36 protein-coding genes and 1 pseudogene (2 of these 37 cut by a window edge) are annotated in these 57,671 nt (G+C 61.9%); 28 read left to right on the forward strand and 9 right to left on the reverse strand.

What is annotated here, in order from left to right; translation table 11 throughout:
• The 3 genes in view from DYST_RS01605 to DYST_RS01615 are tightly spaced (at most 59 nt apart) and all read right to left on the reverse strand, a layout consistent with a single transcriptional unit that may run on beyond the window.
• Positions 1-383, reverse strand: partial view of a M50 family metallopeptidase gene (locus DYST_RS01605; protein ID WP_239949544.1) — the 5' portion only. Its footprint begins 1,744 nt before the window's first position; only the first 383 of its 2,127 coding nucleotides appear in the window; its start codon is at positions 381-383; its stop codon lies beyond the left edge, outside the window.
• A 59-nt stretch (positions 384-442) separates the two neighbouring features.
• Complete coding sequence (locus DYST_RS01610) at positions 443-2,275, reverse strand: HlyD family efflux transporter periplasmic adaptor subunit (RefSeq protein WP_239949546.1); 1,833 nt, start codon at positions 2,273-2,275, stop codon at positions 443-445.
• Positions 2,272-3,744 carry a TolC family protein gene (locus tag DYST_RS01615; protein WP_343214849.1) on the reverse strand — a complete coding sequence of 491 codons (1,473 nt, stop codon included), beginning with the start codon at positions 3,742-3,744 and terminating at the stop codon, positions 2,272-2,274. Before DYST_RS01615 ends, DYST_RS01610 begins: the two co-directional genes overlap by 4 nt.
• Before the next feature lie 313 nt (positions 3,745-4,057).
• Here DYST_RS01615 and DYST_RS01620 point away from each other — a divergent pair, with 313 nt between their 5' ends.
• Positions 4,058-4,378 (forward strand): hypothetical protein, encoded by a 321-nt coding sequence (locus DYST_RS01620; protein WP_239949550.1) that lies wholly within the window; start codon positions 4,058-4,060, stop codon positions 4,376-4,378.
• A 785-nt stretch (positions 4,379-5,163) separates the two neighbouring features.
• On the opposite strand, the gene DYST_RS01625 is transcribed toward DYST_RS01620, so the two are convergent.
• Both DYST_RS01625 and DYST_RS01630 read right to left on the reverse strand, forming a co-directional pair.
• On the reverse strand, positions 5,164-6,891 hold the full coding sequence (locus tag DYST_RS01625) for an ATP-binding response regulator (protein WP_343214871.1): 1,728 nt from the start codon (positions 6,889-6,891) through the stop codon (positions 5,164-5,166).
• A 98-nt stretch (positions 6,892-6,989) separates the two neighbouring features.
• The gene (locus DYST_RS01630) at positions 6,990-7,598 is read right to left on the reverse strand and encodes a response regulator (RefSeq protein WP_239949552.1); all 609 of its coding nucleotides are present in this window, start codon (positions 7,596-7,598) and stop codon (positions 6,990-6,992) included.
• A 454-nt stretch (positions 7,599-8,052) separates the two neighbouring features.
• On the opposite strand from DYST_RS01630, the gene DYST_RS01635 reads away from it, so the two are divergent.
• From DYST_RS01635 to DYST_RS01690, 10 genes are all read left to right on the forward strand, one after another.
• Positions 8,053-8,868 carry a sulfotransferase family protein gene (locus tag DYST_RS01635; RefSeq protein ID WP_239949554.1) on the forward strand — a complete coding sequence of 272 codons (816 nt, stop codon included), beginning with the start codon at positions 8,053-8,055 and terminating at the stop codon, positions 8,866-8,868.
• A 155-nt stretch (positions 8,869-9,023) separates the two neighbouring features.
• A complete protein-coding gene (locus DYST_RS23915) occupies positions 9,024-15,590 on the forward strand; it encodes an autotransporter-associated beta strand repeat-containing protein (RefSeq protein ID WP_275666911.1) in 6,567 nt (2,188 codons plus the stop codon).
• A complete protein-coding gene (locus tag DYST_RS01655) occupies positions 15,565-18,183 on the forward strand; it encodes an autotransporter outer membrane beta-barrel domain-containing protein (RefSeq protein WP_239949556.1) in 2,619 nt (872 codons plus the stop codon). The genes DYST_RS23915 and DYST_RS01655 overlap by 26 nt, the downstream gene beginning before the upstream one ends.
• Positions 18,184-18,564: 381 nt before the next feature.
• Complete coding sequence (locus tag DYST_RS01660; RefSeq protein WP_102304750.1) at positions 18,565-19,227, forward strand: response regulator transcription factor; 663 nt, start codon at positions 18,565-18,567, stop codon at positions 19,225-19,227.
• Complete coding sequence (locus DYST_RS01665; protein ID WP_239949558.1) at positions 19,224-20,405, forward strand: ATP-binding protein; 1,182 nt, start codon at positions 19,224-19,226, stop codon at positions 20,403-20,405. Before DYST_RS01660 ends, DYST_RS01665 begins: the two co-directional genes overlap by 4 nt.
• A 199-nt stretch (positions 20,406-20,604) precedes the next feature.
• On the forward strand, positions 20,605-21,270 hold the full coding sequence (locus DYST_RS01670) for a DUF3313 domain-containing protein (RefSeq protein ID WP_239949560.1): 666 nt from the start codon (positions 20,605-20,607) through the stop codon (positions 21,268-21,270).
• 179 nt (positions 21,271-21,449) lie between these two features.
• Positions 21,450-21,989 (forward strand): paraquat-inducible protein A, encoded by a 540-nt coding sequence (locus DYST_RS01675; RefSeq protein ID WP_239949562.1) that lies wholly within the window; start codon positions 21,450-21,452, stop codon positions 21,987-21,989.
• Between the two features lie 406 nt (positions 21,990-22,395).
• Complete coding sequence (locus tag DYST_RS01680; protein WP_275666912.1) at positions 22,396-22,878, forward strand: paraquat-inducible protein A; 483 nt, start codon at positions 22,396-22,398, stop codon at positions 22,876-22,878.
• Between the two features lie 275 nt (positions 22,879-23,153).
• Positions 23,154-23,333, forward strand: coding sequence for a hypothetical protein (locus DYST_RS01685; protein ID WP_239949564.1), 180 nt, complete (start codon positions 23,154-23,156; stop codon positions 23,331-23,333).
• Positions 23,334-23,454: 121 nt separating this feature from the next.
• A complete protein-coding gene (locus tag DYST_RS01690; RefSeq protein WP_239949566.1) occupies positions 23,455-25,074 on the forward strand; it encodes a family 43 glycosylhydrolase in 1,620 nt (539 codons plus the stop codon).
• A gap of 15 nt (positions 25,075-25,089) precedes the next feature.
• On the opposite strand, the gene DYST_RS01695 is transcribed toward DYST_RS01690, so the two are convergent.
• Entirely contained in the window at positions 25,090-26,736 is a 1,647-nt protein-coding gene (locus tag DYST_RS01695; protein WP_239949568.1) for an alpha-L-fucosidase, read from the reverse strand.
• A gap of 282 nt (positions 26,737-27,018) precedes the next feature.
• Between DYST_RS01695 and DYST_RS01700 the strand changes: the two genes are divergently transcribed.
• From DYST_RS01700 to DYST_RS01720, 5 genes and pseudogenes are all read left to right on the forward strand, one after another.
• Complete coding sequence (locus tag DYST_RS01700; RefSeq protein ID WP_343214850.1) at positions 27,019-30,006, forward strand: TonB-dependent receptor; 2,988 nt, start codon at positions 27,019-27,021, stop codon at positions 30,004-30,006.
• A 23-nt stretch (positions 30,007-30,029) separates the two neighbouring features.
• Positions 30,030-32,273 (forward strand): WD40/YVTN/BNR-like repeat-containing protein, encoded by a 2,244-nt coding sequence (locus DYST_RS01705; RefSeq protein WP_239949570.1) that lies wholly within the window; start codon positions 30,030-30,032, stop codon positions 32,271-32,273.
• Between the two features lie 80 nt (positions 32,274-32,353).
• Positions 32,354-34,210: a sialate O-acetylesterase gene (locus DYST_RS01710; RefSeq protein WP_239952042.1), complete on the forward strand. Its 1,857-nt coding sequence runs from the start codon at positions 32,354-32,356 to the stop codon at positions 34,208-34,210.
• Positions 34,211-34,218: 8 nt separating this feature from the next.
• Positions 34,219-35,823, forward strand: a complete 1,605-nt coding sequence (locus tag DYST_RS01715) for a DUF5597 domain-containing protein (RefSeq protein ID WP_428993950.1) — start codon at positions 34,219-34,221, stop codon at positions 35,821-35,823.
• Positions 35,824-35,873: 50 nt separating this feature from the next.
• A pseudogene (locus tag DYST_RS01720) lies at positions 35,874-38,351 on the forward strand (glycoside hydrolase family 3 protein).
• A 314-nt stretch (positions 38,352-38,665) separates the two neighbouring features.
• Here the strand turns inward: DYST_RS01720 and DYST_RS01725 are convergent.
• Complete coding sequence (locus tag DYST_RS01725) at positions 38,666-39,832, reverse strand: XylR family transcriptional regulator (protein ID WP_102304742.1); 1,167 nt, start codon at positions 39,830-39,832, stop codon at positions 38,666-38,668.
• 248 nt (positions 39,833-40,080) lie between these two features.
• Here DYST_RS01725 and dgoD point away from each other — a divergent pair, with 248 nt between their 5' ends.
• The 5 genes from dgoD to DYST_RS01750 all read left to right on the forward strand — a co-directional run bounded on the left by dgoD (position 40,081) and on the right by DYST_RS01750 (position 48,002).
• Complete coding sequence (gene dgoD / locus DYST_RS01730; RefSeq protein ID WP_239949572.1) at positions 40,081-41,229, forward strand: galactonate dehydratase; 1,149 nt, start codon at positions 40,081-40,083, stop codon at positions 41,227-41,229.
• Positions 41,230-41,240: 11 nt separating this feature from the next.
• Positions 41,241-42,755: a xylulokinase gene (xylB, locus tag DYST_RS01735; protein ID WP_239952046.1), complete on the forward strand. Its 1,515-nt coding sequence runs from the start codon at positions 41,241-41,243 to the stop codon at positions 42,753-42,755.
• 46 nt (positions 42,756-42,801) lie between these two features.
• Entirely contained in the window at positions 42,802-44,139 is a 1,338-nt protein-coding gene (xylA, locus tag DYST_RS01740; protein ID WP_239949573.1) for a xylose isomerase, read from the forward strand.
• An 82-nt stretch (positions 44,140-44,221) separates the two neighbouring features.
• Positions 44,222-45,655 (forward strand): sugar porter family MFS transporter, encoded by a 1,434-nt coding sequence (locus tag DYST_RS01745; RefSeq protein WP_239949575.1) that lies wholly within the window; start codon positions 44,222-44,224, stop codon positions 45,653-45,655.
• 1 nt (position 45,656) lies between these two features.
• Positions 45,657-48,002, forward strand: a complete 2,346-nt coding sequence (locus tag DYST_RS01750; RefSeq protein ID WP_239949577.1) for a TIM-barrel domain-containing protein — start codon at positions 45,657-45,659, stop codon at positions 48,000-48,002.
• 67 nt (positions 48,003-48,069) lie between these two features.
• On the opposite strand, the gene DYST_RS01755 is transcribed toward DYST_RS01750, so the two are convergent.
• A complete protein-coding gene (locus tag DYST_RS01755; RefSeq protein WP_239949578.1) occupies positions 48,070-49,809 on the reverse strand; it encodes a S53 family peptidase in 1,740 nt (579 codons plus the stop codon).
• A gap of 671 nt (positions 49,810-50,480) precedes the next feature.
• A complete protein-coding gene (locus DYST_RS01760) occupies positions 50,481-52,676 on the reverse strand; it encodes an alpha-N-acetylglucosaminidase (RefSeq protein ID WP_239949579.1) in 2,196 nt (731 codons plus the stop codon).
• A gap of 193 nt (positions 52,677-52,869) precedes the next feature.
• On the opposite strand from DYST_RS01760, the gene DYST_RS01765 reads away from it, so the two are divergent.
• From DYST_RS01765 to DYST_RS23920, 7 genes are all read left to right on the forward strand, one after another.
• Positions 52,870-53,679 carry a class I SAM-dependent methyltransferase gene (locus DYST_RS01765; RefSeq protein WP_239949580.1) on the forward strand — a complete coding sequence of 270 codons (810 nt, stop codon included), beginning with the start codon at positions 52,870-52,872 and terminating at the stop codon, positions 53,677-53,679.
• A gap of 206 nt (positions 53,680-53,885) precedes the next feature.
• Complete coding sequence (locus DYST_RS01770; protein WP_146010587.1) at positions 53,886-54,116, forward strand: hypothetical protein; 231 nt, start codon at positions 53,886-53,888, stop codon at positions 54,114-54,116.
• Positions 54,117-54,688: 572 nt separating this feature from the next.
• Entirely contained in the window at positions 54,689-54,970 is a 282-nt protein-coding gene (locus DYST_RS01775; protein WP_102304733.1) for a hypothetical protein, read from the forward strand.
• 62 nt (positions 54,971-55,032) lie between these two features.
• Positions 55,033-55,971: a hypothetical protein gene (locus DYST_RS01780; RefSeq protein ID WP_239949582.1), complete on the forward strand. Its 939-nt coding sequence runs from the start codon at positions 55,033-55,035 to the stop codon at positions 55,969-55,971.
• Positions 55,972-56,074: 103 nt separating this feature from the next.
• Positions 56,075-57,052, forward strand: coding sequence for a DUF1028 domain-containing protein (locus DYST_RS01785; RefSeq protein WP_239949583.1), 978 nt, complete (start codon positions 56,075-56,077; stop codon positions 57,050-57,052).
• 57 nt (positions 57,053-57,109) lie between these two features.
• A complete protein-coding gene (locus tag DYST_RS01790) occupies positions 57,110-57,502 on the forward strand; it encodes an STAS/SEC14 domain-containing protein (RefSeq protein WP_102304730.1) in 393 nt (130 codons plus the stop codon).
• Between the two features lie 51 nt (positions 57,503-57,553).
• Positions 57,554-57,671, forward strand: the 5' portion of a protein-coding gene (locus DYST_RS23920) for a hypothetical protein (RefSeq protein WP_275666913.1). It continues 11 nt past the right edge of the window; 118 of the gene's 129 nt are visible here — the first part of the coding sequence; its start codon is at positions 57,554-57,556; its stop codon lies beyond the right edge, outside the window.

Raw genomic sequence — 57,671 nt, forward strand, 5'->3', positions numbered from 1 at the left:
AGTGCGCCAAGGAAGCGATCGGGATTGAGCAAAGGCAGCTTCAGGCTCATGGGATTGAGCAGCCACTGCTTGACCGTCTCCCAGCGCTTGCGGCGATGGCGATCCAGGGATTCCGCCGAATCGGGAGTGACGTCGGTCTGCAGCAGATCGGCGGCGTGCAACTGGGTGAGCAAATCCACCACTTCCGGCTGCGTGCAAGCATCACGGGATTCGGAGGTATTGGCCCGCTCCCACAGCGCCTGTACCGTGCTCTTGCCGTCCATGCTGGCGATGAGCGCATAGGCGGCGGTCGTCAACCGATAGACACGGCCGCCGGTCTGATCCTGCACCACGTACCACGGCCGTCCGCGGAAGATCACGCGCTGCACGGTGGCATAGGGCATTAGACGTGGCCGCAGTCCGGCGACGCTATGCCAGGAAGGACTGAAGGGCGAGCGCGCCGTCATAACCCCCAGTTCCAGAGACTGAGCCGCAGCCAATCGAACAGGCTATGTAGCAACACCCATCCCAGCGTGCGGCGCCCCACGCTGACCTTGCCCACACCTTCCATGCCAGGCAATAGCAAAGCCGTCCCGTGGGTCAGTTGTGCCTCCACGCGATAGACATTCTTGCCGTCCTGAGCGGTAGCCACCGGCATGATCTTCGCCACGGTGAACGGCATGGGCGCACCGGCTAGCCCATGCATCACCAACTCGCCCGGCTGGCCGACCTGGATCGCGCCAATATCGCGCTCGTCGACCTGAAGGATGATTCGGTAATTGTGCAGCGGTGCGACCTCAAACAGCTTCTTGCCAATCTCTACCGGCGTGCCGATCTGCTGGCTGAGGTCACCACTCACCACCACGCCGTTGTAAGGGGCGCGGATTTTCGTGCGTGCAAGCTTGTCGTTCAGCAGGTCCAGTTGCGCCTGGGCTTCATCACGCTGAGCGCTGACCACCTGGATCGCGGTGAGATCATGTTGCGCCATCGCCTCGCGCAACTTGTTGTCGTACTGATCGCGGTCGCTCGCCCATTTGGTGCGCTCCACCTGCAGGTCGTGATCGTCCAGCTGCGCCAGCACCTGGCCTTCGCTCACCGTGTCACCGGCGCGCACGAAGCTTGCGGTGAGAAAGCCTTCGAACGGAGCGGCTGCTACGCGTTGGATCTCTCCTTCCGTCATGGTCTTGGCAGTGACGCGATAGGAAATAGGAAGAAAGATCAGGAAAGCAAGAGCGATCATGGCCAGCGTGGCGCCAACCTTCCAAACCAGGTAGCGAGGTCCGAGCAGATGCTTCAGAACACGTCGGCTTTCGTCGCCTAGGCGTTGCAGTGAGTTGCGTTCCGCATCGCGTCGTTGCGCGACTACTGGTGCGGAAAGTGCGACGAATGCATCCAGCCATTTGCGCTCGTCCTCGGTGAAGCGCCTGTCATCGCCGCGCTCCAGCGTCAGTACCGCCAGGCATCGCGCCTGCTGAGCAATAGGCAACGACAGCGCCGTCGATGAACCCGTGCGCTGCAACAATGCGGCATGCGCGCGATAACCTTCCTGCGACTCCACCGGCTGGGCCAGGTCGCAGGCCTCGCCCATAGCTGCCACATAGGCCTGCACCAGTGGCGATGACTTCTCGAACGTGGCCGCTTCGGACAGTGCGACCAGCGTTACCTTCGCTTCGCGCACCAAGCCGATGGCCACGCGCGTGCAGCCAAAACGGTGCCGCAACTCGTTGCAGAGATCGAACAGAGCCTGCTGGAAGCGCTCATGCCGCAGGGTGGTGGCGATGGCTTCCAGCACGCCCAGCGACCGCGTGCTCGCCTCCACAGCCGCGTCGTGATCGCGCTTACCCAGCAGATTGCTGAGCCAGGCATTCCCCCAGTGCAGCTCGCGCAGCAGTGAGGGAACGGAGCTGGCATCCGCTATCATCTCCAGGACGACGGCCCCCGCGATGCGCTCATTGACGGAGAGCGGTGTTGCCACATGCAGCAAGCCGGGCTGGTCGGCGACCGGCAGCACGACGGCGCGTCGATCGCCGATGGCGCGTTGCACCGCGGCACTCATTCGCGCCATTTCGGCGTGTGCGGTAGGCCAAACAGCAATCGGCACGAACGCCTGACCACCCTGGGCTTCGACCAGTACGGCGGCCTGACGCGCGTTGGGAAATTTTTCGCAGATCAGCGCAAGCCAGGCGCTGCAGAACGCATCGGACGTGCGCGCCCTGACAAAGCGCTCCCAGTTGTCCTGGACCAGCTCGCCCTCGGGCGAGGCCTCTTCCTGTTCCATGGACATGGGTAGGTTCATGGCGCTTTCGGTGCAACAGTCATTGCGACTGGATCCGCATTGCTTTCGTGATTGATGAACAGGGCATCGAGCTCATCCAGATCGACTGCGCTCAGCTCCCCCAGGGTGGATTTCAACTTGACGTAGGCGGAGAGCTGCTCATAGCTGCCCTTGCGCAGATTGCTTTGCGCGGTAATCCATTGCTGCCGGGCATCGAGGACATCGGCCTCGGTATTCAGGCCGCGCGCAACACCCTTCTGGGCCACCTGTAACAAGGAGCTGGCGGATTCCATCGCCGTGCGTGCGGCAGAAGCCTTGGCACGCCCCGCTCTCCAACTGAAGAAAGCGGACTTCACATTGAGGATCGCCTGGCGCCGGGCGGCATCTCGCTGGTTCAGCGCCTTGTCGCGCTGCGCCAGGGCCTCTTCTACCTTCGCTGACTGCGTACCACCCGAATAGAGGGGCACACTCAACTGCAGGCCGACCGCAAGCTGACGAATGTGATAACCCGGCTGGCCGGGAAAGTTGCCTACGGCCTGATCAGTGTCGCCATAGGTGGCAACCATATCCAGAGTGGGCTGATGGCCGGCGCGCTGCTTCTTGACGTTTTCGTTGGCGGCGGCAATGGCGCGCTCGGCGGCGCGGAGGGCAGGGCAGTGCGTATCGACCTGTTCCAGCCACTCATCCAGGTTGCCTCCCACCAGGTCCGGTATCTTGGCGTCGTTGCGCAAATAGGGTTGCTGCATTCCATCCGCCGATCCGATCCACTGCTCCAGTGCGGCAAGCTTGGTGTCCTGGTCCAGTTCCGCGGAAGCCCTGTCGGCATCCGCGTCCTCGTACTTTGCATGTGCGTCCTCGGCCTTGGGCTCGCTTTGCTGGCCTAGGCTGGCGGCCTTCTTCTCGATGTCCCATTTTGCGCGGAGGGTATCGCGCTGCGCCGTGGTGAACTCCACTTGATCGCGGGCCTGCATCAAGTCAAACCAGGCCGTAGAGACCTTCTGGTAAAGCTGCTGCTCCGCATCGTCCAGTTGATCGCTGGCTTGTGCCTCTTCCTCTTTCGACTGCCGCCACGACGCGAGATCGGCCGGACGCCAGAGGGCCTGGTTCAAGCTCAGTTGATCGCCATTGCTGTGGTAGCGATCGTGCATCACCGGAGGAACGTTGCCCTGCGATTCATAGCGACGGCGATTGCCGTTACTGTTTGCCGTTGCCGTGAGCTGCGGGAGCATGGCGCCCCATGCCTGGCGAGCCCTGGCGTGTGACGCATCGACATCGTCCTTGACGGAGCGATAGCCTGGCTCGCTTTCGTGCGCTAGCGCAAACAGCTCGCCGAGCGTCGTCACCTGCGCTTCCGTCGCGTGGGCATGCGTTGTCACCAGCAACAGTGTGGCTAGCATGAGGGGCCAGTGCCGTCGCAAGCAGGGACCGGACCCTGGGTTATGCACGGCGCGTCTTCCGCCCTGCGCGAAAGCGGGCCAAGTGCCTACCATAGCCGCACGAAGCGGCTTTACCACCCAAAACGTGGCGAGCTTGAAGCACCACACAAATCCCTTTGTTGTCCCCTGTCAGGAAGGATCACCTACTGCTGATGTCGCTATGTGCGACTGCAGTGCCCATCTGCGCGGGCAACGGCGCCTTCTTTGCGCTTTACGTTTTCATTCTCGCATCGCCTCGTCGACCATGCCAAGTATGCCGCGGGGGATGCTGGCTTCAGTTTTACGACAGGTATGTTCAGGATGTGCTGGGTTACCATCACGACAAGCCGGATGCGATGCCGCACGGCCTACTCTTACAGGGAAGAACATGAAGCGCATCATCGGAGCGATCGCGCTGGCGGTCTTGCTAGGCGGCTGTCAAACCTCTGCAACAAAGGTCTCGAACCTGACGCCCGGCAGTCGACCGGACCGCGTCATTGCCGCGCTTGGACAGCCCGACGACAAAACGACCGATGGGCAGTTTGACGTCTATACGTACCGCCATCGCCGCAGCCTTCGCTCGTTGCATCATGTCGATTACACAGTGGTCTTCAGAGAAGGCCAACTCGTGGCGTTTGGCCCGGGGGTGGCAAAACAGAATGATGCCGGTGACATGATGATCGTTCCACCGGCACTCGGGATACTTTGATTTAGTCAGGGGGATTGGACGTGAAGAAGCTTTGTACAGCAGCGGCTGTCGTGGCCGCTGGCATGCTGAGTGCCTGCCAGACCACTGGCGGAAAGATCGCACATCTCTATACCGGCAACTCGGAAGTGGAAGTGCGTGAAACGCTGGGGCGTCCCGATGCGGTACGTGTGATCGGCGACTACGAGGTTTACACCTATCTGGCCCGTCACCGCACGCGTATGTCGCTCGGCCACACCGACTACACCGTAGTGATGCAGGACGGGAAGGTCGTGCAGTTCGGTCCAGGCCTGGCACAACGAGAAGGCGTGCATACGGTAGTCATCGTACCCCCCCATCCAGAACTAGGCGTTCAGGGAATAGGGTGGCGTGGTAGGCCAGTTCTTTACCCGGCTTCGTCTTCGGTTGCTGATGGGTGCCTAATTGTTCGTCAGGCCACAATTACGAGCCTTCGAAAGCGCTCTGGCGAGCGGTGCTCCAATCCTGACTGCCCATCTCAACGAATGGCCCCGGCATGGCAGACGACAAGGCCATCACGCTGGGGGAGGGGCGCCGCCCATATCCGCGCCGCCGCTCCAGGCGGCGCGCGTTACGATGCCACCATGACACCGTCTTAGCGAAAGGGCATTCGCAATGGCATCACAAAGAAAGAAGGCCGGAACCGTAAGGTTTCGGCCTTCTTCGTTTGGAGGTGGAATCGTCCAAGCTAGATCGGTGCGGTTGCGAATCTCGCTCATCATTCTGAGCTTGGCGCCGGACTGACGAGCGAAACAATCACGCCTTGTCGCCTAACCTGGCTGCAGAGTTTCTTCTTCGCGACCGATCACCGGCTCAACCTCTTTGATCATCAGGATACTTACCATCGCGTGATACAGCTGCACGGGCGATACCGGCTTGTGTACCAATGGAATTCCGCTGGAAGTGGCCTCACGCAGTCGCTGTGGTGCCGTGTCACCGGTCACGATGAGCGCTGGCAGTTCGCTGCTGAGTTCGGCTCGCAATGCAGCGATGATTTCCGCGCCTGTCTGGCGCTCTCTTAGGCGGTAATCGCTGATCACCAACTCCGGGCCGTGGCTACGTGCGAGTTGAAGCGCTTCGTCGTACGACTCGGCGACGAAGCAATGGCATCCCCAGCTGCTGAGCAGTTGAAGCATGCCCAGGCGCACCGCTTCGTCATCGTCGATTACCAGTATCCGTCGTCCTGCCATATAGGCCTCAGGTTGAAGCGGCAGGTGGATGGGTAGATCGAAGCTGTCTTCGCTGAAGGCGCCTTGCGCTAATGGCACGCTTACGCGGAACACGCTGCCGCGATCGGGGCGCGAGGCTAAGGTTACAGCGTGCCTCATCGAGCGGGCCAAGCCTTCGGTAATGGCCAAGCCCAGGCCGAGCCCTTTGCGGCGATCTCGCTCGGGATTACCTAGTTGATGAAACTCGCGAAAAACTTCCTTCTGCAAATGTGGCGCGATGCCAATTCCGGTATCGAAGACCTCGATCACCGCCTCGCCACCACGCTTGCGACAAGCCACCAGAATGCCGCCACGCTCGGTGTAGCGAATTGCGTTGGATATGAGGTTGCGCAGCATGAGTTCGAGTAACGCCGGATCTGAAAATATCGCCAGATGGGTTTCCCGGCTGCGATAGACGATGTCCTTGAAATCAGCGTGCTGCCCTAGCTCGGTCTCCAGCTTGTTGAAGAGCGGCTGCAAACGGAACGAGCGCATGTTCGGCTTGATCACACCCGCATCGATGCGAGAGAAATCCAGCAATGTATTGAGCATTTCCGCGGATGCCTGACTTGTCGCGCGTGCATTGTCCAACACCTTGCGTTGGCTGTCGGATAGCTCGCTGCGTGCAAGCACTTCCAGAAACATGCCCTGAGCATGCACCGGTTGGCGCAGGTCATGGCTGGCGGCGGCCAGGAATTTGGATTTTGTGAGGTTGGCTTGCTCCGCCTTGTCTCGAGCAAGCTGCGCGTTATCTGATTCCACGCGTAGGAGCTCAAGCAGTTCCACGTTCTCGAAACGCAAGATGATCGTGTTTCTGATCGATTGGTGCGTATTGCGCGCCAAGGCAATCAAGCCGACCGCGTACAGTGTTATCGCAAACGCGAGCCCTCTATAAGGCGTGTCCACCATACCCAATAGCCATAACTTGCTGGCGACGACGCCCTGCATGGCGATGGCCTGGCCGATATAGACAGGTGTTACCGGCGCCAGCATGGACATGGCGTGACCCGCAATGCCAGCCATGGAGGCCATCACCAAGATGCTGCCCGCGACGCCGGCATGATCCAGCGCGATCCAAACGAGTGAGCCCCAGGCAGCTCCGGCAAGGCTGTTTAATATCACCAGGTGCAAAATAATCCTGCGGGTCTGCTTGATCGTGATGCCACGACTGACCAGATGCCGGGCATACCCAATGCCGACCAGCCGGCAGCCCACGACCGAGGCATACCACGTCAGCAAGATCGGCAGGCTTGTACTTCCACGTAGGAACCAGGCCAGCACGGATGCCATCAGCACACTGGAGACCAGCGAGCTTTTGACGCCACCCAGTAACAGACGAACCTGTTCGACGCGTATCTGTTGTTCGCGCAAGTCAGTGATGGGCGCGCTCAACCGATCAACCCCAAGCGTCGCGACATAAAGGCCGCCTCTGAGCGACTGGATACCTGCAATGCCGCCAAGATGGCCTGTACGTGACCGCGGATCGTGTTCTCTGAAAGGTTCAGGCGTCGGCCGATCATTTTGTTCGACAGCCCCTGGCAAAGTAGATCGAGCACCTCGCATTGACGCGGGGTGAGTTTGGCTGAGCGCACTGCTGATGCGGAGGAGGTGCCCTCCGGCGCCGCTGAGTGGTCGTCCAGCAGCGCGGTGATGGTCTCCAGCATCGCATCCGGTGTTTGAGCCTTCGAAATAAATCGATGGGCTCCTCGTTCCAGCGCCTCGCGTACTGCCTCTGGGTCGTAAAGGGCTGACACCACTACGATTTTGGCCTCCGGCCATTTGCGCTTGAGTAACGCAATGCCTTCCAGGCCATTGAGCCCTTGCAACTGCACGTCAAGTAGCAGCAGGTCGAGCGTATCCGTAGGGGTGCGTAGAGCCTCCGCAATGGAGGCGGCCTCAAAGATCTCGATGTCCTTCAGGCCGGCGGTTAGCACCATGGCAATGCCGGAGCGAAACAGCGTGTGGTCGTCGATAAGCAGGAAACGGGTGGGGCTCACGGCGTACTCATCGAACTCGAAGACCAACACTCTACAGCCGTTTTGGCGTTGATCAATCCAAATGGACTATAGGGGGCACAGAACCCTGCCTATAGTATTTGGTGTGATGTAAGTCAGGTGCAAGTCACACATTTACTCACCCGTAGCGCAGTCCGCCTGGGTGAGCTGCTGAAATTATCGGGGGGCGTTCTTGCGACCTGTTCATGGCGATGCGCCTAACTCTCCCATCATGACAAGCCGCTTTAGTACGCAGGCACTGGCTTCCGACAAGCAATAGTTGGCTTGGCGCGAACGATTGGGGCATGTCGTCGATGTACCGGTTTCGCAACGGTTGCGCGCGTTTCCACCGATGCTCGACGGGACTACGTCTTTCATCTGTTCGTAGAAGGTCAAGGCGACAACGTAACGGGTATGCGCAAGAAGCGCAGCGCAGCGAATGCGCTCAGGGGGATGGATGGAGCGTCGGTTTCACTTTATTTCGGGTCTGCCTAGGTCTGGGTCTACCTTGCTGTCGGCCATTCTGCGTCAAAATCCGCGTTTTTACGCGGGTATGAGCGGGCCGATCGGCGGGGTGTTCAATACCTTGCTGGGCGAACTCGGCGGGCGCAACGAATACTCGGTGTTCATCAACGATGAACAGCGCCGCCGCATGCTCAAGGGCCTGTTCGATCAGTACTACGGGCCTGAGTTCAGTGCTGACGTGGTGTTCGACACCAATCGCATCTGGTGCAGCAAGCTGGGCCAGCTTAAGCCGTTGTTCCCGCACGGCAAGGTGATCGCCTGCGTCCGCCACGTGTCATGGGTTATCGACAGCATCGAGCAGTTGATCCGCAAAAATGCGTTCCAGCCCTCGTCGATTTTCAACTACCAGCCTGGTGGCACTGTTTATTCGCGCAGCGAAGGCGTTGCCAATGGCGACGGCATGGTCGGCTTTGCCTACAACGCGCTGAAAGAAGCGTATTACGGCGAAGACAGCGAAAATTTGATGTTGCTGCAGTACGAAACGCTGGTCGGCGATCCGGCTCGCGCGATTCAGGCGGTCTACGACTTCATCGAAGAGCCAACCTTCACGCATGATTTTGAGCGTGTGAGCTACGACGCTAACGAGTTCGATCTGCGCGCTGGCACGCCTGGTCTACATACCGTGCGCGAAAAGGTCGCGCTGCGCGAGCGAACCAGCATTTTGCCTCCCGATGTTTTTCGACGATTTGAGAACGATGCCTTCTGGAGCGATTCGCAACTCAACTTGCGTGGAGTTCGGGTGATTTAAGTCGAACTGCGCAGCGACTGATTCGCATGCGTAGTTTTCTAAAACGTTTCTAAGTCACCGCATGAAGGGTACGGCATCGCCGTGCCCTAGGACTTCGTGCGCCATTTTTTCGAGCGAGCACGTCTCGCTAGGTCTTTAAACAGGGGATCTTTTCAATGAACCGTATTTACCGTCTGGTTTGGAATCGCTCGTTGCGTGTACTGCAGGTTGCTTCCGAGCTTGCGCATTCCTGCTCGGACAACAGTACTCAAGGTGAATCCTCTTCGCCGACCGGTCCGCGTCGTGCGCTGGCGATCGCTTGTGCAGCGGCCTTGCTGAGTGTTGTCTCAGCGATAGCGCCTGTAAACGCTGCGGCGCAGACGCAGATTGCAGGGGGCAATGGCGGCGGCGTTGGTGGCAATGTTGTTGGTGGCATCGGCGGCAGTAGCACCGGCGCCGTTGGTGTTGCCGGAGCGAATGGCGCTGGTGGTAGCAGCGGTTATTACGGTGGCGGTGGCGGTGGCGGTGCAGGTGCCGCTGGTGGCAACGGCGGTTTGAGCAGCAGTGGGGGAGGTGCAGCAGGCAGCGCTGGAAGCGGAACCATTACTGCTGGTGCGACGCACACGGGTGGCGCGGGTGGTTCGGGGGGCAACGGTGCATATCAAGCCTCAAATCCCAGCACCGGCGGTGGCGGCGGTGGCGGCGGCGGTGGTGTGGGTTTTTTCGGGAACGGAGCCACGATCACTACAACGGGCACCTACGTGGGTGGCGCCGGTGGAGGCGGTGGTAATGGCGTCGTGGTCAGCGGCGGCGGTGGTGGCGGCGCCGGCGGCTTTGGAGCCCAGTTCACGACGGGCTCGTCACCTGCGGCCAGCCTGGGAGTGTCATTCCAAGGCGGCAATGGCGGCAATGGTGGTAACGGTTATTCGGGTGGCTCGGGTGGCGCTGGCGGCGTCGGTGTCAGCCTTGGCCATAGCATCTCACTGACCAATAACGCCGTCATTAGTGGTGGCAGGGGTGGCACGGGTGGCGCGGCTACCGGCGGTGGTGTGAATGGTGCTGGCGGCGCAGGCGGTGTGGGCCTCATCGGCACCGGCAACGACTACATCGCCAATAGCGGCGTGATCCAAGGTGGCGTTGCGAATGGCGGTAGCGGTGCACAGGCGGACGCCATCGACTTCAGTGGTGGCAGCAATACGCTGGAAATTCAAGCGAACTCCCAGATCAGCGGCCACGTGGTCAGCACCAGCGGTAGCGCCAACGGTGGCGATACGTTGGTGCTCGGCGGCGATAGCAATGCAAGCAACGGCAATTCCTTCAACGCTGCGGAGATAGGCTCCGTTGGCAGCGCAGCCCAGTACCAAGGCTTCAATAACTTTCAGAAAAACGGTGCGAGCACCTGGACCCTGACGGGCACGGCGACCGGGCTCACGCCGTGGACCATCAACGCGGGCACGTTGGCTATTTCCGCTGACGCCAGCCTCGGTCTCGGCACGGGCACGTTGACGTTGAACGGCGGTGCGCTGGAAACGACCGCAAACGGCACATCCTACCGTGGCGTCATACTGGGTACATCCGGCGGCACTTTTACAACGGATGCTGGTACGAACTTCACCGTTGGCGGTGTGGTGAGCGGTACGGGGGCATTGGTCGAGAATGACCGCGGCACACTGACGCTTACGGGCATCAACACCTACACCGGTGGCACAACCATCGGCGCTGGCGTGTTGGCACTCAGCGGCGCCGGCAGCATCGCTACGTCGAGTGGTGTGTTCAACAACGGCACGTTCGATATCAGCGGCGCAGTCAGTGGCGCTTGGATTAAGTCGCTGGGCGGTGGTGGTACGGTGAATCTCGGGGCGAGAATGCTGAACCTGACCAACGCGCAGGGCGATGCGTTCAGTGGTTCGATCACTGGCACCGGCGGCCTCACGCTGACCAATAGCACCGAGTTTTTGACCGGTAACAACACCTACACCGGCAGTACAACGATCAGCGGCAACTCGCGGTTGTTACTCAGCGGCAGTGGCAGCATCTCCACCTTGAGCAGTGTGATCAACAGCGGCTGGTTCGATATCAGCAACACGACCAGCAGCGGCGTTTCGATCAATTCGTTGACCGGGTTGGGTAATGTGATTCTCGGGTCGCAGACGCTGACCTTGCTCAATGGCTCTGGATTTTCTGGTCAGATCTCTGGCACAGGCGGCCTCACGCTGGCATCGGGCAACCAGTATTTGAACGGCGCCAACCTCTATACCGGCAGCACAACCATCAGCGGCGGCACGCTGTATCTCCAAAGCAGCAGCGGCAGCATCGCCACGTCGAGCAGCGTGATCGACAACGGCACGCTCGATATCAGCAACATGACCACCGGCGGCACGTCGATCCAATCGTTGAGCGGTACTGGCGCGGTAAATCTCGGTGGGAAGACGCTGACCCTGACCAACGCAGGCGATACGTTCAGCGGTTCGATCATCGGAACTGGCGGCCTCACGCTGGCCGGAGGGCACGAGACGTTGACCGGCACCAGCAGCACCTACGCTGGTGGTACGACGATCAATGCCGGCACGTTGAGTATTGCCGCAGACGCCAGCTTAGGTAGCGGCACGTTGACGCTGAACGGCGGTGCGCTGGAAACGACCGCGAACGGCACATCCAGCCGTGGCGTCATACTGGGTGCGTCCGGTGGCACTTTTACAACGGATGCTGGTACGAGTTTCTCTGTCGGCGGTGTGGTCAGCGGTACGGGGGCGTTGGTCGAGAATGGCGGCGGCGCACTGACTCTTGCGGGTACCAACACCTACACCGGCAGCACAACGATCAACGCAAGTGTGTTGGCACTTAGCGGCGCTGGCAGCATCGCTACGTCGAGTGGCGTGATCAACAACGGCACGTTCGATATCAGCAACACGACCAGTGGCGCTTCGATCAATTCGTTGAGCGGTGCTGGTGTATTGAATCTTGGGTCGCAGACGCTGACCTTGACCCATGCGGGCGATACGTTCAGCGGTTCGATCATCGGAACCGGTGGCCTCACGCTGGCCGGCGGCCACGAGACGTTGACCGGCACCAATAGCACCTACACCGGCGGTACAACGGTCAACGCCGGTACGTTGACTATTTCCGCAGACACCAGCCTCGGTTGGAGCAGGTTGACCTTGAACGGCGGTGCGCTGGAGACGACCGCAAACGGTACATCCAACCGTGCCGTCATATTGGGTGTGTCCGGTGGCACGTTTATAACGGATGCTGGTACGAGTTTCTCCGTCGGCGGTGTGGTGAGCGGCACGGGTTCGTTGGTCGAGAATGGCGGCGGCACGCTGATCCTTGCAGGCATCAACACCTACACCGGCAGTACATTGATCAACAACGGTACGTTGGCACTCAGCGGCGCTGGCAGCATCGCCACGTCGAGTAGCGTGATCAACAACGGCACGTTCGATATCAGCAACGTGGCCGGTGGCGCTTCGATCAATTCGTTGAGTGGTGCTGGTGTAGTAAATCTCGGGTCGAAGGCGCTTACCTTGGCCAATGCGGGCGATAGGTTTAGTGGTTCGTTCAGCGGCAGCGGCAGTCTCGCGCTGGCCGGGGGCCACGAAACGTTGACCAGTAATAACAGCGCTTACACCGGCGATATCGCGGTTAACGCCGGCACGCTGACTGTCGATGGCAGCGTCGGCGGCAATGTCGATGTGAAATCGGCTGCCACCGTGGGTGGCTATGGCACGATCGGCGGCAACGTCACGATTGAGGGTGGCGGCACGCTCGCTCCGGGTGATCAGAGCGTGACGACGATGGTCGTGGGCGCGCTGAACGTAGGCGGCAATCTGACCATGCAGCAAGGCAGTGCCCTCAACATAGGGGTTGGCACTCCAGGCGCTACCCTGTCTATGCCGGGCAGCGGCGACAGCGTGAACGTGACGGGTAACCTTGCTCTTAATGGCGCCACCGTCAACGTCAGCGGCGCCGCCAACATGGGGCCAGGGATGTATAGCATCCTCAAGTACAGCGGTACGCTGACGGAGACGAATGGTGGTCTTACGATCGGCAACGAACCGTCGGGAGCCGCGCTTTCTGTTCTGACGTTGACCGGCGACCACCAGATCAATCTGCTCAACACCGGATCGATGGTGTTGAATTTCTGGAACGGCAATGGTCTCGCTTCGTCGACACAGATGGGCGGTGGCAACGGCACCTGGTCTGCGATATCGCCGAACTGGACCGATGCCAATGCCGATGTGTCGGCACCGATGTCGCCACAACCGGGTTTCGCTTTATTTGCGGGCGCGGCCGGCACGGTTACCGTCGATAACAGCGCTGGTGCGGTGAGCGCCAGCGGCATGCAGTTCTTCACCAATGGTTATGTGATGAACGGCAGTGCGCTGACGCTCGTCGGCACTAATGGAGTCGCGCCCATCATCAATGTGGGTGATGGCACCGCGGTCAGCGCCAGCGATGTGGCGGTCATCAACAACGCGTTGGCTGGCAGCGCCGGTCTTACCAAGTCCGGTTACGGCACGCTGGTTCTTACCGGCACCAATACGTATACCGGCGGCACCACGATCAGCGACGGCACGCTACAAATCGGTAATGGCGGTACGACCGGTTCCATGGTTGGCAACATCATTGATAACGGCTCCCTCGTGTTCGATCACAGCGACAACGTGATCTTTACGGGTGGAATTAGCGGCAGCGGTAGCCTGACCCAACAGGGCAGCGGCAGCCTGACCCTGGCCGGCATGGGGGCGCTGAACGGCGGGGCCACGGTTGCGGCCGGCGCGCTGGTGCTTGGCAATGGAAACAAGTCTTCGGGCTATTCCATCCTCGTCGGCACGAGTGGTAGTGACGGCACATCAATGGAAACCACCGCAACGAATGGTGGCACCGGTGTAGCCCTGGCCAGCGGAACGAAATTCACCAACACCCTGAACGGTCAGGCCTCTGGTGGTGCAGGTGGACAGGGCGGTAGCGCAGGTATTGCCGTCGCCGGCGGCAACGGTGGCGCGGGTGGTATGGGTGTCAGTGGCAGTACGGTCGTTGTGGCGAATGCCGGCAACATCAATGGCGGCAATGGTGGTCAGGGTGGCAGCGGTGGCATTGGCAATGGGCTGCTTACTGACTCGACCGCACTCAGCATCGGTGGTGCTGGCGGAGCGGGCGGTAACGGTGGTGTCGGTGCCGGCTTGGGCGACAACGCCAGTTTCACCAACACGGGTTCCGTGAGCGGCGGCGCCGGTGGCACGGGTGGGGTCGGTGGCGTGGGTGGATTTACGCCCCCCACCGATTCGCAGTCAGGCGCTTTGATGTCGGCGGGCACCAGTGGTGCCGGTGGGCAGGGCGGTGTCGGCGTGAGCATGGGCAGCAACGCGACCTTCGACAATGCCAGCTACACGACGATCATTGGCGGCACCGGTGGCGCTGGTGGAAATGCGTCGTCAGGCAATGGCCCCACCGGTGCGGCTGGTAATGGTGGCGCGGGTGGCACAGCCCTGATTCTGGGCGCATCGCCGATCGTGGCCACTAATGCTGGCAACCTGCTCGGTGGTCAGGGCGGTGCGGGTGGCGTGGGCACGCCGATGGGCAATCCAGGCCAGCTTAACTCCGCCGAGGGCTTTGCTGGCTTTGCTGGTTATGCCGGCGCCAGCGGCGGTCAGGGTGGTGCCGGCGCGCTTCTGCTGGCGGGTGCGGCACTCACCAATAATCAGATCATCTATGGCGGTATCGGTGGCGCTGGTGGTGCCGGTGGGGCTGGCGGTATCGGTGGTAATGCCGTGGGCACGAAGGCCGCTGCGGGAGGCGCTGGCGGTATCGGTGGTGACGGTGGCATGGGAGGAGTGGGCGTCAGTCTGGGTCAGAACGCATCCCTTACCAACAATGGCGATATCAACGGTAGCCAGGGTGGGTCTGGCGGTACCGGTGGCAATGGTGGCGCTGGTGGTACCGGTGGTGCCCCAGGAGCCGGAGGCAACGGTGGTAACGGCGGTAATGGTGGTGCGGGTGTGAGTGGTACGGGCTTCGCGCTTACCAACTTCGGAACCATCCAGGGTGGCTATGGTGGCTACGGTGGTTTTGGTGGCAGCAACGGCACCAGCGTTGGTAACGGTGGTAAAGGCGGTAACGGCGGCGCGGGTGTGAGCGGTACGGGATTCGTCCTTACCAACAACGGGGCCATCAACGGTAATGGCGGCGGCTCGGGTGGCGACAATGCCTGGAACAGCAGAGATAAGGGCGGTAACGCTGGAAACGGCGGCGCGGGCGTGAGCGGCACCGGCTTCACCGTGACCAACAACGCGAATGCGTCGATCACTGGCGGCTACGCTGGCTCGAATGCTGGCCATGGTGCGGCCGGCCTCGCTGGTGCGGGCATCAGCGGTTCAAGTTTCACGGTTACCAATAGCGGAGCCATCACTGGCGGTAGCGGCGGTTATAGCGGTTATAGCAATAGCAGTAACGCCGCCAACGGTAGCAGCGCGGGTGGCGCCGGTATAAGCGGCTCGAGTTTTGCGCTCACGAATAACTCAAGTGGAACGATCACCGGTGGCGAAGGCAGCGGTGGCCAATACGGTGACGACGTTAATAAGGAATCTGCTGCGCCTGGCATGGGTGGCAACGGCAGCGACGGCGGCGCGGGTGTGAATGTCATTGGTACGGGTACCAGCCTCACTAACAGCGGAGCCATAACGGGTGGCGTGGGCGGTCAGGGCGGAACGGGTGTCAATGCACAGGGGGGGCACCACCCGTAGCAATGGCGGTAACGGTGGCACCGGTGGTAACGGCGGCTCTGGCGTAGACGGCACCGGTTTTACCCTTACCAACAGCGCAGCGATTAGCGGTGGCGAGGGCGGTGCTGGCGGGCTGGGCCGTTTTGGCGCCAACGGCGGTAACGGTGGCAATGGGGGTAACAGCGGCGCGGGTGGTTCCGGCGTAAGCGGTACAGGCTTTGCCGTTATCAATAGCAGCGGCGGGACCATTGCCGGAGGTAATGGCGGTGCCATCGGCGTGGCTGGTGGCGGTACGCCTGTCGGTACCAATGGTCTCGGCGGCAACGGTGGCACCGGCATCAGCGGTTCGGGCTTCACCTTGACCAACAACGGTAGCGTTGTTGGCGGCAACGGCAGCGAGAGCTCCACTAGCAGCAACGTGGGCGCTGGCGGCGTAGGCATCATCGCTACAGGTAACGCCATGGTGATCAACGCCGGCACGATTAGTGGCGGCAAGGCAGGTGTTGTTTCCGTAACTCATCCCACCGGTCCGGCGTTCGTAGTGGCCTCCGTTCCTGTTTCTGCGGCTACCGGCGCTGCGGTAAGTACCGGTACTCAAGTCGATGCCATTGACTTCTCTGGCGGTGGTAACACGTTGGTGATCGAAGCGGGCTCGATCATTACCGGCAACGTAGTCAGCCGCAGCGGCGCTACGCACGGTGGTGACACTCTGGCGTTGGGTGGCAGCACCAATGCGACCGGTGGCAATAGCTTCGATCTGGCGCAGCTCGGCGCCGTCGGCAGCAGTGCGCAATACCAGGGCTTCAACGTGTTCGAGAAAACCGGCAGCAGCCTCTGGTCGCTGACCGGCACCACTACGGCCGTGAGCGCATGGAGCATCGATCAGGGCACGTTGTCCCTGACGGGTAACGCTGCGCTGGGCGCAACCAGCACCATGACGGTGAACGCCAGCGGTATCTTCGATATCGCCGGTATCAGCGGCTCGGGCACAACGATCGGTGACCTCACCGGTGCGGGTAGCGTCAATCTGGGTGCCAAGACGCTGACGCTGGGTACGTCGAACAACACGACGTTCGCTGGTGTGTTGTCCGGCTCGGGCGGTTCCGTAGTCAAGCAAGGCAGTGGCACGCTGATCCTCAATGGCATCAACACCGCCACCGGTGTGGCGACGGTCGATGCGGGCACGCTGGAAGTGGGTGATGCCGAGCACGCCACTGCGGTCTGGGGCGGTAATGTCACCGTCAATACTGGCGGCACCCTGCGCGGTCACGGCACCATCGACGGCAATGTCACCAGCGATGGCACGGTGTGGCCGGGCGGCTCCATGGGTGTGTTGACCATCAATGGCAACTACACGCAGAACGCCGACGGCACCTTGCAGATCGACCTGACACCGACCCAGGCATCGCAGCTGGTGGTCAACGGCACGGCTAGCCTGGCGGGCACGCTGGATCTGATCTACGCGCCGGGTACCTATAGCAACAGCACCTACACCCTGGTGCAGGCAAAAAACGTCAGCGGTACTTTTGCGACAGTGAACAGCACTGGCACGGGCCCCGCGCAGGTGACCTATACCGGTACGCAGGCCAACCTTGTGCTGACAACGACCGCGACGCCGCCGACAACTCCCACCTCGCCGGTGCGTGTGGCTCCGCGTGATGCGGGCCTGTACGGCAACCTGTTGCTGACCCAGAACCTCACCGCTCAGCGAAATTTGAGCTCGGTGCTGGATGCCTCGTTGCTGAGTCGTGCACCGTCGTGTCAGGTACAGAACGCATCTTCGTCGGCCTGCCAGGATGGGTTGTGGATGCAGTCCACCGGGTCGAGCCTCTCCGTGGATGGATCGAGCGGTGTGAACGCCACCGGCTTTGGTTTGCTGGCGGGGGCTGATCGGGCGGTCGGCGATGTGATTCATCTCGGTGTGGAAGCGGGTGTGGGGCAGACCAACGCCACCGATCCGCTGGGCGGTAGCGGTCGCGTGCAGCAGGCTCACGCGGGCGTGTATGCCTTTGCCGATGCTGGCCCGCTGGTACTCTCGGCCACCGCCGATGTGGCCCACAACAGCTACCGTGTGTCGCGTGAAACCGGGATCGGTCATGCCGTGGCCAACCCGGATGGCAATGCGACCTCCGCCGGTGTACAGGCCGCCTGGCCGATGCAGCTCGTGTCGTGGCAGGTGGTGCCCAAACTCGGTGCGCTGTATCAGCACCAGAGCTTGGACGGCTTTGATGAAAACCTGCCCAGCAATAACCCGCTGGCACCGGCCTTTACGGTGCAGGGTTCACGGAGCACGGCTAACACATTGCAACCGTATGCCGCGGTGTCGTTCACAAACACGTTCCGCTTCCAGGACATCACCTATGTCCCGCAGTTCAACGTGGGCTATCGCTACAACACGCGCAGCAACAGTTCGCCGACGGTGCAGATGACTTCTGAAGACGGCACGGTGTTCGCACAGCCGGGTGTCGCGCTGGGTCGTGGGCTGGGTACCGTGGGTGCGCGCATCACGGCAGAAGCGGGTGCGTCGTGGAACGTGTACCTGGATTACCAGGGTATGTTCGCCAGCCATATGCATGACAACGCATTGACGTTCGGCTTCACCAAGCACTTCTGAGTTTAGGAAACGAAGGGGCCATGGATGGCCCCGTTCTGCGACCATCAATTCAGCAGCCGATGGCGGCATGCGTTGGGCGTTCGCTGCAATCGTAGTTTTCGCGAGCCGGTGCTGGATCAGCATCTGCTCGCTCGTCTCGACGATGTTCGTGAGGTAGCGCACTGGTCGAGGATTGACCACAATCGTCAACCAGTCGTCGATCGTTCTACTTTGAAAAGGTCTCCATCGCGGTTCCTTATTGGGCTTAGAGTATTATCCTGGCCTCCGCCTAAATGTTATTTAATATCAGTGAATTAATGGATATTCGCGGCATTAATGAAATCCTAATCCGCGCAGCTCATGCTCTCTGTCCCGAAACCCGTTTCCCAAAGAGCGTTGCCCGTGAATCTGTTGCTGGTCGAGGACGATACGATGCTCGCCGAAGCCATCTGCGATGGCGTGCGGCAGCACGCGTGGGACATTGATCATGTCGGCAATGCGGGCGCTGCGAAAGCAGCGCTGGTGGATCATGCCTATGCGGCGATCCTGCTCGACATTGGTTTGCCAGGTGATTCCGGCCTGACGGTGTTGCGTTTTCTCCGCGAACGCTACGACACCATTCCCGTCATTGTCCTTACCGCGCGTGGTCAGTTGAGCGACCGCATCCGTGGCCTGGATGCAGGTGCCGACGACTATCTGGTCAAGCCATTTCAGTTGGACGAGTTGCTTGCGCGTGTCCGTGCCGTCACACGACGCAGCGAAGGGCAGGTCGTTCCCGTGCTCCGCCACGGCGAAGTGGTGCTGGACCCGATCAAGCGGCGAGTCACGCGCGCCGGTGAACATGTGGCCCTCAGTGCCCATGAATATCAGATGCTCCTGGCACTGTTGAAACGCGTCGGTCATGTGGTGACGCGTGACGATCTTGAGCGTGCGATCTATGGCGATCGCGCCGCGGTGGGAAGCAACACGGTATCCGTCTTCGTGCATCAGTTGCGGCGAAAGCTGGGTGACGACGTGATCGCCACGGTTCATGGCCATGGCTACACCATCGGAGGCGCGCCTTGAAATCGCTGCAATGGCGCATGCTCGCTGCACTCGGTCTAGTCATTGCCCTGGCGTGGGGCATCTCCATTGCGATGTACATCTCCTATCTGCACGCGGGGCCTTCCACGTCGTGGCGTTCGGGTCTGTCCTCGCTGGGCGATACCCTGGTCAAGGCCTTGCCCGACGACTGGGTGCGAAAGCAGGACGACGTCGCGACTAGATTGCCTGAGGGAAAGCAGATGCCGACCAGCTCGGCGCAGCCCGTGCCCAGCGAGCCTGGCGGCTTACTCACCGCGATGGTCCTCAACACCGTCGAACTGGCCATCGTAGGCATCCTCATGTGGTGGGCGGTGGTTGCCTCGCTGCGACCCTTGCGCTCGCTGTCGGAAAATCTCGCCCGACGCAAGGCATTTGACTCCGAACCGTTATCGGTCAAACAGGTGCCGGATGAACTTAGGCCGCTCATCCTGGCCTTCAATTCGCTATTGGCACGCGTAGACACGGCTATGCGTGCGGAACGTCAGTTCATCGCCGATGCAGCGCATGAGTTGCGTACGCCTCTGGCGGCATTGCATGTCCAGGCCGAAGTGGCGTTGCGTGCAGAGGCGCTGCAAGGGAAGGACGATGCGCTGCGCAAACTGCTGGGCATCTCGCATCGAACGCATCGCCTCGCCGAACAGTTGCTCGACCTGGCGCGGCTAGATGCAGGGCTCCATTCGACGGGTTTGCACGACACCGACCTGCTGGAACTCGCCGGTCACGTGATCAGCGAATTCAGCGTGCAGGCCGATAGCCGTGGCACACGCCTGCTTCTGTCGGGTACTTCGTGCATGGCAAGGTGCGATGTCGATGAGATGGGCATTCTTATCCGCAACCTGGTGGACAACGCGATCCGGCATGGTCGCGATGCCGGTACGGTGGAAATCGTCTGTGGCGATGTGATGCGGGACAAGGTGCGTCATCCCTCGCTTGAGGTTCGCGACGACGGACCTGGCGTGCCTGGGGATGAGCACGCAGCGATCTTCGCGCGCTTCTACCGCGCATCGGACAGTGTTGCGCGCGGGAGCGGCATCGGTCTTTCGCTGGTCGCCGCCATCGCCGAACTCCACGATGCCCGCGTCGAAACCGGACAGGGCAGGGATGGCAGAGGTTTCAGCATTCGTATCCTCTTCCCACACACCGGATCCGGCCGCGATTGAGGGGCCGTGCCACCCATTGGCATGGTGCGGCGTCGTTGTCTGCCGGTTTGGTTTGATACGCATCCTGCCATCACTACCCTAATCAATTCCTAAAAACCGTTCCCTAGCATGGTCGACAAGGAGCAGCGCGGACTGCGTTTCCCTTGCCTATCGATCCCGCGCGGCTACCACCATGCCGCCACAGAATCAGGAACGGACCATGCGTATCACTTACAAAGCGACGTGCTTTTTCTTCATCGGTGCCAGCGTTGCATTGGCCGGTTGCGCATCGACGCAGCCCAAGCCTTATGCCGGCATCGATTCATCGAGCTATCTGCGCCCCAACGATCAGGCCCGGCGCGGCCACGAACCGTATGCCTACAGCACCAACGTGGACTGGAAGCACTACGACAGTTTCATCATGGATCCCGTTGCCATCTATCGCGGCTCGGACAATCAGTTCGACACGAAGATCACTGAGCAGGACCGCCAGGAACTTGCCAGCTACATGCAGCAGCAGTTTCAAGACAAGCTGCGCCAGCGCTATGCGTTGGTCTCCACACCCACCAGCGGCACATTGCGTATTCGCGCAACGCTCACTGGCGCCAAGGGAACGACGGCGTTCTTGTCCACTTTCACGCGCATGGATGTCGGCGGTACGCCGATCAACGCTGTACAGGCCATTCGTGGAAGGGAGGGTCTGATGACCGGCTCGGTGAGCTATGCCGTCGAAGTCTACGACGCCTCCACCGGTCGCCTTCTGAAGGCGTACGTCGACAAGCAGTATCCCAATGCGATGAACATGAAGGCGACCTTCGGGAAGCTGGGTGCCTCCCGGCGCGGCATCGACAAGGGTGCGGATGGCCTGCTTGCGGGTCTCCAGTAAGTGATGTCATCCGGGCGAGGCGTCGATAGCCGGCCCCTGCCCATGATTCGTCCCCACGGCCATAGCCATGGCAAGCGCCGGTCCCCATGAAAGCTCTATCTAGCGTCGTTGTATGTACGCGTTGCGATGCGGTTTACCGACGCCCGGTACTAACGCACGGCCAAGTGGCACGATGCTGCGTGTGTGACGCGATCGTCTGGCGCTCGGTACATCCATCCGTCGACAAGTGGCTTGCGCTGACGCTGGCAACGGCCATCCTGTTCGTGCTCGCCAATACCTTTCCGGTGATCAGCATCGGAGTGCAGAACTTCCAGAGCGACGTGACTCTCTGGCAGGCAACGACCTCGCTGGCGCAAGGCATCTGGATACCTTTTGCGCTGCCAGCCACGGTCGTCGCCATCATTGCTCCCTTTCTGCAGATGGTCTTGCTTGGATGGATCCTGGTCTTTGCCTGGCACGGAAAAAGGGCGCCGGGATTTCGTCCACTCATGCGGTTTCTGCAAGTCGTCCAGCCTTGGAGCATGGCTGAGGTAGCGTTTCTCGGCGTGGTCATTGCGTGCATCAAGCTGTCCAGCATGGCCCAGGTGTCGCTGGGTGCAGGTAGCTGGACCATGCTCGGCTCGGTGTGTCTGGCAGCACTGGCCACCAAACGCGACGTGCGCTGGCTGTGGAACGTCACTGATGCGAAAGCGAGGAACGTTCTGGCGGGTGCGTTGTGATGATGCGTATGACGCCGTGCGCCCCGCACATGGTGGGCTTTTCTGGTCGTGCGAGTGAGTTGGCGCTGGATCATCCACGTTCTGTACGCAGACTGCGCTCGCTCCTCGTCGTGGCGCTTTTCGTTTTGGCTGAGACATCCCTCGGCTTTGGCACATGGCACGTCTTGCTTGCGATGGGCCGAGGCAGTGTCGTGGCCATGCGCAACATTCGGCAGGTCGCTTTGTCCCGCAGCATCAAGGATGCCATGCCGTGAATACGCAGCCACGAGCCGACCAGTTGGGCGTCATTGGATGCGATGTGTGCGGCCTCGTCCTCGCCTTTCCAAGCGATCAGCACGATGCGGCATGCCCGCGCTGTGGTACGTGTCTTCATCGCAGGCGGCGCCACAGCCTGGGAAGGGCGTGGTTGCTGCTGGTGGCAGCGGCGCTGCTTTACGTGCCGGCGAACCTCTTGCCGGTGATGAAGATCCATTTTCTCGGGCAGGTCGGGCAACCGCTGACCATTATCGGCGGCGTCCTCGACCTATGGCGCGACGGGGCTTATGACGTCGCATTCGTCGTGTTTGTCGCCAGCGTTGCCTTGCCATGTGCCAAGTTCATCGCACTGGCCGGCCTGTTGTTGTCCGTGCAGTGGCGAACTGGGTTTGCGCGCCTCGAGCGAGCAAGGCTTCACCGGTTTCTGGAGATCATTGGATATTGGTCGATGCTCGATGTCCTGGTCGTCGGCATCCTCGGCAGCCTGGTGCAGTTTCAGGCGCTGGGCGAGATCGAGCCGGGTGCGGGCATATTTCTCTTTGGTGGGTCCGTCATCCTGGCCATGTTCGCTGCGCACAGTTTTGACTCACGGCTTATCTGGGATGCAGCCGAAGCGTCGTCGACTCCGTCGTAGAGAAAAATAGCCAGCTTCCGCGAGAGCTCCGTCGCGGAAAGAGCATTAGCGAACGCAGGCGCGTGGCCTTGCGTCGAACGCTTAATCAGATCCTAAAACGGGTCGGTCATCCTCAATCCGTCGCCGCAGAAGCCTTCAGGGCTGCCTTCTGCATGCGCACCCCTCCCTCCCATGGCCGCTTGTGGCAGCCAAGAACCCACGGAAATCAGTAACGATGAAGAAGCTCATCCTGCTTGGTCTTACTTGCATGGTCCTGCTCAATGGATGCATCGCGGTTGATCGTCGCGACGACCATCGTGATCAACGGCGCGATCGTTACGACGAGTGTCGTCGTTATCACGATGCGCGGTACTGCGATGACGGGCGACGGTGATTTCAATCACCCGCTTGTCTTCGGTCTTGCGCGCGCCATGTATGCGGAAAGTCCGCAACCCACTGCTCGATGGCAACGCTGATCAGGCCCGGCACTAGCGGGTTGAAAAAAAGTAATCGCGTGCGGCGACTTTCATAAGCGGATCATTTCCCCGCGCCATGCACAATCCAGCGATTGTGGATTGAGCATGGTGGAGAGTTTCTATGGTGGATGGTTCTCGTCGAGACGTCATCAAGCTGATGCTGGCAGGTGCGGCCACTGCGCCGTTTTCCATGGGGGCGGCCATGGCCGCCCCGCCAGCCGCCCGGAAGGGTGCCCAGCAGCGCGCGGGTATCGAAGGGCAGCGAATGGCTGACCTGGGTGACGGCACCTATGTGAATCCGATCGTTGCCGGGGATCATCCCGATCCCACCATCCTCAAGGATGGCAGCGACTACTACATGACGTTTACGTCGTTCGATTCCTGCCCGGGCTTGGTGATCTGGCATTCCACCGATCTGGTGAACTGGGCGCCGGTCACTACGGCGCTGACCAAACCGTTGGGCACCGTATTCGCGGTCGATCTGTGCAAGCACAACGGGCGTTACTTCATCTACATCCCGGCCAGCGCTGGCGACCGCGGCTGGGCGTTGTATGTGATCTGGGCTGACCACATCGAAGGGCCGTGGAGCGATCCGGTCGACCTGCATATCGATGGGTGCATCGACCCAGGGCACGTCGTGGGCGAGGACGGCAAGCGCTACCTGTTCGTCAACGGCATCCGCCGCGTGCGGCTCACCGATGATGGCCTCGCCGCGGATGGCAAGCTGGAGCCGGCCTACAGCCCATGGCGCTATCCCGACGACTGGATAGTGGAGGACTTCGCGCCAGAAGGTCCCAAGCTGCTGCGACATGGCGAATGGTTTTATCTGGTCACGGCCGTCGGTGGCACTGCGGGGCCACCGACCAGTCATATGGTGATCGCGGCGCGTTCCCGCTCCATCCATGGCCCATGGGAGCATTGCCCGCGCAACCCGCTGGTGCGCACGACCAGCGCCGCCGAGCCATGGTGGTCACGCGGGCACGCGACGCTGGTGGAAGGGCCGGCCGGCGATTGGTGGATGGTCTATCACGGCTACGAAAATGGATTCCGCACGCTCGGGCGCCAGACCTTGCTGGAGCCGATCGAGTGGACCGCCGATGGCTGGTTTCGGGCTAAGGGCGGTGATCTATCCCGGCCGCTACCGAAGCCGAAAGGCGGCGTGAGCGGGCCGAACGGATTTGCGTTGTCGGACGACTTCAGCCGTCGCAAGTTTGGCGTGCAGTGGAGCCTGTTCGATCCGAAGCCCGAGGAAATGAAGCGGGTGAGCTACGAAGCGGGCGGTCTGCGCCTGGAAGCCAAGGGCAACTCGCCGGTGGATTGTTCGCCGCTGACGTGCCAGCCGGGCGACCGCAGTTATGTGGCCGAGGTCACTCTCGATCTGGTGGGTAACGCTGAAGGCGGTCTGCTGCTGTTCTACAACCCCAAGGCCTTCGTCGGCATCGGCCTTTCGCGGCGCGAGCACGTGTTGAAGACCTTCGAGTACGCGGGGGAGCAATCCTGGATGCGTGTGCCGATGCAGGCATCCAGTCTGCGCATACGCGTGACCAACCAGGATCACGTTGTGACGTATCACTACTCGGTCGACAACGGAAAAACCTGGCAGCTTCACGGCCTCCGCATGGAGGTTTCGGGAATCCACCACAACGTGTTTGGTGGATTCCTGAGCCTGAAAATTGGCGTTTACAGCGCGGGTGAGGGCAGTGTGGTGGTGCGGGATTTCACGTACCAAGCCATCGCTTGAAGGTGAACGAGCGACTCAGCGCTTGACGGTGGTGGCGTCAGGCGCTGAGGCGAGGTCGATCTCGTACACCGGGACCGCCATGCCATCGGGTTGCTGCACAGGTCCGATGGCCAGCCCCTGCGGCGTCTGCTGCCAGCGTACCGGGCGGGAAGTGCCAAGCAGGCGCACCGATCGCACGCGATCACTTGGCGCGATGTTCTTGATGACCGCCACGCCGCTCTCGGGCCAAGCCATTTCGATAGCGAAAAGCTTGCCCGGCTTCTGCGTGAAGCGGAAATCGGCGCTGGTATAGGTTGCCGCCCCCTTGTCTTCCGTGAACGAGCCCGAGCGCGGTACGGTGGGGCCTTCACCGTAGACGCGCCAAGGTTGAGTGTCGTAGATCGCCGCGCCGTTCACGGCGAACCACGCGCCGATCTCGTGCAGCACGGCCTGTTCCTGCGGGGTGATGCTGCCATCTGGCTTGGGGCCGACATCCAGCAGCAGGTTGCCATTCTTGCTGACCACGTCCGCGAGCAAACGCACGATATCCACGGCCGGGCGGTACGTGTCGTGTTCCACGTAGCCCCATGAGCCGTTGCTGATGCTGGTGTCCGTCTGCCAGTGCTGCGGGCGGATGGCGCCGAGCTGGCCGCGTTCCACGTCCAGTGTGGCGCTGCCTTCGGGCAGGGCGTTGAGCTTGTAGTTGACCACCACGCCACCGCGCGCGGCACCGGCGTTGTAGTAGTACGCAAGCCATTGCGCGAGCGCATTGCGGAAGGATGGATGACCCACCCACCAGTCGAGGTAGATCAGATCGGGGTGGTAATACGCCTCCAGTTCCGCCGTGCGCGCCATCCAGTCCTCGACCCAGGCCGGTGAAACGTAGGTCCAGTCCTGGGCCAGATCCTGGTCGCCGTTCAGTGAGATGTGTTGCTGGGCGGGACCGTAAAAGTCAGCGTAGGCGGGATCATTCACGTCCGAATCGATTTCCCGCCCGTGATCGAAGAACCATGTATGTTCAGCGCGATGGGTGGACAACCCGAAGCGCAGACCTTCGTCCTTCACCGCGCGGCCGAGCGCCGCCATGACGTCACGCTTGGGCCCCATCTGCACGGCGGTCCAGCGGGTGAGTTTCGAGTCATACATGGCGAAGCCGTCGGTGTGCTCCGCCACGCCCACGACATAGCGCGCGCCTGCTTGCCTGAACAGCGTGGCCCAGGCCTTCGGATCCCAGTGTTCAGCACGAAATTGCGGAATGAAATCCTTCAGGCCCGCGTGCGCCAGGCTGCCGTACGTGGCCACCTGGTGCGCGTATTCGGCGCTGGTGCGGTCGTACATGTTGCGTGGATACCACTCGTTGGCGAAGGCCGGCACGGCATAGACGCCCCAGTGAACGAAAATGCCAAATTTGGCGTTGTCGAACCATGCCGGTTCCCGGTAATTTCGTAACGATGCCCAGTCGGGCCGAAACGGCCCCAACGCGGCACCTTCCTCCACCTTGGCCACCAGTGCGGCCCGTGCCGGCGCATAGCCTTCTGTGGCTTTTCGCCAGATCAGGTCGGCCTGTTGCGGCGTGATGGTTCCCGCTGTTGGCGCCGAGGCAAAGGATGCTTGCGGCATGCTTGCGCACAGCAGGATGAAGGCGGCCAGGCAACGCCGGGCTGGGTTGGTGCGACGGTTCATCTGCAGTTCCGTGGCTGTCGATGGCACGGAAAATTAGCAGGGGAGTACCGCTTTCAGTGCCCGATGTGGCAACCGCAAACGAAGAAACGTTACTCGCGCCCATCAATTTCGTAATTGTGTGGCGCGTGGGCGCAATCCAGCATGCGCCACCACCAAGCAGGACGTGAAGTTGCCAGGGGCGGTGAGCCAGCCTGACGCAACCACCGGGTCGTGGGGGCCTGGGGATACACAGCCTGCGGTTTCGGCCGATGGCCAATAACAAGACGGGGAGAGCTTTTGACCATGATCCAGACTGTGCACGGGAAAATCGCCTGTACGGCCCAGCATTCCTTGCCATTGGCGCGTCTTTCCGCCGCCGTGGCCATTGGCATGGCGCTGCTCTACGCGCCGCTGAACGCACACGCCCAGCAGGCAGCCACCACCCAGGACCAGACGCAGAGCCAGGCGGGGGATCAAGCCAAGGCCGCTGATGCGAAAGACAAGAAAAAAGCAGAAGACGCCAAAGCCAAGGACGCCAAGAATCTCGATGGCGTCACCGTTACGGGCATCCGCGCCAGCCTGGAGTCGGCGCAATCGCTGAAGCAGAACGCGGACCAGATCATGGACTCGGTCACCGCGGTCGACATCAATGCCCTGCCGGATCGCAGCGTTACCGAGACTCTGCAGCGCATCAGCGGCGTCACCATCGACCACTTTCTCTCGGCCAATGATCCGGATCATCCCTCGGCCGAAGGCAGCAACGTGTCCATCCGTGGCCTTACGCAGGTGGAGTCGCTGCTAAATGGCCGTGACACCTTTTCCGCTAACAGCGGCCGCTCGCTGAACTTCGAGGACGTGCCGGCCGAGCTGATGGCCGGCGTGGACGTGTACAAGAACCCCTCGGCGGAACTGATCGAGGGCGGCATCGGCGGCACGGTCAACCTGCGTACTCGCCTGCCATTCGATGCGCCAGGGCAAGTGATCGGTTTCTCCTACGGCATCAACGAAGGCGACCTGTCGCAGAAGAGCAAGCCATCCACGTCGTTCCTCTACAGCAACCGCTGGAAGACGGAGAACTGGGGTGAGTTCGGCGCGTTGATCGATGTCTCCTACTCAGAGCTGGCTACCCGCACCGACGGCATCCAGCTCGAGCCGTACACCATGCGTTCCGATGCAGCAGCGACCGCCGGCAGCGGCCTGAGCACGGTCTACGTGCCCGGCGGCGCCGATTGGCGCACGCTGGATTTCCAGCGTCGCCGCATCGGCATTTCCGGCGCCTTGCAGTGGCGTCCGACCAAGGATCTGGAAATCACTTCCCAGTTCATCCGCTCGCGTTACGACATGTCCTGGCTGGAGCACGGCGCGATCTTCAGTGACACCAGCTTCGATATCGATCCGGCTAGTGGCACCACGTTCGACTACAACGGCCAGGGCGTGTTCCAGCGTGGCTCGCTAAGCTCCAACGCCTGGAGCAATAACCTGAGCAACGGTGGCGTGCGTTTTGATACGGACACGCGCTATCAGACGCAGACCACCGTCACCACCGACTTTTCGAACGGCTTCAAGTACAACATCAACGACCATATGTTGTTGAGCGGTGACGTCCAGTTCGTGAAGTCCACCAGCGACGAGCTGGATTTCACGGTGTTTCAGGCGACCTACCTGCCGGGCATGTACCTCAACACCACAGGCAGCGGTGGCATGCCGCTGGTGTCGGCCAGCCCGGCCGGCTACACCACCAATCCCGCGAACTATTTCTGGTCCGCGGCGATGGATCACCGCGAGGACGAGGTGGGCATGAGTCGCGCCTACCGCATGGATCTGGAATACGACTTTGAAGACAGCAGTTGGCTGAAGTACCTCAAGGTGGGTCTGCGAGCCACCGACCGCAGCGAGAACAACACCAGCACGCCCTACAACTGGGGCGTGATTACCGATAGCTGGGCACCGGTGAATACGCCAAGCACGGTAGCCAGCGTCAACTATTACCCGGCGAACGCGTCGCTGTACTCGTTCTCGAACTTTTTCCGCGGCAACGTGAAGATTCCGACCCCGCTGTACTTCCCCGGCAGTTCGTTGGTGGAGAACTACGGCTCGGCCTACGGCATCTTGCATCCGATGGGCGTGTCATATGGCTGGAGCCCGGTGCAGATCACGCCGGCTGATCTCAATGATCAGGGCGAGAAGACCAAGGCCGCTTACGGCGTGTTGTACTTCGGCAACGAGACGGCGCTTGGCATCCCGTTCGACGGCAATATCGGCCTGCGTCTGGTGCGTACCGACGTGGATACCAGTGGCGTGGTGCAGCTTCTCAACCTCAGCGGTACCGGCGTGCCCGATGCCGAGAAGGCGATCTGGAACGGTGGCTATCAGCCGCTCACTGCACGCACGCACTACCAGGACGCGCTGCCCAGCCTCAATCTGCGCTTCAAGCTGACCGACGATCTGCAGTGGCGTATCGCAGCATCCAAGGCGATCTCGCGGCCGAACTTCGCCGATATGCAGTCGTTCGTGCAGTTGGGCTATGTGCTGAACGCAAACAACAACCAGGTGACGCAGTGGAACGGCCTGGCCGGCAACCCCTACCTCAAGCCGCAGCGCGCCACCCAGTTCGACACCGCGCTGGAATGGTATTTCTCGCCCACCGGCCTGCTGTACACAACTGCCTTCTACAAAGACATCCACGACTACATCGCGCAGGAAACCGCTCCGGAGACCTATCAGGGTCAGCAGTTCGAAGTCACTCGCCCGTACAACATCGGCACCGGCAAGGTGCGCGGCGCAGAAGTAGGCTACAACCAGTTCTTCGACTTCCTGCCGGGCTGGATGAGGGGCTTCGGCGTACAGGCCAACTTCACTTACGTGGACAGCGATGGTGGCGTCAACAGCGCGACCAATCCGTACACCAACGCCACCGTGACCGGCGTGGATCTGCCGATGACCGGCATCTCCAAGCGCAGCTACAACTTTGTGGCCATGTACGAGAAGGGCGACTGGTCGGCACGTCTGGCATGGAACTGGCGCTCGCGCTATCTGCTGACCACCAGTGATGCATCCACGCATCTGCCGACGTGGTCCGACAACTACGGCCAGTTGGACGCCTCCGTGTTCTATCGCCTCAACAAGAACATGCAGGTCGGTCTGCAGATGAACAACCTCAACAACGCTGTCGTACGCACTCTGATGGGACCGACCAGCTATGGCGACGGCGTGGTGGATTACCGCTTGTACAACCGCGGCTGGTTCGTCGCCGATCGGCGCTACGAGCTCGTGTTCCGCGCCACCTTCTGATCATGGCGAGGAATAGCGGGGGAATGGCAAGCAGCCGGATTCACCGGCTGTCGTTGGGGAAGACGCTGCTTGCGGTGCTGGCGCTGTGCGCCTGCACCGCAACGCGCGCCAGCGATGACGAACTGGCCTATCGCTACGCCAGCGTGCGCATCGGTGGTGGAGGCTACGTAAGCGGGCTGGTATTTCACCCGGCCGAACGCGGCCTGTACTACGCGCGTACCGACGTGGGTGGCGCCTACCGCTGGGATCAGGCCAGCGGGCAGTGGGTGTCGCTCACCGACTGGATCGAGGCGAAAGACACCAATCTGCTCGGCATCGATAGCCTAGCGCTCGATCCTTCCGACAAGGAATGGGTCTACCTCGCCGCCGGCACCTACACCACGCCGACCACAGGCAATGCCGCCGTCCTGCGCTCGCACGATCGCGGCGCCCACTTCGAACGTGCTGATCTACCGTTCAAGCTGGGCGGCAACGAGCTGGGGCGCGGCAATGGTGAGCGCCTTGCTGTCGATCCGCACGATGGTCGCGTACTGTTCCTTGGTTCGCGTGACGCGGGACTCTGGCGCAGCGACGACCATGGCGCACACTGGTCGAAGGCCGATAGTTTTCCCGCCGTCGCGACGTCGCCCGCTGCGACCGCGACGAACAGCTGGCGCCCGCAATCCATCGGCATCGTGTTCGTGGTGTTCGAGCCTGCCAGTGGCAAGCCCGGTGCACCTACGCCGGTGTTGTATGCCGGCGTCTCGACGCGCGAAACCAGCTTGTTTCGCTCCACCGATGGCGGCCGCAGTTGGAGTGCCATTCCGGGGCAGCCCACGGGCTTGCGACCCAGCCACATGCACCGAGCCAGTGACGGCAGCTATGTGCTGAGTTACGGCGATGAACCCGGCCCGGACACCATGAGTGACGGCGCGGTGTGGCGCTGGCAGCCCGCGGGCAATCACTGGACGGACATCACGCCGGTATCGAGCAAGAGCACGCCATCAGGATTCGGCTGGGGCGACGTCGCGGTGGACCCATCCAACCCTAAGGTGCTGATCGCGAGCACGCATCATCGCTATGAACCGCATGACGTGCTTTTCCGCAGCACCGACGGGGGCAAAGACTGGAGCGAGATTTTCGCGCACTCGTCGTTCGATCACACCGCGGCGCTTTGGACCAGCGCGCTTACGCCGCATTGGATGACCACGGTAGCGATCGATCCCTTCGACGCTGATCACGTGATGTTCGTTACCGGCTATGGCGTCTGGGCCTCGCGGGACATGCGCGGGTTCGACAAGGGCGGCACCGTGCACTGGTGGTTCCAGGATCGTGGCCTGGAAGAAGTGGTGCCACTGAGTGTGATCAGTCCTCCCCAGGGCGCGCACTTGCTCAGCGCCGTGGGCGATCTGGACGGTTTCCGCCACGACGATCTCAACGTGGCACCACTCCAGTTCACGCCACCACCGCGTTATGCGAATGGCGAGAGCATTGACTACGCCGAACAACGCCCCTTACTGATCGTACGTAGCGGACGCCTGCGTCAGCCCTTTGGGTCCGCCGTGCGTGCTGCGTGGTCCGAGGATGGCGGCGAGCATTGGCAGGCCTTCGCTGGCGAACCGCCAGAAGGCGAGGGCGCGGGAAGTATTGCCGTGGCCGCGGATGGCGTTGCTGTCGTGTGGGCGCCGAGCAATGCGCGACACGTCTATCTCACGCGTGATCGTGGCCAGCACTGGCAGGTGGCACAAGGACTGGGCGAACGCCTGCGCGTGCTTGCCGACCGGATCGATGCGCGGCGGTTTTACGCCTTCTCGCCGCATACCGGTGCCTTGTTCGCCAGCAACGACAACGGCGCGACGTTTGCGCCGATCCCGGGTGAATTTGGCGATGCCGCGCGTGGCCATGGCGAGGTGCAACTGGAAGCATCGCCTGCCAAGGCCGGCATGCTGTGGCTTGCCGCACCCGACTTGCCCTTGCTGCGTGGCGACGCGCAGGGGCATCTGCTGCAGCGCCTACCCGGCATCACGGGTGTCGATGCATTCGGCTTCGGCAAGCCAGCCAGTGGCGGCGGCGAACCTACCTTGTTCGTCGCAGGGCGGCGCGATGGGCAGCAGGGCATTTTCCGCTCCATCGACGGTGGCCAGCGTTGGCAGCGTGTCGACGACGACGCGCATCGTTACGGGCACATCGGCCTGCTTAGTGGTGATCCGCGCGTGTTTGGACGTTTCTATGCCGCGACCAGTGGGCGCGGCCTGATCTATGGCGAACCGGTGGAGTCCACCCCTTGAAACACATTCATGTTGGTGCCTCACTGGCGCTACTCCTGTCGCTTCCCGTGGCGGCTCAGGCAAAGCTCGAGCTGCCACTGATGTTTTCGCAAGGCGCCGTACTCCAGCGCGACATGCCCATGCATGTATGGGGATGGTCCACGCCCGGCGCCCAAGTCACCGTAGGCTTCGATGGCGCCCATGCCACGGCGAAGGCGGATGCCAAGGGGCGCTGGGATGCAACGCTTCCCAAGCACGCTGCGGGCGGCCCGTACGCGATGGACATCGACGACGGCAGCGAGCATCGCGTGTTGCGCGACATGCTGGTGGGTGATGTCTGGCTGTGTTCCGGACAGTCGAACATGGAGTTCACCATGGCCGACGTGCGCGATGCCGCCGCCGAGCAGGCGAAGGCGAACGATCCGGCCATCCGCCATTTCAAGATTCCGCACACCTGGTCGCTGCAGCCGCAGGATCGCCTGGAAGGTGGCACCTGGGTGGCTGCCAGTCCTTCTACGGTGAGCGCGTTCTCCGCCGTCTGCTGGTTCTTCGCGCGTGACATGAAGGCGCGCACCGGCGTACCGCAAGGGCTGATCAATAGCAGTTGGAGCGGCAGCAGCGTGGAAGCGTGGACCGACGCGCACACGGGCAACGTGGACGTGCAGGCGCTGGCTGACGCGATCAAGAAGGACGATGCTGCCGAAGAAGCCAAGCTCGACCAGACCCGTCAGCGCCTGGCGCGTTGGCCCGCGCAGCAGGGTGATGTACTGGATGCGGCCGGCAAGCCAGCATGGGCTGCGGAAAAGCTCGACACATCGGCCTGGGCGGACATTGCCGTGCCCGCCTACTGGGAAACCGTGGGCTACGACGACATGGATGGCGTGGCCTGGTATCGCACCGAGTTCACGTTGAGCGCGGCGGAAGCGGCGCAGGGCGTGACGCTGGGCCTGGGCGCCGTCGATGACTCCGACCGCAGCTACGTCAACGGTCAGTTGATTGGCGAAACCGAGAAGCAGTGGAACAAGCCGCGCGTCTACAAGGTGCCGGCCAGTGCGTTGCATGCCGGCAACAACAGCATTGCCGTACGTGTGGATGATCTTGGCAACAACGGCGGCATCCATGGCGATGCTGCCGCACTGTACGTGCAGATGGCAGATGGCGCGCGCCGACCGCTCGCTGGCACCTGGCATTTCCACACGGCCAACGTGACCCTGGTGGGCACGCCGACTCGCCACCTGACGCCTACGCTGCTGTACAACGGCATGATCCAGCCGCTGCTGGGTTATCCCATGCGCGGCGTGGTGTGGTACCAGGGCGAGTCCAACGCATCGGCGCCGCACGCCATGGCGTATCGCAAGCAGTTCGGTGCGATGATCCAGGCATGGCGCATGGCGTGGAAGCAGCCGGAGCTGCCGTTCTTCTGGGTACAGCTGGCGAACTTCAAAAGCGGTAGCGACACGCCAGACCAAAGCCCGTGGGCGGAACTGCGTGAATCACAGTCCGCGGTGCTTTCGTTGCCGCACACCGGCCAGGCCGTCACCATCGATGTCGGCAACCCCGACGACATTCATCCCACCGATAAGCAAGACGTGGGACACCGACTTGCGCTTGCCGCGCGCCGCGTGGTGCTGGGCGACAACATCGTGGCCTCCGGCCCCGTGTATCGCCAATGGCATGTCGACGGTGCGAAGGCGGTGGTGTCGTTCAATACCGATGGCGCACCGCTCGCCGTGCGTGGTGGCGGCGATACCGTGGGCGGCTTCGAGGTTGCCGGTGCTGATGGCCGCTACCAATCTGCGCAGGCACGCATCGATGGCGGGAACGTCGTGGTGTCCAGTGCAGCAGTATCGCATCCAGCCGCTGTGCGCTATGGCTGGAGCGATAACCCCGTCGACGCCAACCTGATCAATGGCGACGGTTTGCCCGCATCACCGTTCCGCACCACGCCATCACCGTGAGGCCCCTTATGCGCGCGACGCTCTTACGCCGTATCGCCTTGGTGTTGTCCGCCGCCCTGATGACCTTGGGTGCACAGGCCGGCGAATTGACGCGCATCGTCCAGCAGGATGGCCATCACGCGCTCATGGTGGATGGCAAGCCGTATCTGATACTCGGCGCGCAGGTGAACAACTCCAGCGCATGGCCCGACATGCTGCCGGAGGTCTGGCCGGCGATTGAACGCATGCACGCCAATACAGTGGGCGTGCCGATCGCCTGGGAGCAGATTGAGCCGAAGGAAGGGCAGTTCGATTTCAGTTTCCTCGATACGCTACTCACGCAAGCGCGCGACCACCATGTGCGCTTGGTGCTCGTGTGGTTCGCCACATGGAAGAACAACGGGCCCAGCTATGCGCCGTCGTGGGTGAAGCTGGACAACCAGCGCTTTCCGCGTTTGGTGTCGCGCTCGGGCAAGCTGCTCAATTCACTTTCGCCGCATGCCACCGCCACCATGGAGGCGGATCGCAAGGCGTTCGTGCAATTGATGACGCACCTGCGTGCTGCCGACGGCGACAAGCACACCGTGATCATGGTGCAGGTAGAAAACGAGTCGGGCACCTACAACACCGACCGTGACCATTCGCCTGAGGCCAACAAGCTGTTTGCTGGCGCTGTTCCCGACGCGTTGCTGCATGCCGTCGGCAAGCCGGCCGGCAACTGGAGCCAGGTGTTTGGCAAGGACGCGGCGGAGTTTTTCCACGCGTGGTCGATCGCGCGCTTTATCGACCAGGTCGCCACGGCAGGCAAGGCAGCCTACAACCTGCCGATGTACGCCAATGCTGCGTTGCGCGACCCCTTCCATCCCGGGGAGCCCGGTAGCTACGAGACGGGCGGCCCCACCGACAACGTGTTGGATATCTGGAAGGCTGGCGCGCCGTCGCTCGATCTGCTGGCGCCCGACATCTACCTGCCCGACTACACGCGCTACATCGCTGTGCTCGACCGTTACGCGCGCAAGGACAATCCGCTGTTCGTGGCTGAAACCGGTAATGCCCACGCCTATGCGCGCTATGTCTACGCGACGCTTGGTCATGGCGGCATCGGGTTCTCGCCGTTCGGCATGGATTTCACCAAGTACAGCAATTACCCGCTGGGCGTGCGCCAACTCGATGAAGCCGCGGTGGACGCGTTTGGCGTCAACTACAGCGCGCTGGCGCCGATGGGCAGCGAGATCGCCGCGGCTGGACTGGCCGGCAAGTTGTGGGGCGCGGCGGAACCCACGGATACGCACGCGCAGACGCTCGACCTCGGTGACTGGAAAGTTCAGCTCGGTTACGGGCAACTGCAGTTCGGCGTGGATCCTCCCAAGGGCAATGCCGATACCGATGGCGGCGCCATCGTGGCGCAGCTTGGCGACAACGAATACCTCGTCACCGGGCACAACGTGCGCGTGAGCTTTCAACCGGGACGGCGAGGCAAGGACGGCCGCTTCCTGCTCGACCGCGTCGAGGAAGGCCACTACGAGAATGGCAAGTGGATCTTTAAACGGCTGTGGAACGGCGACCAGACCGATTACGGCCTGAATTTCACCAGCGTGCCGCAGGTACTGCGCGTCAGGCTGGCTACCTACTGAGGATGTTCATGCGCAAGACCATGCTTGCCCTGGCGCTATGTGCGCTGGGGATGTCCACTGCTGCAACCTGCGGCGATGCCGTGCCCGCCGCCGATACCGCCGCTGTGGAACAGCGCGTCGAGAGCCTGCTCGGCAAGCTCACTGTCGAACAGAAAGTTGTCTTGCTCGGTGGCGTCGATAACTTTTATACCCGTGACGTGCCGGCTATTGGCCTGCCGCGCCTGGCCATGTCCGATGGCCCGATCGGCGTGCGCGCACCCGGACCTTCCACCGCCTACGCCGCGGGCATTGCCCTGGCGGCGAGCTGGGATCCAGCACTGGCCGAGCGTGTGGGTACGGCCATGGGCCGCGATGCGCGTGCTCGCGGCGTGAGTTTCCTACTGGGCCCTGGCGTCAACATGTATCGCGCGCCGCAGAACGGCCGCAACATGGAGTACTACGGCGAAGATCCGCTACTCGCCGGCAAGATCGCCGTGGGCCTGATCCAAGGTGTGCAGGGGCAGGGCGTGGTCGCCACCGTCAAGCATTTCGCCGCCAACAATTCCGAGTACGACCGCCGGCACCTAGATAGCCTGATCGACGAACGCACGCTGCGTGAGATCTACCTGCCAGCCTTCGAGATGGCCGTGAAGGAAGGCCATGTCGGCGCGGTGATGAGCAGCTACAACCTGGTCAATGGCGAGTATCTGGCGGAGAACCGCCGCATCGCTCACGACATCCTCAAACAGGAATGGGGTTTCAACGGCCTGTACATGTCCGACTGGGAAGCCGCGCACGATGGCGTGAAAGCATTCAAGGCCGGGCTCGATCTTGAGATGCCGACGCCGGATGCGATGAAGCCGGCGCTGATCGAGAGCGGACTGCGCGATGGCTCCCTGTCCACCGCCGATCTCGACGACAAAACGCGCCGCCTGTTGCGCACCGCTGTGCGTTTCGGCTTCCTTGATCGTCCGTTGCGCGACTATGCCATTCCCCTGATGGATCCCGCGTCGGCACATGCCGCACTCGATGCCGCGCGCGAATCGCTGGTGCTGCTAAAGAACGCCTCGCAGACCTTGCCGCTGGATGCCTCGCACATGACATCGGTCGCGGTGATCGGACCGATGGCGTATCCGGGCGCGGCCAGTGCCGGCGGTAGCTCGCACATCGATGCATTTCGCACGCAAAGCATTCTCTCGGGCATCAGCGACCGCGTGGGCGATAAGGTGAACGTGCTCTACAGCCGTGGCCTGCCCAGTACGGCAGACGTGTTCGCGAAAGAAGTATTCGTGACCACGGATGGCAAGACCGGCCTGCTTCGCGAAACCTTCGGCAACGCGGACTTTACCGGCAAGCCGGTCGAGCGCATGGTCAACACCAAGGTGGACCAGTGGAAGCCAGAGCTGTGGACCACGCCCGCGGCGGAGCGCCAGAGCATTCGCTGGTCCGGTCGCTTCGTGCCTGATCGCAGTGGCAAGTTTCTGTTCCTCACTGCCGCGGCAAGCAAGGATAGCTACACGCTGTACGTCGACGGCAAGCCAGTGATCCAGCAGCCGGTGTTTGAAGGCCAGGCGCCGCACTACGTCGTGTTGCCGATGACGGCGGGCAAGGCTGTGGACATCCGCCTCGACTATCGCCCCGACGTGAGCTACAGCCGCATGAGCCTGGGCGCCATCGCCGTGGATGCGATGATCCCCGAGGAAACCCGCAAGATGGCTGCCATGGCCGATGCCGCCGTGGTCGCGGTGGGTTTCGATGGCACCTCCGAAAGCGAGGCCTTTGATCGCAGCTTCCAGTTGCCTTGGGGGCAGGAGGCGCTGATCGAGGCCGTCGCCGCCGTCAACAAGCACACCGTCGTCACCGTGACCTCCGGCGGCGGTTATGCCACCGACGGTTGGCTCGACCACGTGCCGGCGCTGCTGCAGAACTGGTACCCGGGCCAGGAGGGCGGGCAGGCGATTGCCGAAGTGCTATTCGGTGATCGCTCACCGGAAGGCAAGCTGCCGATCAGTTTCGAGCATCACTGGCAGGACAATCCGACCCACGATTTCTACGACGCGCATCCTGCTGCCGACGGCCACCCCACGGTGCGCTACGGCGAAGGTGTGTTCCTCGGCTATCGCTGGTACACCAGCCACCCGCGCGACGCGCAGCCGTTGTTCGCGTTCGGTCATGGCTTGTCGTACACGAGCTTCGCCTTCAGCAAGCTCGCGCTCTCCGCCGTGGCGGCGAATGGTGATGTCACGGTGTCGTTCGACGTGCGCAACACGGGCGCGCGCGAGGGTGCCGAGGTGGCACAGGTGTACGTGGGCGACCCGTCGGCACGCGTGGCGCGCCCGCAGAAGGAACTCAAGGCGTTTCGCAAAGTACGGCTGGCGCCCGGGCAGACGTAGCATGTCAGCCTGACGCTGGATCGGCGCGCGTTCGCCTGGTACGACGCCGACAAGCATGACTGGCGAGTTGATCCGGGTCGTTTCGTCGTCTACGTGGGCGATGCTTCCGACCAGACGCCGCTGAGCGCGGACTTCACGATGGGTAAGCAGCCATGATGTCTGCGCTTTCGCCCCTGTAATCATCTGGAATAGCCACCGGGTCGGAAGGTGCCCCGGTGGTGTTCAAGAGCTCGTTTATGATCTTGCATGAGCGCCGGATTTTCTTCGCCGTCATTCCGGCGTACCCCGAAAAGGGGGCAAGGGCCGGAATCCAGTGGCGACCACGTTCAATGATGGCGATGGTTGGCCATATTCCGGGACTTTTTTCGCGATAACCGGATACAGAGGTCACTGGATTCCGGCCTGCGCCGGAATGACGAGCAAGACATGTCGCTTTTCCGGGGTCCCCATAAGATCGTAGGGGCGGCGCCCTAAGAGCGCGCGTTCTCAATGAACTGCCGCGGCGTGCAATTGAATTCACGACGGAACACGGCGTACATGTACTGCAGCGAGGTGAAGCCGCTGCTCACGGCTACGTCGGCCAGCGGACGTGACGTGTCCTTGAGCATGTTGCGCGCCATCTCCAGCTTGTGCTCCAGGATGGTCTGGTGCACGGTGCGCTTCAGCTCACGCTTGAAGTGTTCTTCAAGCAGCGTGCGCGAGATGCCCACGTAATCGGCGACCTGTTCGGTTTTGATGCCCAGACACGCGTACTGGCGGATGTAGTGGCAGGCGCGCATCACATGCGGGCTCTTCATCGGCTTGTGCAGGCTGCTGGCCTGGATGTTGAGGCCAGCCGGCGGTACCAGGATGCGCGTACCCGCAGACACGCCACCATGCAGCATCTGATGCAGCACCTGCGCGGCCATGCGGCCCATTTCCTCCGCGCCCTGGGTCACCGAGGTCAGCGGGATACGGCTCAGGAGCTGCGCCAAGGGGTCGTTGTCGATGCCCGCCACGGCGATCTGCTCGGGCACCGGTACATCCGCCACCACGCAGGCCTGCAGCAGCTGACGCGCACGCGCGTCCGTCACTGCGATGATGCCAATGGGCTTGGGTAATGACTTCACCCACGCAGCCATGTCTTCCTGTGCGCGGCCCCAGCCACCCGCACTGGTCGGCGAGCCGCGGTATACCAGGCCCTCGAGCCGATCTGCCTCGATCATTCGCAGGAAGGCGGATTCGCGCTCCTGCGCCCAACGGTTGCCTGGATTGGGCGGCAGCCCATAGAAGGCGAAACGTTGCAGGCCCTGTTCAATCAGGTGGTCATACGCCAGCCGCACCAACTTGACGTTGTCGGTCGCCACGTAGGGCGTTATCGGTGGGTATTGGCTCACGTCCGCATAGGAGCCGCCCACGGCCACCACGGGAATGGGTATGTCGGCCAGGGTTTCGGCCACAACGGGGTCGTCGAAGTCCGCGATGATGCCGTCGCCGCGCCAGTGGTGAATGCCAAGGGTGCGGCTGCGGAAGTCCTCTTCCATGAAGAGGTCCCACTCCACGCGCGTGGATTTCAAATACTGGCCGATGCCCGCAATGATCTGCCGGTCATAAACCTTGTTCGCATTGAAGAGCAGGGCGATGCGGTGTGGAGACATGGTCTGGCTATTCGGGCCGTAATGAAAAGAGCCCAGGAAAGCCGACGCTACCAGCTCTCGCGGCACCGGGCATGACGCAACGCGACAGGGAAAAAAACCTGCCACGTTGGCGGATTTCGCAATTGCGGCCCCCCACGGCCTGATTGCAGCATCCCGGCGTTGTTTGAAGTGGCCCTGGACGCCACTCCCGGGCGCCACGTGTCGCGGCCGGTGTCGCCACTCCGCAGGCTTTGGGCCGAAACCTACGCATGAAGATCACCGCCATCACCACTTTTATCGTGCCGCCGCGCTGGCTGTTCGTGCGCGTCGACACCGACGTTGGCATCAGTGGCTGGGGCGAGCCGATCGTGGAGGGCAGGGCGCACACCGTGGCCGCTGCGGTCGACGAGCTGTCCGACTACCTGATGGGCAAGGACCCGCGCCGGGTAGAGGATCACTGGAATGTGATGTACCGCGCCGGTTTCTATCGCGGCGGCCCGATCCTGATGAGTGCGCTGGCCGGCATCGACCAGGCCCTGTGGGATATCAAGGGAAAGCAGTTGGGCGTGCCCGTGCATGAGCTGCTGGGCGGCCCGGTGCGCGAACGCATCCGCGCCTACTCGTGGATTGGTGGCGACCGTCCGGCCGATACCGCGCGCGCCGCGAAAGATGCGGTGGCGCGCGGTTTTACCGCGGTGAAGATGAATGCCACGGAGGAAATGCAGTACGTGGACACGCACGCCAAGGTTGAGCGTGTGCTGGAGAACGTGCAGGCCGTGCGTGACGCGGTGGGCCCGGACATTGGCCTGGGTGTGGATTTCCACGGCCGCGTGCACAAGCCCATGGCCAAAGTGCTGATGCGCGAGCTGCGGCCGTACAAGCTCATGTTCATCGAGGAGCCGGTGCTGTCTGAGCACCTGGAGGCCATTCCGGAACTGGCGGCGCTGTCGCCCGCGCCTATCGCGCTGGGTGAACGGCTCTATTCGCGCTATGACTTCAAGCGCGTGCTGGACATGGGTGGTGTGGACATCATTCAGCCCGATCCATCCCATGCGGGCGGAATTACCGAGACCCAGAAAATCGCCGCCATGGCCGAAGCCTACGATGTAGCGCTGGCCCTGCATTGCCCGCTAGGCCCCATCGCTCTGGCGGCTAACCTGCAACTGGATGCGGTGTGCCACAACGCTTTTATTCAAGAGCAAAGCCTGGGCATCCACTACAACGCTGACAACGACCTGCTTGACTACGTGGTCGATCGCAGCGTCTTCACCTATCACGAAGGCTATGTAGCTATTCCGAAGGGGCCGGGCCTGGGCATCGAGATCAATCAGGCCTACGTGGACGAGCGCGCCATCGTCGGGCATCGCTGGCGTAACCCGGTATGGCGTCACGCCGATGGCAGCGTGGCGGAATGGTGATGCGCGCGCCCATGAACCTCGTTGCTGGCATCGACGTGGGAACGCAGAGCGTCAAGCTCGTCGTCTACGACATGGATTCGCGGTGCGTGGTTGCCGCCCACGGGCAGTCGATCGAGCTGATCGCCGGTGAGGATGGCAGTCGCGAGCAGATCGCCGAGTGGTGGATCGACGCCGTGCGTACCTGCCTCGCCAAACTGCCCAAGTCGCTGCGCGCAGCGATTGTGGCTATCGGTGTATCCGGACAGCAGCACGGTTTCGTGCCGCTCGATGCTGACGGCAACGTGCTGGCACCGGTCAAGCTGTGGTGCGACACGAGCACGCAACCGGAATGCGAAGAGATCATGGCGGCGGCCGGTGGTGCGGAGCGTTGCGTCGAACTGGGCGGCAACCCGATTCTCGCCGGCTATACGGCCTCCAAATTGCCCTGGACGCGCAAGCATCGGCCGGACGCCTACGCAAAGCTCGCCACCATCCTGCTGCCGCACGACTACGTGAACTTCTGGCTCACCGGCGAGCGCTGGATGGAATGCGGCGACGCCTCGGGCACCGGCTGGCTGGATGTACGCACGCGCCAGTGGTCCAAGGCCATGCTCGAAGCGACCGATGCCGGGCGCGACCTGTTGGCCTGCCTGCCGCCGCTGGTGGCCGCCGACGCAAGTTTCCCAATCAAAGACAGCATGGCCGACGAGTTGGGTCTGTCGCGCGGCGTGCGCGTCTCTGCTGGCGGCGGTGACAACATGATGGCCGCCATCGGCACCGGCAACGTCAGGCCCGGCGTACTCAGCATCAGCCTTGGCACCTCGGGCACGCTGTTCGCCTATGCCGATCACCCCGTGGTTGACCAAGACGCACGCTGGGCGGCGTTCTGTTCGTCCACCGGTGGTTGGTTGCCGCTGATCTGCACGATGAATTGCACGCTCGCCACCGAAAAGGTAGCGCAGGCCTTCGGCTTCAGTGCGCGCGATGGCGACACGGTGATGGCGGGCACGCTGCCCGGCGCGGGCGGACTGGTGATGCTGCCGTTCTTCAACGGCGAGCGCACGCCGGATCTGCCGTATGCGCGCGGCAGCCTGCACGGTATGGACCTGGGCAACATGACGCGCGCGAATATGTATCGCGCCGCGATGGAAGGTGCGACCTACGCGTTGCGCAGCGGTTACGACGCACTGCTGGCCACGGGCCTGCGGTTCGATGCGATCCGGCTCACCGGCGGCGGCAGCCACAGCGCCGCCTGGCGGCAGATGATCGCCGACGTGTTCAACCTGCCAGTGGAAGTGCCGCTTCAGGCTGAAGGTGCCGCGCTTGGTGCGGCATTGCAGGCCGCGTGGGCAAACGACCATGCGCGCGGTGGCTACGCGGATATCGCCGATCTGGCGAGCGAGCACGTTGTCATCGCCACTGGTCTGTCGACGCGCCCGGATGCGGCCAGCGTTGCCGCCTACCGGCAGCACTACCCGATATTCCTGCGACACCTCGATGTGGCCAGGTCGCTACACACCCACCCCATGGTCACGAGCGCCGCGTGACGGCCAACCGGACCTGCTTCATTTCCCCGACAAGGATTCCGACACCATGAGCACTCCCTTCATCGGCAAGCGCGAATATTTCCCCAGCATCGGACGCATTCCGTTCGAAGGGCTGGGCTCGGACAACCCGCTGGCGTTCAAGCATTACGATGCCGGCAAGTTGATCGGCGGCAAGAGCATGGCCGAGCACCTGCGCTTCGCCGTGTGTTACTGGCATACGTTCTGCAACGCGGGCCACGACCCCTTCGGTCCGGGCTCGCGCGTTTTCCCGTGGGACCAGGAAGCGACACCACTGGCATGCGCCGAAGCGAAAATGGATGCGGCCTTCGAGTTTTTCACCAAGCTCGGCGTGCCGTACTACTGCTTCCACGATATCGACATGGCGCCGGATGCCGACGACATCGGCGAGTACGAAGCCAACCTGAAGCATATGGTGGGCCTTGCCAAGGAACGCCAGCAGGCCACCGGCATCAAGCTGCTGTGGGGTACGGCCAACCTCTTCAGCCATCCGCGCTACATGAATGGCGCAGCGACCAATCCGGACTTCGCGGTGGTTGCGCGTGCCGCGGTGCAGATCAAGGCTGCGCTTGATGCCACCGTGGCGCTGGGCGGCGAGAGCTACGTGTTCTGGGGTGGTCGCGAAGGCTATGCCTCGCTGCACAACACGAACATGAAGCGTGAGCTCGACCACTTCGCGCGCTTCCTCACCATGGCGCGTGACTACGGCCGCAGCATCGGCTTCAAGGGCAACTTCCTCATCGAGCCCAAGCCGATGGAGCCGATGAAGCACCAGTACGATTTCGACTCCGCCACTGTGGTCGGCTTCCTCAAGGCGCATGGCCTGGACAAGGATTTCAAGCTCAACATTGAAGCCAACCACGCCACGCTTTCCGGCCACACCTTTGAGCATGATCTGCAGGTGGCTTCCGATCACCGCATGCTCGGCAGTATCGACGCCAACCGCGGCAATGCGCAGAACGGCTGGGACACTGATCAGTTCCCGAGCGATCTGTACGACACCGTGGGTGCCATGCTGGTAGTGCTGCGTCAGGGCGGCATCGCCCCGGGTGGCTTTAACTTCGACGCCAAGGCGCGCCGCGAATCTACCGATGCTGACGACCTTTTCCTTGCCCACATCGGCGGAATGGATGCGTTTGCCCGCGGGCTGGAAGTGGCTCATGCGCTGCTGAATCAGTCGCCGCTGGAACAGTGGCGCGCGGACCGCTATACGAGTTTCGACTATAGTGCCGGGCTCGATTTTGCCGATGGCAAGCTCAGTCTCGCCGATCTGCACGATTACGCCGTCAAGCATGGCGAGCCAGCACGGCAGAGTGGCAAGCAGGAGCGTTACGAGAACTTGATCAACCAGTATCTGCTGCGTTGACGGTATCAAGGGGGCGGGCAGGGCACACGGGGGTGTGCCTTGTCGGCGGGGAAGACCGGAAACGACATGAGATACCGAAAGTATGAACAGCATTGCGCTTGATAGCCCGGCTGCCGCGAATCAGGCAGAGAACACCCGACTCATCGTGCAGATCAGTTGCGTCGCCACCTTGGGCGGCTTCCTGTTCGGCTTCGACAGCGGCGTCATCAATGGCACGGTGGATGGCCTGAAGCAGGCCTTCCATTCGAGCTCGGCGGCCATCGGTTTTCAGGTGGCGTCCATGCTGCTGGGCTGCGCCTTCGGCGCGTTCTTCGCCGGGCGCGTGGCCGATGTCTGGGGGCGGCGTTCGGTGCTGATCGTTTCGGCGCTACTGTTCCTGTTGTCGGCATTGGGCGCAGGCGCGTCAGCCAGCGCAGCGTTTTTCGTGGCGGCCCGCATCACCGGTGGCTTCGCGGTGGGCGCGGCTAGCGTCATTGCACCGGCCTACATCGCCGAAGTGGCGCCTGCGCGTTACCGCGGCAGGCTGGCCACCATGCAGCAGATCGCCATCATCAGTGGCCTCTTCAGCGCCTTCCTTAGCAACTACCTGCTGGCGAAAGCGGCGGGTGGCTCCACCGGCATGCTGTGGCTAAGCCAGGACGCATGGCGCTGGATGTTCTGGATGCAGGTGCTGCCGTCCTCACTGTTCCTTGTCTCGCTGCTGTTCATTCCAGAGAGCCCGCGCTTCTTGGTGGTGCGCAAGCGTGACCAGGAAGCGGCCAAGGTGCTCACGCGCCTGTACGGTGAGCAGGAAGCACGGGCCAAGTTGGCGGATATCGGTGCCTCGCTCTCGCAAGACCGGCACAACCCGAAGTTCTCCGACCTGTTGGACAAGGCAACCAGACGCGTGCGCCCCATCGTATGGGTGGCCGTTGGTCTTGCCACTTTCCAGCAATTGGTCGGCATCAACGTGGTGTTCTACTACGGTGCCGTGCTGTGGCAGGCGGTGGGTTTTTCCGAAAGCGACGCACTGCTGATCAACGTGCTCTCCGGTGCGCTAAGCATCGGCGCATGTCTGGTCGCGGTGATGCTGGTCGACAAGGTGGGTCGCAAACCGCTGCTGTGGGTGGGCTCGGTCGGCATGACCATCACGCTCGCACTGGTGGCCTGGGCCTTCGCGCACGGCGGCGTCGACGCCAGCGGCAAGCTCATCCTGCCCGCCGGACAGGGCACGCTCGCACTGGTGGCAGCAAACCTCTACGTGATCTTCTTCAACATGTCGTGGGGCCCCGTGATGTGGGTGATGCTCGGCGAAATGTTTCCTAACCAGATCCGTGGCTCGGGACTTGCCGTGGCCGGCGCCGCGCAATGGGTGTCCAACTTCACCATCACTGTGACCTTCCCGATGCTGCTTACCAGCATTGGCCTGGCGGGTGCGTACGGTCTCTATGCCCTGGCGGCCGCACTATCGGTGGTCTTCGTGCTGCGCTATGTGCACGAGACGCGCGGCAAGGAACTGGAAGAGATGGAGGGCTGACATGCGGACCTCAAAGAAAATCTCACTGCTTAGTCTGGCCTTGGCCCTCGCCACGGCGGTTACCGCCGCCAACGCTGCACCAGCGGTCACGCTTGATCGCCACGGCGCATGGGTAAGCATCGAAGCGTATGGCCCCAACGTGGTCCATATAACGATTGCCGCCGACAAGGCGCAGGCATTGAAGTCGCCCGGTTACGGGATTCTTGCCGATCACGCCGACCATTCCGCATTCCGTGAAACCCACGACGCGAGCGGCGATACCTTTGCATCGCCCGAGCTGACCTTGCATGTCAACGCTGCGCCGCCGCCGCATACGCCAGGCATCACGGAGCGTTACTTTGCGCCGGACCTGGCGCCAGTCCGCTTGCAAGTGAAGAACGCCAAGGGCGCGACGGTCGTCAACATGACCGGCTGGGAGATGTACCCGCACGAGGTGGCCGGCGAAGCCACCTATCAGGTGGGTGCCACGTTCTCCGCTCCCGTGGACGAACACTATTACGGCATGGGCCAGAATCAGGACAGCCTCGGCCCGCTCGATCTGCGCGGTCGCGTCATCGATTGCCAGCACTGGTACGACGCACCGAGCGGGGAAACCGTCTGCGTACCCTTCATGGTGTCGTCCAAGGGTTACGGCATCATCTGGGACAACCCATCGGATACACGCTTTGTCGCCGGCATTCGCGGCCGCACGAGCTTCCAGTCGAAAGTAGGGGAGCGCGTCAGTTTCTTTGTGGTGACGGGCGACACGCCCGACGCGATCTACTCGGCCTATGCACGGGTGACGGGCAAAACGCCGATTCCGCCCAAGGCCGCCTTCGGCCTGATCCAGTCCAAGGCACGCTACGACAGCCAGGCTGAAGTTTTGCGCGTTGCGCATACGTATCGCGAAAAGAACTATCCGCTCGACGTGATGGTGGTGGACTGGTTCTATTGGACGCACATGGGTCAGCTGGACATCAATCCGGCGGAATTTCCCGACCCCGATGGCATGAACAAGCAGCTTCATGATGCGGGCATGAAGTCGATCATATCGATCTGGCCGCGCTTCGAGCGATCCGGGCGTTACTTCAGCGAGCTTGATGCCAAGGGTTATTTTCTGAAGGACAAGAACGGCAAGACGGTTGATGGCCTGCCGTTCCGTTCAGATCGCACCGGCGCACTGATTGACTCGACCAACCCCGCAGCACGTCAGTGGTACTGGGAACACGCCCGCGACAACATTCGCTCGCATGGCTTCGACTATCCGTGGCTTGACGAAACCGAGCCGGATCTCGTGCCGGACGGCTACTTCTTCTCGATCGGCTCCGGCGATCGCTACCACAATGTTTTTCCGCTGGTGCACGTGGAAGGCGTTGCGCAGGGCATGCGCGCATGGAAGCCGGACGAACGTGTATTGATACTCTCCCGTGCAGCCTACCTGGGCTCACAGCGCACCGGCGCGCTGTTCTGGTCGTCGGATATCGACCCCACCTGGGAGGCGCTGCAGCGCCAGATTCCCACGGGCCTCAACATGACCGCCTCCGGCATTGCGTATTGGGGCAACGACATCGGCGGTTGGCAATACTTGCCGCAGACCACCAGCGCCACCAAGGCACCGCTGCTTGATCCTTCCGATGCGCGCGACACGGTGGGGCAGAACAACGACTATCCGGAACTGCTCACGCGCTGGTTCGAGTACGGCACCTTTCTGCCGACCCTGCGTTTGCACGGCGATCGCAAGCACACGGAAATCTGGGCGTTCGGTCATCAAGCCGAAGCGATCATGGCGAAGTACGACAAACTTCGTTACCGCTTGATTCCGTATATCTACAGCCAGGCCAAGAAAACCTATGACACGGGCGCGCCCTTCATGCGGCCGTTGTGGATGGATTTCCCGGGCGATGCCAACGTTGCCAACTTGGGTACCGAATATATGTTCGGACCGGCTTTCCTGGTGGCGCCCATCACCGAGCAAGGCCAGACGGAGAAAGACATCTATCTTCCCGCTGGCAGCGATTGGTACAACTTTTGGACCAACGAAAAGCTGACCGGCGGGCGCTGGATCAAGGTGGCCGCGCCCATCGACCAGATTCCTGTGTTCGTTCGCGCCGGGTCCATCGTGCCGCTGGGTTCGGATATTCAGTCGACTGCATCGAAGCAGTCGATCACCGAGATCCGTGTTTATCCGGGCAACGATGCTGGCTTTGCGCTCTATGACGACGACGGTGCGTCGTACGGCTATGAAGCGGGCAAGAGCACCACGACCCAACTGCATTGGAACAATGCATCCGGCGTGTTGAGTGCCACCGGCGGCGATGCGGCGTTCAACAAGAAGGTCTCGGAACTTGCCAAGGTGATGGGCAGGTAAGGGGACTCAACTAAAGGACATGGGGCGGACGCTTGCGAAGCGCCCGCCCCACGTCTGTGCCTTTCGCTTACGGAGTCGTCAGCGCGTTAATGAAAGCTGCGCCGATCGGGCTGCCCCAGCCGGTGACCAAGTCGAAGCCAGCCACGGCCTTGAAACCCGAGCCGCTACCTGCCTGAGGCGGGTTGCTGCCGCTTGTCACGTCATGCAACAGGCTGTGATAGGTGGAGCCCAGGCCGAGCGTGTACAGCTTGGTGTTGACGAAGCCAACCGTTCCATTGCCGGCGGCCACTGACTGCTGGTTGGCGAGGGCCAGCAGACCGGCCCAACGCGGTGCAGCGAAGCTGGTGCCGCCATAACCGGTTTCGAAGCTGCCGTTGCTCACCGTCGGGTTGTCGAAGTTGGCCTCCGCCGACACGTCAGGATCGTTGCGCAGCGTGGTCGAACCCTTGTTGGTGGTGGTGATCACACCGGCCGTCTTCTGGTAAGCCGGAATCGAATAGCCGGCCGCCTTGTAGTAACCGCCGCTGCTGCCACTCCAGCCGGTTTCCGAACTCCAGGCGCCGCCAGGGCCCGTGGTGTTCAGATCGGTGCCACCGACATCGAGAATATTCGGGTCGAGTGACGGAGCTGCCCACGTCTGGCTGTTATAGGCGCCGGAGTCACCCGTGGCGTTGAGGAAGGTCTGGCCTTGCGCAGCGAACTGCTTGTAGATCGGATCGTCAGCGCTGCCGAAGTCACCGCCACCCCACGAGGAGCTGATCACCTTGGCGGTGTTGTCGGTGGCCATCTGGTTGAGGATGTCGGTGGCGCTGGAGCCCTCGTAGAACAGCACCTGGGTCAGGCCCGGCGCCATGCCGATGACGTTGACGATATCCAGCACCTGCTCGCCGTCGTCGCAGGGCGAGGTGCCACTGCCATCACCCGCATCGCAGACGCCGCTATAGCCATTGACCAGCACGTTGTTGACCGGCACCGACGAACTCATGCCGGTCTGGCTGTAGTAAAGGGCGACGTCACTGGAGTAGTAGCCATCATAGGAAAAGATCGCCACTGTCTGACCCGCGCCAGTCAGCGAGCCTGAGCCGTAATACGCCGCACGCATATCACTGGGCAGATACTCGCCCGAGGGGCCCGAGCCATTGGCATGCTTCAGCGCATTGGCATGCTGCTGGGCATTGCCGTGGATCAGATGGTTGACTCGCGGGTTGACGTCGGTCAGGCCCGTGATCTTCAACAGCGGTACGCCCAGATCCACCGTGGGCTCACGGTTCGGCGCATAGAAATTGCGGTTTTCGGACAGATGGTGATACGTGGCCAACTGCATGTGCAACGCGCGGTTGATGGTATCCACCGAGCCCTCGACATCCACCAGACGGCGGTTGGCAGTGGTTTTAACTACGGTGAAGCCGTTGGCCTTGGCCCAGGCGACGACGGTGTCGTAATCCTGCTGGGTCGGTCCAAAGCGGTCGGTAAACTCCTGGACACTTAGATATTTGTGATAGCCCGGGCTCTGCGGGTCATACAGCTGCTGCAGCACGCTATCCAACTCGTCTTCGTTGCGCAGCGGCAGGTTGAGCGCCAACTTCAAGTGTTGCGATCCGGCCAGCGCGCCGGTAACGGCGGCTCCACCGGAAGACACGATCTCGGGCACTTGAGTTCGCAGGATATGCACCTGGCCCGTACTTGCGACATCGGCGGCGTGTGCGCTGGCGCCTGCGGCGAAAGCGCAGACGAACGCCATGGCTGGCATGGCCAGCTTGAGGCTGAAAGAGCGACGAATTTCCTTGCTGAGCGGTAGTAATTTCACAGTCCATTTCTCCCTTGGGAAGTGAAGGTGCAGCACCCTGCTGGGCTGCACTCGCTGTCTACTTGCATGACCTGCGGCGCCGTAGGAACGGCTCATTGCTAACGCCGTCGCTTTCGAAAAAAGACACGGTTACCTCCCCGTAAGGCCGGCCGGAATGCAGTCAAAAACTTGGGAGGCAGTGCGATGGGCGGTAAGGCGTGCCCTGGCGTAGCGGGTTATTTGTAAGGGCGTGGCGTAGCCCATGACAACCGCATGCGCGAACTTTCGAATGGCAATTACTTGCGATCACCTAAGTGATACTGGCGTGATGAGCTTGCGATATTCGTAGGGTTTTGGTGCCGCATGTCACAAGTCTCAAGCAACGAGATCTTTCGTTTCACATGGCCGCGACGAAGCGAATGAATCGTCAATAAACTTCACATCGAAGAAGTTAGACAAGCCATCAATAAACCGTGTGTCGCGTTGACAGGTCTGTCACGACGGCCGTCACAGATCATCGGGTGAGCACGCGCACATTGAATGTGTGAGCCGCCGTTTCGAACGTCCATCAAACCTATGCAGGGCGACACCATCGACAGAGTGGATGTGGCAGGCCATCGCTACATGCGCAAGCCGGTGGATGGCATGGTTCGGCACGCGCGCCACTGCTCTGGTCCGCGTATGTGAGCAACTCAGTAGGGGGTGCGGAGCACTTCGTCTATCCGTGCTGCCACGGTGTGCGCGTCGCCCGTGGGTTGGTCCGTATAAGGGTCCCTTGCGTGATTCCAGGCGTCGCCCAGGGCGAACCAGTCGACCGGCTTCGCAGGCACACCCGCACGAAGCTCCTGATCCAATCCATTGAAGAACGTTGCCCACCGCACGCGGTAATAGTCGTGCGTCAGTCCCGCCCAATCCTTGTTGCCGTAGTCGTGCAAGCTGGCACCCTCGCTGGCCTTGCGATCACCCCAGGTGGTGAGGATGGAGCGGGCGTCATAGTCGAGTCGCGTGCGTTCCTCAGGCGAGGAGGCCCAGCCATCGACGTGCGCCAACCAAGTTCCCACGAGGAAATAGCGGTTGGTCGAAAGCAACTGATCCTGTAAGTCCATCAGTTGTAGCCATCGCTGCGCGAGGTGTTCGAACTGCCCACGGTCCTTGGCGTCATACGCAGACTTGATGCGCGGCAATAGCAGGCGGCTTTCGTTGGCGAGCGTCTGTCGGGCGATATCCACAAGGTCATACTGGTAGGTATCGCTGCTGCGTAACGCCGGATCGATCTTGAGCATCTCGGGCAGGGCCTGCTTGAACAGGGTGGCGTCGTAGCGCATGCCCTCGGGAGACCAGTTCGAGGCACGGTTCGCAATGAGGCTGGGTTGGGCGTTGAACAGTGACTCCTGCGCCGCGTCGCGCTCGCTGTTGAATACCACGCTGTCGATGCGAATGTCGTAGGCGGTGGCGAGCAACACCTTCCAGGCAGCGAGTGCATGCGGATCGGCGGAACCGTAGCGGCGCCGCACATAGTCGGTTGCCCAAGGGCCAGCGTCGACAGCTTCGCCGCGCCAGGCCATTTCGGTGAACAGGTCGAAAGCGAAGGGGTTGGTATCCATGCCTTCGGTGAAAACTGCGGTACCGACCATGTTGCGGTTGGTGCGACCAAGACGTTGCAGCCGTTCGGTGATATTGCGCGTGTTGGTGCCGAGTGTGGTGCGGCCGCCGAACTCCCAGATGCCGCCGAACAAGAATGGTGCGTCCTGGAAATCTTTCTGGCGGTCGTCGCGCGGCACACGGTCATGGTCGATATCGATGATCAGCAGGTGCCGGCGATCGACGCCGCTCAGCAGGTCCTGCCGTGGATTGCCTTGCCAGGCCAGCATCATCCAGAGGGCATCGGGATGCGCATCGTGCAGCGCGCGTTGCACGGCTCGGGCTGCTTCCGGCACCGGTACATCGCCAGACTCGCCACCTTCCTGGAATACCTCCATATCGTAGACGGCGCTCTCGCCGAACAGTGCGCGTTGGTGCTTGTAGAAGGCTGTAGCCAGCCGCCTGAACAGCGGATCGCGCGGATCGAGCCAACCCGGACGCGTGAAGCCGGCCCATTCGCCTTGAGGCACGACATGTGACTTGGGGAATTTCGTCTGGAAGTCGGCGGGCACGATGCCATAGAAGCCAGGTAGCACGGGCGTGATGCCGAGCTCACGCAGGCGGGCGATGATCTTCTGCGCGGACACAGCGCGCTTCTGCATTAGGTCCGTGCTGATCGGGCCATTGAAGCAGCAGAGATTCCCCATCAATTGCCAGTTCTGATGGGCGGGTTGAGTAATCCACTGGCGGATCTCGGCATCCGAATAGCCGACGTCGCGGAAGGTTTGGTAGAGCACGCTATCCATGCCGCGCTCGACCAGCATGGCATTGATGCCGGAAAGTGCGAGCACGTCGATTTCGCGCTCCCAGCGCGTCCAATTCCAATAGGGGGCGGTATAGCCATCGACGTTCTCGTTCAGCGCATAGCGATGCGCATACTCAGCTTCGCGTTCGATGGTCTTCGCCGGTAGCGGAAACGCTTCGGTGCCCACCCTGTCACCGTTGGGCGATATCTGCACGTTCGCCACGTACTTCAGGTACCAGTTCACGCCGAAGAGCAACGCGCTGGGCGTGCTTCCTTCCACCCGGATATGCCCGTTCGCGCTACTGATGCGGAAATGTTCGCGGTCGCTCCCGCCTGGGAGCGTGCCTAGCTCGAACTGCGAAGCCTGATGCGGCAGCAGGCGATGGATCACCGCTTGTTGCGGGCCCGTATCAAAGCCAGGCAAGTCCGTAGCGCGTGAGGTTGCGCTCCACCAAAGGCATACGGCGATGGCCAGCCAAGTCCATGTGGCGGATGGGCGCATAGCGTGTTCCAGGCGGTGTGGGTGCCGGTCATCGTATACCGCCGCGAAGGAGGCAAGGTTTGTCGCCGTCGATCCCTGGTACCCCACGGCGCTGGCGCTTGTGTTGCCCGTCGGCCGCCGTGATAAGTGAAGTTCTTCCCGCGACTTGTTTTCGGCGTAGGCTTGATGGCCTCATCGCCAGGAGGGTCGAACCATGTTCCACCGAACCTGCAAGCGCTTGCTTCTGCTTCCCGTCCTGCTTTCACTCACAGCCGCGGCACAAGCGGCCGATACCCATCCGCCGGCAGCGGAGATGTCACTACAACAAGCCGTCAACGGTAGTTGGCGTTCCGATGCCAACAAAGCGCGCGACGTCTATCGACATCCGGTGGAAACACTGCAGTTCTTTGGCATCCAGCCGGGCATGACGGTGATTGAGCTGTCACCGGGCGGCGGTTGGTACACCGAGATACTGGCGCCGTACCTTGCTGCGCATGGTCAGCTGATTGAAGCGGCACCGCCGAAGGCTGAGAAGTTCAACGCCAAGCTCAAGAGCAATCCCGCTGTGTTCGGCCATATCGCCAAGGTGATTCCGTTCGCGCCGCCCGATCAGGTGAGTCTGGGCGCTAGCCAGTCGGCGGATATGGTGCTCACGTTTCGCAACACGCACGACTGGTTGATCAACAGCCCGGACACACTCGCGGCGGTGTTCAACGCCGCGTATGGCGTGCTTAAGCCTGGTGGCGTTCTCGGTATTGAGGAGCACCGCGCCAAGCCATTCGCCGATGGGCAGGCCACGGCTGGTGCGCTGCATCGCATCTCCGAGGATTACATGATTTCGCAGGCCACCAAAGCAGGTTTCCGGCTTGCTGATGTGTCGCAGGTCAATGCCAATCCGAACGATCCCGAAGACATCAATGTCCATCGTCTGCCGCCCGATCTGTCGGGCCCGGAAAGTGAGCACGCGAAGATGAAAGCGATCGGCGAGTCCGACCGCATGACGTTGAAGTTCGTGAAGCCATAGCGGCGCTCGATGCCTTCGGCCATGCGGGTGTGCCTTATCCGATGATCGACCGGGCAGGGTGACTGGCTTGTTCACGCTTCGCTGGCACGATCCTTGATTCTCTCCCAGTAGAGAACAACAACATCCCCGCATGGAGCATCGACGTACCGGGCACTGCCGTTTAACGCAGTGACGGGGCGGCTTTGCCTGGATCTGTGGTTGCCACGATGGAAATGAACTTCACACTTGTTGATGAACTTGGCCAGCCGATCGAAGTCTTCTGCGAAGTCTTCGAGCGTGGTGAGTCGGTGTACTGGCGTGCCTGGCTGTATGGGTTTGCCACCCTGTTGGAGGAACTGGACGGCCATGCGTCCGACGATGCTGTCATCGCGGGACAGATCCAGGCGGAGATCATGTTGCGCGGCATCCGCGCACATGCTGACCCAGAAGGGCAATAACTGACCCACCATCTCGGCCGTCTCCAGATGGCTTCCGCTTTATCCGGTCGAAAGCATCATGGTTCGATATGGCGGGTGATCTTCCGCCAGACCCGGAATGGCCGGATGGATAAGAAAAACCCCGCGTTGTGCGGGGTTTTCGTTTCAAGCGCTGAGCGTGGCCAGTGACTGGAGGCGGCTGTGGTAGGTCGCGTCCGTTTCCCGGTACAGGCCGGACCACGGGTCCAATACGTAGCCCTCGGTGGGCTCGGGTGAAACGCCCCGGGCGTGGGGGTGTTCCGCGCTGGCAATCGGCGCATCAAGGGTCATGGGATCCATATGCACTCCTAATGGTTGTCGCGTGGGAAGTTCAGCCTAGCGAGGCGTTCGTTGGCGGGTGGTTAAAGAGTAGGGCCGTTTCAGCGAACGCATTTCTTATGAAATTCCTAGGAATTGCGGGGTATTTGACGCATTGATGACGACACGATGGCAAAGCCGTCGCTGCGTGACGAACGTTCACTGGCGCTGTGTTTCTCGCTGGTTGGTGAGGCGTGCGAGAATGGCTGCCCTTCCGCGCCGCGACGGCTGTTGCGATGGCTATGAACAAAGACGCTTACCGCCAGTTTCAGGAAGAACTGGCTGCACTCGATAAGGCGCAGGACACGCGTCGCAAGGAAACCGGCGAAGCCCCGATGGAGCGCGCCCGGCGAGAGTTCCTGGCCCTGCGTGAGCGCTACCACTTGAGCGTTGCGGACGTAGTGGCTTTCTTCCCCGAGGAAGACGGCATTGCCTACCTGCAGAGCCTGATTGCAGCCTCGGCCGAGAAACCGGTTCGCAAGCGTCGCGTCAGCCGGAAGGCGGAGCAGGAGGACTAATCGCACTGTGCCGGCGGAAGCGGGAACGCTAGCATCCGCCGATCCTTACGCGAGGTGTCCCGATGTTGCGCTGTGCGTTCATTGCCTTGCTCGCCCTCCTGTCCGCCGATATATCAGCGCAGGACGCCACCCCCACGGTTTTCGCTCCCGGCATCATTTCAGGGCCGTTACACGACAGCGCGCCGGCGTTCACGCCGGATGGCCACACGGTGTACTTCACGCGCAGTGACGGCGCGAATTCCAGCATTCTGGTCAGTCACCTCGACAACGGGCATTGGTCCGCGCCGGTAACCGCGCCCTTTTCGGGGCAATGGAGCGATATGGAGGCCGCCATGTCGCCGGACGGGCGCTTTCTGGTTTTCGTATCCAATCGGCCCAAGACGGCGGGCGGTAGACCGTTGGACGGCTTCTTTATGGGGCGCAGCTTTCCGGGCCACGGCGGCAATCTGTGGAAGGTGACGTGGGAGAACGGCAAGTGGAGCGAGCCCGCGCGCCTGCCGGACATCGTCAACCGCAGCGACTCGACGTTCGCACCCGCCGTGGCGGCTGATGGCAGCCTGTATTTCATGCACCCAGCCGCTGACCCGAAGCACTTCCAACTGTTCCGCGCAGGGTGGCATCGCAATGCCTATGACGAGCCGCAGGCGCTGCCCTTCAGCGATGGGCATGTCACCGACGTCGACCCGGCGGTGGCGCCGGATGAGTCCTTCGTGGTGTTCGGCTCCAGCCGCTCGCCGGCTCGGCAGATCGATCTGTTCATCGTGTTTCGTGACCAGGGTGAATGGGGTACACCCATTCATCTGGGCAATGATGTAAACAGCGCCGGCTCCGATGCGGAGGCACGCCTGAGTCCGGACCACCAGACGCTGTATTTCGCCAGCGACCGTCTGGTGGATATTGCACCTGGCACCGTGCGAGCGGACTGGGACAACGGCAAGTACAACATCTGGGAAATCCCGTTGAGCCCCTGGTTGGAGGCGCACGCGAAGGCGCTCCACTGAGTCCTGCGCCCAGGACGCAACGTTTTCGTTAGCGGGGGCATCCAAGCGGAGACGTTTCAACCCACGTTGGGGGTACTCCGTGCGCGTATACCTGGGGTCATGGATGGGCGTGCTTTGCCTCGCCCTGTGGGTCATGCCGTTGCCTGCATCCGCCACCTTCTCCATTGTTGCTTGCGACCCGGCGGGCAATTGCGGCGTAGCCGTCGCGACCGACAACCTGGCGGTGGGGGCCACCGTGCCGTACGCGCAAGCACGTACCGGGGCATTGGTGTCGCAGTTCGAGACGAACCCGAGCTACGGGCCCAGGGGCTTGGCTTTGTTGGCAACGGGTATAGCGCCCGACGCGGTGATCCAGCGGTTGCTGGACGGCGATGGCGATTTCGATGGCACCACCATTGCGGAGCGTCAGGTGGGCATCGTGGATGCGTCCGGCCGCTCGGCGAGCTATTCGGGAGACGCGGCTTTGGCCGCGAGTTGGTCGGGGGCGCGTCATGGCGAGGGATACGCCGTGCAGGGCAATGGATTGGCGGGGGCGTCGGTGCTGGAGGCGATGGAAAAGCGCTTTCTCGCTGCACATGGAGCCCTCGGCGCGCGCTTGATGGCCGGCCTGGAGGCAGCGCAGGCCGCCGGTGGGCAAACCATCGGCAGAATGTCTGCCGCACTGCTGGTGCGCACGGTGGACGGCGGGTGGCAAGACATCGACCTGCGCGCGGACGGCTCGGCGGAACCCTTGACGGATCTGCGCCGACTGCTGGATCAGCACTATGCATGGCAGGCGATCGTGACGGCCGAACGGCAGTGGCGCGAGGGGCACGCGGCCGATGCGCGTGCATCGATGGCGCTTGCGTTGCAAGGTAGCCACGGCTGGGATCGCGTGTGGCGGCGTGGTGCGCGTCTGGCGATGTCGATGGGGGATACCGATCGCGCGCTCGATTGCCTGGCTACGTTCGTAGCGACGAACCCCGTATGGGCGCGCAGCGAGCTACAGGATGAACTGTACGCACCGCTGCATGGCAATCGTCGTTTCGATGCCTTGCTACGGCATGCGCAATCAGGTGCCAGGCCTGTGTTGCAGCCGTGACGCCTCCGTAACGCGTAGTTTGCGATACAGATATCTCACGTCATCGGGGCGTTGATCATGATCGAACAGATTCCCGGATTGCCGGTGGGTGCGTTGGGATTCCGTGCGAGCGGGCAGGTCACCGCGACGGATTATTCGCGCATATTGGTGCCGGACATCGAGGCGGCCTTTGCGTTGAACCGCAAGTTGCGCCTGCTCTACCATGTCGGCCCCGAGTTCACGGGGTTCGACGCGGGTGCTATGTGGGAAGACGCGCAGCTGGGTTTTCGCCACTTCAGCGGGTGGGATCGCGTGGCGCTGGTGAGCGATGTGCAGTGGTTGCGCCTTGCGGCTTCCGCCATGGGTTTTGCCGTGCCCGCTGAGTTCAGGCTGTTCCACAACGCTCAGTTCGACGAGGCCTTTGCCTGGATAGGCGAGCCCAGGGCCGCCGAGGACGATGGGAACAAATGAAACTGTTTGCAGTGCTTGTCAGCCGGCGTGACATGTGGTGAAGTCGAGCTCATGTCCAGCATCTGCGCCAAACTCGTCGCCATGACCGCCGCTTCCGCGTCGGCCGGCGAGTGCCTGCGCGCACTGAACAACAATAACGCCAATAACAATACCCGCATCAACGGGTGGG

The organism is Dyella terrae, assembly GCF_022394535.1.
Lineage (GTDB): Bacteria > Pseudomonadota > Gammaproteobacteria > Xanthomonadales > Rhodanobacteraceae > Dyella.

What these genes read in the sequence shown, in the direction of transcription:
- DYST_RS01610 (WP_239949546.1), bottom strand. Translation starts at nt 2,275, where the DNA reads ATGAACCTACCCATGTCCATGGAACAGGAAGAGGCCTCGCCCGAGGGC.
- DYST_RS01615 (WP_343214849.1), bottom strand. Translation starts at nt 3,744, where the DNA reads ATGGTAGGCACTTGGCCCGCTTTCGCGCAGGGCGGAAGACGCGCCGTG.
- DYST_RS01620 (WP_239949550.1), top strand. Translation starts at nt 4,058, where the DNA reads ATGAAGCGCATCATCGGAGCGATCGCGCTGGCGGTCTTGCTAGGCGGC.
- DYST_RS01625 (WP_343214871.1), bottom strand. Translation starts at nt 6,891, where the DNA reads ATGGCATCCGTGCTGGCCTGGTTCCTACGTGGAAGTACAAGCCTGCCG.
- DYST_RS01635 (WP_239949554.1), top strand. Translation starts at nt 8,053, where the DNA reads ATGGAGCGTCGGTTTCACTTTATTTCGGGTCTGCCTAGGTCTGGGTCT.
- DYST_RS23915 (WP_275666911.1), top strand. Translation starts at nt 9,024, where the DNA reads ATGAACCGTATTTACCGTCTGGTTTGGAATCGCTCGTTGCGTGTACTG.
- DYST_RS01655 (WP_239949556.1), top strand. Translation starts at nt 15,565, where the DNA reads ATGCACAGGGGGGGCACCACCCGTAGCAATGGCGGTAACGGTGGCACC.
- DYST_RS01670 (WP_239949560.1), top strand. Translation starts at nt 20,605, where the DNA reads ATGCGTATCACTTACAAAGCGACGTGCTTTTTCTTCATCGGTGCCAGC.
- DYST_RS01690 (WP_239949566.1), top strand. Translation starts at nt 23,455, where the DNA reads ATGGTGGATGGTTCTCGTCGAGACGTCATCAAGCTGATGCTGGCAGGT.
- DYST_RS01695 (WP_239949568.1), bottom strand. Translation starts at nt 26,736, where the DNA reads ATGAACCGTCGCACCAACCCAGCCCGGCGTTGCCTGGCCGCCTTCATC.
- DYST_RS01700 (WP_343214850.1), top strand. Translation starts at nt 27,019, where the DNA reads ATGATCCAGACTGTGCACGGGAAAATCGCCTGTACGGCCCAGCATTCC.
- DYST_RS01705 (WP_239949570.1), top strand. Translation starts at nt 30,030, where the DNA reads ATGGCAAGCAGCCGGATTCACCGGCTGTCGTTGGGGAAGACGCTGCTT.
- DYST_RS01710 (WP_239952042.1), top strand. Translation starts at nt 32,354, where the DNA reads ATGTTTTCGCAAGGCGCCGTACTCCAGCGCGACATGCCCATGCATGTA.
- DYST_RS01715 (WP_428993950.1), top strand. Translation starts at nt 34,219, where the DNA reads ATGCGCGCGACGCTCTTACGCCGTATCGCCTTGGTGTTGTCCGCCGCC.
- DYST_RS01725 (WP_102304742.1), bottom strand. Translation starts at nt 39,832, where the DNA reads ATGTCTCCACACCGCATCGCCCTGCTCTTCAATGCGAACAAGGTTTAT.
- dgoD (WP_239949572.1), top strand. Translation starts at nt 40,081, where the DNA reads ATGAAGATCACCGCCATCACCACTTTTATCGTGCCGCCGCGCTGGCTG.
- xylB (WP_239952046.1), top strand. Translation starts at nt 41,241, where the DNA reads ATGAACCTCGTTGCTGGCATCGACGTGGGAACGCAGAGCGTCAAGCTC.
- xylA (WP_239949573.1), top strand. Translation starts at nt 42,802, where the DNA reads ATGAGCACTCCCTTCATCGGCAAGCGCGAATATTTCCCCAGCATCGGA.
- DYST_RS01745 (WP_239949575.1), top strand. Translation starts at nt 44,222, where the DNA reads ATGAACAGCATTGCGCTTGATAGCCCGGCTGCCGCGAATCAGGCAGAG.
- DYST_RS01750 (WP_239949577.1), top strand. Translation starts at nt 45,657, where the DNA reads ATGCGGACCTCAAAGAAAATCTCACTGCTTAGTCTGGCCTTGGCCCTC.
- DYST_RS01760 (WP_239949579.1), bottom strand. Translation starts at nt 52,676, where the DNA reads ATGCGCCCATCCGCCACATGGACTTGGCTGGCCATCGCCGTATGCCTT.
- DYST_RS01765 (WP_239949580.1), top strand. Translation starts at nt 52,870, where the DNA reads ATGTTCCACCGAACCTGCAAGCGCTTGCTTCTGCTTCCCGTCCTGCTT.
- DYST_RS01770 (WP_146010587.1), top strand. Translation starts at nt 53,886, where the DNA reads ATGGAAATGAACTTCACACTTGTTGATGAACTTGGCCAGCCGATCGAA.
- DYST_RS01775 (WP_102304733.1), top strand. Translation starts at nt 54,689, where the DNA reads ATGGCTATGAACAAAGACGCTTACCGCCAGTTTCAGGAAGAACTGGCT.
- DYST_RS01780 (WP_239949582.1), top strand. Translation starts at nt 55,033, where the DNA reads ATGTTGCGCTGTGCGTTCATTGCCTTGCTCGCCCTCCTGTCCGCCGAT.
- DYST_RS01785 (WP_239949583.1), top strand. Translation starts at nt 56,075, where the DNA reads ATGGGCGTGCTTTGCCTCGCCCTGTGGGTCATGCCGTTGCCTGCATCC.
- DYST_RS01790 (WP_102304730.1), top strand. Translation starts at nt 57,110, where the DNA reads ATGATCGAACAGATTCCCGGATTGCCGGTGGGTGCGTTGGGATTCCGT.